Annotated in this window: 48 protein-coding genes and 1 pseudogene (2 of these 49 running past the window's edge); 35 read left to right on the forward strand and 14 right to left on the reverse strand. The window is 63.3% G+C overall.

All coding sequences use genetic code 11. The features are described from left to right. Positions 1-122, forward strand: the end of a protein-coding gene (locus NKJ77_RS15540; RefSeq protein WP_023668526.1) for a hypothetical protein. 472 nt of this gene lie to the left of the window's left edge; the window shows 122 of its 594 coding nt (coding positions 473-594); its start codon lies off the left edge, out of view; it ends in the stop codon at positions 120-122. 17 nt (positions 123-139) lie between these two features. Here the strand turns inward: NKJ77_RS15540 and NKJ77_RS15545 are convergent, their stop codons facing one another. Next, on the reverse strand, positions 140-1,102 hold the full coding sequence (locus NKJ77_RS15545; protein WP_352535419.1) for a sugar-binding transcriptional regulator: 963 nt from the start codon (positions 1,100-1,102) through the stop codon (positions 140-142). Between the two features lie 284 nt (positions 1,103-1,386). Between NKJ77_RS15545 and NKJ77_RS15550 the strand changes: the two genes are divergently transcribed. The 11 genes from NKJ77_RS15550 to NKJ77_RS15600 all read left to right on the forward strand — a co-directional run bounded on the left by NKJ77_RS15550 (position 1,387) and on the right by NKJ77_RS15600 (position 13,068). Beyond that, positions 1,387-2,370: an ABC transporter permease gene (locus tag NKJ77_RS15550; RefSeq protein WP_502902078.1), complete on the forward strand. Its 984-nt coding sequence runs from the start codon at positions 1,387-1,389 to the stop codon at positions 2,368-2,370. Between the two features lie 129 nt (positions 2,371-2,499). Continuing rightward, complete coding sequence (locus NKJ77_RS15555) at positions 2,500-3,438, forward strand: sugar ABC transporter substrate-binding protein (protein WP_023668529.1); 939 nt, start codon at positions 2,500-2,502, stop codon at positions 3,436-3,438. A 29-nt stretch (positions 3,439-3,467) separates the two neighbouring features. Beyond that, complete coding sequence (locus tag NKJ77_RS15560; protein WP_023696615.1) at positions 3,468-4,976, forward strand: sugar ABC transporter ATP-binding protein; 1,509 nt, start codon at positions 3,468-3,470, stop codon at positions 4,974-4,976. A 106-nt stretch (positions 4,977-5,082) separates the two neighbouring features. Further along, on the forward strand, positions 5,083-5,847 hold the full coding sequence (locus NKJ77_RS15565; protein ID WP_023754060.1) for an SDR family oxidoreductase: 765 nt from the start codon (positions 5,083-5,085) through the stop codon (positions 5,845-5,847). Continuing rightward, a complete protein-coding gene (locus NKJ77_RS15570) occupies positions 5,825-6,643 on the forward strand; it encodes a glucose 1-dehydrogenase (RefSeq protein ID WP_050589837.1) in 819 nt (272 codons plus the stop codon). Before NKJ77_RS15565 ends, NKJ77_RS15570 begins: the two co-directional genes overlap by 23 nt. A 425-nt stretch (positions 6,644-7,068) precedes the next feature. Continuing rightward, positions 7,069-8,043, forward strand: coding sequence for an ABC transporter substrate-binding protein (locus NKJ77_RS15575; RefSeq protein WP_352535420.1), 975 nt, complete (start codon positions 7,069-7,071; stop codon positions 8,041-8,043). A 70-nt stretch (positions 8,044-8,113) separates the two neighbouring features. After that, the gene (locus tag NKJ77_RS15580; RefSeq protein WP_023830327.1) at positions 8,114-9,193 is read left to right on the forward strand and encodes a quaternary amine ABC transporter ATP-binding protein; all 1,080 of its coding nucleotides are present in this window, start codon (positions 8,114-8,116) and stop codon (positions 9,191-9,193) included. After that, a complete protein-coding gene (locus NKJ77_RS15585) occupies positions 9,190-11,169 on the forward strand; it encodes an ABC transporter permease (RefSeq protein WP_352535421.1) in 1,980 nt (659 codons plus the stop codon). Before NKJ77_RS15580 ends, NKJ77_RS15585 begins: the two co-directional genes overlap by 4 nt. A gap of 7 nt (positions 11,170-11,176) precedes the next feature. After that, the gene (locus NKJ77_RS15590; RefSeq protein ID WP_352535422.1) at positions 11,177-11,977 is read left to right on the forward strand and encodes a hypothetical protein; all 801 of its coding nucleotides are present in this window, start codon (positions 11,177-11,179) and stop codon (positions 11,975-11,977) included. Positions 11,978-11,981: 4 nt separating this feature from the next. Further along, positions 11,982-12,119: a hypothetical protein gene (locus NKJ77_RS15595; protein WP_023696622.1), complete on the forward strand. Its 138-nt coding sequence runs from the start codon at positions 11,982-11,984 to the stop codon at positions 12,117-12,119. A 154-nt stretch (positions 12,120-12,273) separates the two neighbouring features. Beyond that, a complete protein-coding gene (locus NKJ77_RS15600) occupies positions 12,274-13,068 on the forward strand; it encodes a hypothetical protein (protein ID WP_023729278.1) in 795 nt (264 codons plus the stop codon). A 41-nt stretch (positions 13,069-13,109) separates the two neighbouring features. Here NKJ77_RS15600 and NKJ77_RS15605 read toward each other — a convergent pair whose 3' ends face one another. After that, a complete protein-coding gene (locus NKJ77_RS15605) occupies positions 13,110-14,468 on the reverse strand; it encodes a trimethylamine monooxygenase (protein WP_023704844.1) in 1,359 nt (452 codons plus the stop codon). A 265-nt stretch (positions 14,469-14,733) separates the two neighbouring features. Between NKJ77_RS15605 and NKJ77_RS15610 the strand changes: the two genes are divergently transcribed. Further along, positions 14,734-15,447, forward strand: coding sequence for a helix-turn-helix domain-containing protein (locus tag NKJ77_RS15610; protein ID WP_023692149.1), 714 nt, complete (start codon positions 14,734-14,736; stop codon positions 15,445-15,447). 165 nt (positions 15,448-15,612) lie between these two features. On the opposite strand, the gene NKJ77_RS15615 is transcribed toward NKJ77_RS15610, so the two are convergent. From NKJ77_RS15615 to NKJ77_RS15630, 4 genes are read right to left on the reverse strand one after another with little or no spacing between them, the layout of a single operon-like run. Next, positions 15,613-16,653, reverse strand: a complete 1,041-nt coding sequence (locus NKJ77_RS15615; protein ID WP_023830330.1) for a heme-dependent oxidative N-demethylase family protein — start codon at positions 16,651-16,653, stop codon at positions 15,613-15,615. A gap of 9 nt (positions 16,654-16,662) precedes the next feature. Next, positions 16,663-17,628 carry a PDR/VanB family oxidoreductase gene (locus NKJ77_RS15620; RefSeq protein WP_023830331.1) on the reverse strand — a complete coding sequence of 322 codons (966 nt, stop codon included), beginning with the start codon at positions 17,626-17,628 and terminating at the stop codon, positions 16,663-16,665. Beyond that, positions 17,625-18,221: a dimethylamine monooxygenase subunit DmmA family protein gene (locus tag NKJ77_RS15625; protein WP_023830332.1), complete on the reverse strand. Its 597-nt coding sequence runs from the start codon at positions 18,219-18,221 to the stop codon at positions 17,625-17,627. The genes NKJ77_RS15620 and NKJ77_RS15625 overlap by 4 nt, the downstream gene beginning before the upstream one ends. 41 nt (positions 18,222-18,262) lie before the next feature. Beyond that, complete coding sequence (locus NKJ77_RS15630) at positions 18,263-19,396, reverse strand: aminomethyl transferase family protein (protein WP_023830333.1); 1,134 nt, start codon at positions 19,394-19,396, stop codon at positions 18,263-18,265. A 284-nt stretch (positions 19,397-19,680) separates the two neighbouring features. On the opposite strand from NKJ77_RS15630, the gene NKJ77_RS15635 reads away from it, so the two are divergent. The 16 genes from NKJ77_RS15635 (at position 19,681) to NKJ77_RS15710 (ending at position 37,508) form a co-directional block, all read left to right on the forward strand. Then, the gene (locus NKJ77_RS15635) at positions 19,681-19,968 is read left to right on the forward strand and encodes a hypothetical protein (protein ID WP_023668544.1); all 288 of its coding nucleotides are present in this window, start codon (positions 19,681-19,683) and stop codon (positions 19,966-19,968) included. A 28-nt stretch (positions 19,969-19,996) separates the two neighbouring features. Then, positions 19,997-20,374, forward strand: a complete 378-nt coding sequence (locus tag NKJ77_RS15640; protein WP_023668545.1) for a hypothetical protein — start codon at positions 19,997-19,999, stop codon at positions 20,372-20,374. Between the two features lie 27 nt (positions 20,375-20,401). Continuing rightward, positions 20,402-20,563, forward strand: coding sequence for a hypothetical protein (locus tag NKJ77_RS15645; RefSeq protein WP_023668546.1), 162 nt, complete (start codon positions 20,402-20,404; stop codon positions 20,561-20,563). Positions 20,564-20,577: 14 nt separating this feature from the next. After that, complete coding sequence (locus tag NKJ77_RS15650; RefSeq protein WP_023815207.1) at positions 20,578-21,972, forward strand: APC family permease; 1,395 nt, start codon at positions 20,578-20,580, stop codon at positions 21,970-21,972. Positions 21,973-22,014: 42 nt separating this feature from the next. Next, entirely contained in the window at positions 22,015-22,704 is a 690-nt protein-coding gene (locus NKJ77_RS15655) for a hypothetical protein (protein WP_023704841.1), read from the forward strand. Then, entirely contained in the window at positions 22,701-23,018 is a 318-nt protein-coding gene (locus NKJ77_RS15660) for a hypothetical protein (protein ID WP_023668549.1), read from the forward strand. The genes NKJ77_RS15655 and NKJ77_RS15660 overlap by 4 nt, the downstream gene beginning before the upstream one ends. 84 nt (positions 23,019-23,102) lie before the next feature. Next, a complete protein-coding gene (locus NKJ77_RS15665) occupies positions 23,103-23,999 on the forward strand; it encodes a class II glutamine amidotransferase (RefSeq protein ID WP_023668550.1) in 897 nt (298 codons plus the stop codon). 4 nt (positions 24,000-24,003) lie between these two features. Beyond that, complete coding sequence (locus tag NKJ77_RS15670) at positions 24,004-24,732, forward strand: GltB/FmdC/FwdC-like GXGXG domain-containing protein (RefSeq protein ID WP_023668551.1); 729 nt, start codon at positions 24,004-24,006, stop codon at positions 24,730-24,732. A 6-nt stretch (positions 24,733-24,738) separates the two neighbouring features. Next, complete coding sequence (locus tag NKJ77_RS15675; protein ID WP_023687061.1) at positions 24,739-26,067, forward strand: FMN-binding glutamate synthase family protein; 1,329 nt, start codon at positions 24,739-24,741, stop codon at positions 26,065-26,067. A 30-nt stretch (positions 26,068-26,097) separates the two neighbouring features. Further along, entirely contained in the window at positions 26,098-27,405 is a 1,308-nt protein-coding gene (gene glnT, locus NKJ77_RS15680) for a type III glutamate--ammonia ligase (protein WP_023684436.1), read from the forward strand. A gap of 36 nt (positions 27,406-27,441) precedes the next feature. Next, positions 27,442-28,695: a sarcosine oxidase subunit beta family protein gene (locus NKJ77_RS15685; protein ID WP_023668554.1), complete on the forward strand. Its 1,254-nt coding sequence runs from the start codon at positions 27,442-27,444 to the stop codon at positions 28,693-28,695. A 15-nt stretch (positions 28,696-28,710) separates the two neighbouring features. After that, positions 28,711-28,986, forward strand: coding sequence for a sarcosine oxidase subunit delta (locus NKJ77_RS15690; protein ID WP_023684437.1), 276 nt, complete (start codon positions 28,711-28,713; stop codon positions 28,984-28,986). Positions 28,987-29,164: 178 nt separating this feature from the next. After that, positions 29,165-32,158, forward strand: coding sequence for a sarcosine oxidase subunit alpha (locus NKJ77_RS15695; RefSeq protein WP_352535423.1), 2,994 nt, complete (start codon positions 29,165-29,167; stop codon positions 32,156-32,158). Next, on the forward strand, positions 32,151-32,768 hold the full coding sequence (locus NKJ77_RS15700) for a sarcosine oxidase subunit gamma (RefSeq protein ID WP_352535457.1): 618 nt from the start codon (positions 32,151-32,153) through the stop codon (positions 32,766-32,768). The genes NKJ77_RS15695 and NKJ77_RS15700 overlap by 8 nt, the downstream gene beginning before the upstream one ends. Before the next feature lie 354 nt (positions 32,769-33,122). Further along, positions 33,123-35,492 (forward strand): trimethylamine N-oxide demethylase, encoded by a 2,370-nt coding sequence (locus NKJ77_RS15705; protein ID WP_352535424.1) that lies wholly within the window; start codon positions 33,123-33,125, stop codon positions 35,490-35,492. A 306-nt stretch (positions 35,493-35,798) separates the two neighbouring features. Further along, positions 35,799-37,508, forward strand: a complete 1,710-nt coding sequence (locus NKJ77_RS15710; RefSeq protein WP_023668560.1) for a trimethylamine N-oxide permease — start codon at positions 35,799-35,801, stop codon at positions 37,506-37,508. Positions 37,509-37,569: 61 nt separating this feature from the next. Here NKJ77_RS15710 and NKJ77_RS15715 read toward each other — a convergent pair whose 3' ends face one another. The 5 genes from NKJ77_RS15715 to NKJ77_RS15735 all read right to left on the reverse strand — a co-directional run bounded on the left by NKJ77_RS15715 (position 37,570) and on the right by NKJ77_RS15735 (position 46,184). Beyond that, on the reverse strand, positions 37,570-38,925 hold the full coding sequence (locus tag NKJ77_RS15715) for an LLM class flavin-dependent oxidoreductase (RefSeq protein ID WP_352535425.1): 1,356 nt from the start codon (positions 38,923-38,925) through the stop codon (positions 37,570-37,572). Between the two features lie 275 nt (positions 38,926-39,200). Continuing rightward, entirely contained in the window at positions 39,201-42,338 is a 3,138-nt protein-coding gene (locus NKJ77_RS15720; protein WP_352535426.1) for an efflux RND transporter permease subunit, read from the reverse strand. Between the two features lie 248 nt (positions 42,339-42,586). Next, positions 42,587-43,726 carry an efflux RND transporter periplasmic adaptor subunit gene (locus tag NKJ77_RS15725; RefSeq protein WP_023692166.1) on the reverse strand — a complete coding sequence of 380 codons (1,140 nt, stop codon included), beginning with the start codon at positions 43,724-43,726 and terminating at the stop codon, positions 42,587-42,589. 58 nt (positions 43,727-43,784) lie between these two features. Next, positions 43,785-44,390 (reverse strand): TetR/AcrR family transcriptional regulator, encoded by a 606-nt coding sequence (locus NKJ77_RS15730; RefSeq protein ID WP_023668564.1) that lies wholly within the window; start codon positions 44,388-44,390, stop codon positions 43,785-43,787. Between the two features lie 153 nt (positions 44,391-44,543). Then, a complete protein-coding gene (locus tag NKJ77_RS15735; RefSeq protein ID WP_023830337.1) occupies positions 44,544-46,184 on the reverse strand; it encodes an acyl-CoA synthetase in 1,641 nt (546 codons plus the stop codon). A gap of 190 nt (positions 46,185-46,374) precedes the next feature. Between NKJ77_RS15735 and NKJ77_RS15740 the strand changes: the two genes are divergently transcribed. From NKJ77_RS15740 to NKJ77_RS15750, 3 genes and pseudogenes are all read left to right on the forward strand, one after another. Continuing rightward, positions 46,375-47,346, forward strand: coding sequence for a sugar-binding transcriptional regulator (locus tag NKJ77_RS15740; protein WP_023830338.1), 972 nt, complete (start codon positions 46,375-46,377; stop codon positions 47,344-47,346). Positions 47,347-47,440: 94 nt separating this feature from the next. Further along, positions 47,441-49,495 carry a bifunctional aldolase/short-chain dehydrogenase gene (locus tag NKJ77_RS15745; RefSeq protein ID WP_023830339.1) on the forward strand — a complete coding sequence of 685 codons (2,055 nt, stop codon included), beginning with the start codon at positions 47,441-47,443 and terminating at the stop codon, positions 49,493-49,495. 209 nt (positions 49,496-49,704) lie between these two features. Continuing rightward, positions 49,705-50,051, forward strand: a pseudogene (locus NKJ77_RS15750) (D-alanine--D-alanine ligase A); the annotation flags it as partial. Between the two features lie 307 nt (positions 50,052-50,358). Here NKJ77_RS15750 and NKJ77_RS15755 read toward each other — a convergent pair. The 3 genes from NKJ77_RS15755 to NKJ77_RS15765 all read right to left on the reverse strand — a co-directional run bounded on the left by NKJ77_RS15755 (position 50,359) and on the right by NKJ77_RS15765 (position 54,039). Then, positions 50,359-51,411: a substrate-binding domain-containing protein gene (locus tag NKJ77_RS15755; protein ID WP_023692173.1), complete on the reverse strand. Its 1,053-nt coding sequence runs from the start codon at positions 51,409-51,411 to the stop codon at positions 50,359-50,361. Between the two features lie 46 nt (positions 51,412-51,457). Next, entirely contained in the window at positions 51,458-52,453 is a 996-nt protein-coding gene (locus NKJ77_RS15760; protein WP_023668572.1) for an ABC transporter permease, read from the reverse strand. Positions 52,454-52,527: 74 nt separating this feature from the next. After that, on the reverse strand, positions 52,528-54,039 hold the full coding sequence (locus NKJ77_RS15765; RefSeq protein WP_023709946.1) for a sugar ABC transporter ATP-binding protein: 1,512 nt from the start codon (positions 54,037-54,039) through the stop codon (positions 52,528-52,530). Between the two features lie 137 nt (positions 54,040-54,176). On the opposite strand from NKJ77_RS15765, the gene mtnK reads away from it, so the two are divergent. The 3 genes from mtnK to fba form a co-directional block, all read left to right on the forward strand. After that, complete coding sequence (gene mtnK, locus NKJ77_RS15770) at positions 54,177-55,445, forward strand: S-methyl-5-thioribose kinase (RefSeq protein ID WP_023668574.1); 1,269 nt, start codon at positions 54,177-54,179, stop codon at positions 55,443-55,445. After that, positions 55,442-56,536: an S-methyl-5-thioribose-1-phosphate isomerase gene (gene mtnA, locus NKJ77_RS15775; protein ID WP_023668575.1), complete on the forward strand. Its 1,095-nt coding sequence runs from the start codon at positions 55,442-55,444 to the stop codon at positions 56,534-56,536. Before mtnK ends, mtnA begins: the two co-directional genes overlap by 4 nt. 314 nt (positions 56,537-56,850) lie before the next feature. Next, positions 56,851-57,671: the 5' portion of a class II fructose-bisphosphate aldolase gene (fba, locus tag NKJ77_RS15780; RefSeq protein WP_023687044.1), read on the forward strand. The gene runs 244 nt beyond the window's last position; 821 of the gene's 1,065 nt are visible here — the first part of the coding sequence; its start codon is at positions 56,851-56,853; its stop codon lies off the right edge, out of view.

Raw genomic sequence — 57,671 nt, forward strand, 5'->3', positions numbered from 1 at the left:
TCACCGGCAGAGGCGTTGCCTCAAAGGACCTGGACGACGGCAAACCGGTCGCGGGAAAATTCGTGCCGATCGCACTGGCCGACTGGTCGGACGACAGTCGTCCGGAGCCCTGCGAATTCTGACCGACGCCGGACAGCGCTCAACGATTGAGCAGGCCTTTGGCCGCATCCTCATCGGTGATCAGCACCGAAATCCTGGTGTTGGCCAGCGCCGCGCGCATCACAGCGACCTTCTCCTGACCACCTGAAACCAGTATGATGCTCGGAATATCGGACAAATCCTGCAGCGGATAGGCGCAGACGCGGCGGTTGACCTCATGGTCGACCGGGTGGCCCTCGGCGTCGATGAAATGGCACAAGAGGTCTCCGACCGCGCCAGCGGCCTGCAGTTCCTCAAGTTCGCTCGGCTTGATGAAGCCGTAATTGGCGATCGGGCTGTCCTTGGAAAACGAGCCGACGCTGAGCACGGCGATGTTGGCGCGGCGCGCGCGGAAGACGACATCCTGGACGCTGCGCTGGCTCATGAAGGCATCGCGCTGTTCCGGCTTGTCGGCATAGACCGGCACCGGCAGCAGGAAACATTCAGCGCCGATCTTTTCGGCGAACTCCCAGGCGCTTTCGGTCGGGTTGAGCGGCTGCGCGTGGGTGAGGCCGCCGAGCATCGAGACGACCGTCGTCCTGGCGATCGGCCGCCTCGGCAATTCGTTGATGGCGAATTTCAGCGTGCGGCCCCAGCCCAGCGCAATGACGTCGCCGGCATTCACATTGTCGGCGAGATAGGCGGCAGCCGCGTGGCCGATCATCAGCGGCGCGTTGCTGCGATCAGCGGCTGATGGCACCACGACCGTCTGGCTGAGCCCGAAACGCTGCTTCAGGCTCTCCTCGAGCTGCACGCATTCGACGACACTGTCGCGAATGCGGAACTGCACGATGCCCTCCTCTCGCGCAGCGGAGAGAATGCGGTGCACCTTGATGCGGCCGACGCCGAGGATCTCGGAAATGCGCTCTTGCGTCAGACCTTCGACATAGTAATGCCAGGCGGCCCGGGCCTTGAGCTCGGCATCGGGGAAGCGCGAGGCCTTCTCGTTTTCGACGGTCGCCATCTTTTGCCCTCCCGCGGCAAATTTCGGAAATCTTTCCGCAAGCGCCACCCCCTGGCCTTCCCTAGGACAAACCGCCCGGTGGCGCAAACCACCGCCGAATGGCGCAACGGCTCTTGACAATTTTCTAATGAACAGTTTAGCTGAACAAAATTGCATATCAAAGATAAATTGTTCACAGGGAGGTGCCTGGTGAACAAGAGCGGACGGCAGGCCATCGCCGTTTCGCTGACGGAGGAGACGAAGTGGCCGTGAGTAATGATGCAAGCGAGTCGAAGGCTGGCGAGTTGAAAGCCGCGCCCGGCACTCAAGGTGCGACGGCCGCGAAGCTTTCGGCGCTGTTTGCCGGAACCATGGGGCCGCTGATCGGGCTGCTGCTGCTTTGCCTGGCGTTGACGTTGACCACCGACACGTTCCTCACCATGCGCAACATCCTCAACGTACTCGACCAGATCACCGTGCTCGGCATCATGGCAATCGGCATGACGCTGGTGATCCTGATCGGCGGCATCGATCTCTCGGTCGGCTCGGTGCTGGCGCTGGCCGCCATGGTGATGGGCTTCGTCGCCCACCCCGACTATCTCAATCTCGGCCTTGCCGCCGGCGTCGTTGCAGCACTGGTCGTCGCCGGCCTTTGCGGACTGGTGTCCGGCCTGCTGGTGACCGTCACCCGGCTGCCGCCGTTCATCGCGACGCTGGCGATGATGTCGGTGGCGCGCGGCCTTGCCAACATGATCACCGACGGTTCGCAGATCGTCGGCTTTCCCGACTGGTTCACCAGCCTGTCGATCATCCGCCATTTCGGCTTCCTGTCGGTCACAGTCGGGGTGATGATGGTGCTGGCGATCGTCTTCGCCATCTTCCTCAACTACCGCGCCACCGGCCGCAGCCTTTACGCCATCGGCGGCAGCACCGAGGTGGCGCGGCTCTCCGGCATTCCGGTGAAGTCGCTGACCAACTGGGTCTACGCCATCTGCGGCGTGCTTGCGGGTCTTGCCGGCATTGTGCTTGCCGCGCGGCTGGATTCGGTGCAGCCGAGTTCCGGCCTCGGCTATGAGCTCGACACCATCGCGGCGGTGGTGATCGGCGGCGCCAGCCTGTCGGGCGGCGTCGGCTCGATCGGCGGCACCGCGGTCGGCGTGCTCATCATCGGCGTGCTGCGCAACGGGCTCAATCTGCTCGGCGTCTCGCCCTTCATCCAGCAGGTGGTGATCGGCGTGGTGATCGCGCTGGCGGTCGCCAGCGATACCTGGCGGCGCAGGGCGCGATAGAGAACGGGGCACAATTGAGAATTCGCCCGGAGCGTCCGGGCGATAGACGGATCGGTCGATCCGAAACTGGGATGTTCCAAGGGGCGCGATGCGCTGGCGGGACAGTTTGACTATCAACGGAGGAAACACATGCTGACCAAACGTTCATTGCTGCTTGCCGCTGCCGCCATCATTCCTATGCTCGGGCTGACCGACATGGCCTCGGCCAAGGAGGCCAAGAAACTCGGCCTCGCGGTGGCCAATTTGCAGGCCGACTTCTTCAACCAGATCAAGCAGTCGGTCGAAGCCTACGGCAAGGAGAAGGGCATCGAGATCGTCACCGTCGACGCCAAGGGCGATTCAGCGACCCAGGTCAGCCAGGTGCAGGATCTGATCACGCAGAACATCGACGCGCTGATCTACATTCCGGCCGGCGCCACAGCCGCCACCGTGCCGACCAAGACCGCCAAGGCCGCCGGCATTCCGGTGGTCAATGTCGACCGCAACGCAGACGGCGCGCCCGGCGACACCTTCATCGCCACCAACAGCGTCGCCTCGGCGCAGGCGGTGTGCGACTACATCGCCAAGCAGGCCGGCGGCAAAGGCGAACTGATCATCATCCACGGCCAGAAGGGCACGACGCCGGAAGTGGATCGCTCGAAGGGCTGCGGCGAAGCGCTCAAGGCCTATCCCGATATCAAGGTGGTCGGCGAATTGTGGAGCGAAGGCTGGCACCAGGACGAAGGCTTCAAGCTGACGCAGGACCTGCTGCAGTCGCATCCCGATGTCTCCATCGTCATCGGCCAGGCCGATGCGCTGGCGCTGGGTGCGGCACAGGCGGTCAAGGTCGCCAATCCCGGCCACAAGGTCTGGGTTGCCGGCTTCGATGGCGACGTGGCCGCACTCAAGGCGCTGAAGGACGGCGTGTTCGACGTCACCGCGACGCAGCAGACGCAAGGCATGGGCCGGCTCGCCGTCGATGCGGCGATCAAGCTGGTGGCCGGCGAAAGCGTTCCGGCCGAACAGCTGCAGGATGCGACGCTGACCACCAAGGACAATGTCGAGCAGTTCATCGCCAAGCATCCGTAACGACCGGCACCGCTTAAGAGAGCGCCACGATGTCTCCTGATCCTCGCCACAGCGAAAGCCCGCACAACGGGCTCTTCGTCAACGGCCTTTGCAAGAGCTACGGACCGGTCCAGGTCCTGGCCGATGCAAGCTTTGAGGTGCGGCCGGGCGAGGTTGTGGCGCTGCTCGGCGAAAACGGCGCCGGCAAGTCGACGGTGTCCAATATCATCGCCGGCTCGACCCGGCCCGACGCGGGCACCATCATCTGGCGGGGGAAGCCCTATTCCCCCGCCTCGCCTGCCGCGGCAATCGATGCCGGTGTGGGCATGATCCATCAGGAACTGAAGCTGCTGCCGGATCTGTCGGTGGCGGAAAACGTCTATGTCGGGCGCCTGCCGATGCGCGGCGGTCGCATCGACCGCGCAGCGATGAACGCCAAGGCCTCGGCGCAGTTGAAGCGGCTTGGCCTCGACGTCTCGCCCGAGCGCAAGGTGGGCACACTGCGCATCGCCGCCCAGCAACAGGTCGAGATCGCCAAGGCGTTGACGCTGAATGCCGAATTGCTGATCTTCGACGAACCCACCGCAGCGCTCGGCGGCGAGGAAACGGAGCTTTTGTTCCAGCAGATCCGCAAGCTCAAGGCGGAGGGCATGTCCTTCATCTACATCAGCCATCGTCTCGACGAGATCGCGCAGATTGCCGACCGCGTGGTTGTGATGCGCGACGGACGCATCGTCGCCCGCCACGAGCGCGCCGATATTCCCGTGCGCACAGTGGTGGAGCAGATGGTCGGCCGCTCGGTCGAGCGGATGTTCCCGCATCTGTCGCCACCGCGCGAGGAGACGCTGCTCGAGGTCGACAACCTGTCTTCGCCGGAGAAAAGTTTCAACAACGTTTCCTTCTCGGTCAAAGCAGGCGAGATCCTCGGCATTGCCGGGTTGATCGGCGCCGGCCGCACCGAACTGGTGCGGGCGATCGCCGGCGCCGATCCGATCTCGTCGGGCTCGGTGCGCGTTGCCGGCAAACCGGTGCATCTCAGCGGGCCGGCGGCAGCCATCAAGGCCGGCGTCGTGCTGGTGCCGGAAGACCGCAAGGCGCAAGGCGTCGTGCTCGACCAGACCATCGGCGAGAATTTGGCGTTCGGCAATTTCGACCATGTCGCGCCGAAGGGCTGGGTGTTTCCGAAAGCGGTGCAGAAATTCGCCGAAGCCGGCATCGCAAGGCTCGGGGTCAAGGGCAAACCTGGCCAGGCGGTCAGCAAGCTTTCCGGCGGCAACCAGCAGAAGGTGATCATCGCCAAATGGGTGTCACGCCCGCCGAAGGTGTTCATCCTCGATGAGCCGACGCGCGGTATCGATGTCGGTGCGCGCGCAGCGATCTACGACGTCATCGCCGACCTCGCCCGTTCCGGCATGGCGGTGGTGGTGGTGAGCTCCGACCTCGAGGAGGTGCTGGGTCTGTCGCACCGGGTGCTGGTGCTGAGCCGCGGCCGCCAGCGCGGCATTCTCGGCCGCAGCGAGGCCAGCAATGTCGCGGTGATGGAACTCGCCACGAGCTGAGGACAGGAGTCGGAACAAAGCGCAGCAGGTGGTATCCTCCCAAGGACCGGACCGCGCGGGGCGCCAGCAAAGACTGGCGCCCCTTCATTTCAGGAGGGGGAACAACATGAAACTATTCGATCTCAGCGGCGACGTAGCGCTGGTAACAGGCGCCGGCAGCGGCATCGGGCAAGCGATCGCCATTGGATTGGCCGAAGCCGGCGCCGATGTCGTCTGTTTCGGCCACACCTCCAAGGGCGGGCTGGACGAGACGGCGCACAAGATTTCGGCACTTGGCCGCAAGGCGCTGGTGCTGACCGGCACGGTGACGTCGGAGGCCGATCTCGCGTCAGCGATCGAGCGCACCGAGAACGAACTCGGCGCGTTGACCATCGCCGTCAACAATGCCGGCATCGCCGGGGCCGAGCCGGCCGAGACGCTGCCGCTGGAGACGTGGCAGAAAATCTACGACGTCAATGTCAGCGGCGTGTTCCTGTCCTGCCAGGCCGAAGCGCGCGCCATGCTTTCACGACGCAAGGGCTCGATCATCAACATCGCCTCCATGTCGGGTTCGATCGTCAATCGCGGCCTGACCCAGGCGCATTACAATTCGTCGAAGGCGGCCGTCATCCATATGTCGAAGAGCCTCGCCATGGAATGGGCCGATCGCGGCCTGCGCGTCAATGTGGTGAGCCCCGGCTACACGCTGACGCCGATGAACAAACGGCCTGAGGTCGCGGAACAGATCAAGATATTCGAGCGCGACACACCAATGGGCCGCATGGCGACGCCGGAAGAGATGGTCGGGCCGACCGTGTTCCTGGCCAGCCGCGCCGCGAGTTACGTCACCGGCATCGACCTGATCGTCGATGGCGGCTTTGTCTGCTGGTAGGAGAAGAAAAGTGCAGAAGCGTTTTGAAGGCAAGACTGCTGTGATCACCGGAGCCAGCGGCGGCATCGGCGCGGCGATGGCGAAGCGCTTCGCCGCGGAAGGTGCCGCGGTCGTGGTCAGCGCCATCGATGCCCGCGTCGAAGAGGTTGCCGCCAGCCTGAAAGCCGCGGGCGCCAAGGTCGCGTCGATGCGCATGGACGTTACCAGGAAGGATGAGGTCACAGCGCTTTACGATCTCGCCGAGAAGGAATTCGGCCGTGTCGACATTTCGGTGCAGAATGCCGGCGTCATCACCATCGCCCGGATCGAGGCGATGACCGAAGCCGAGTGGGACAAGGTGTTGGCGGTCAACACCAAGGGCGTGTTCCTGTGCTGCCAGCAAGCGATCGCCCGCATCCGCAAGCATGGCGATGGCGGCCGGCTGATCAACACGGCATCGGGCCAGGCGCGGCAGGGTTTCGTCTACACGCCACATTATGCGGCGTCGAAGTTCGGCGTCGTCGGCATCACCCAGAGCCTGGCCAAGGAAGTAGCCAAGGAAAAGATCACCGTCAACGCGATTTGCCCCGGCATTATCGACACTGACATGTGGGCTTACAACGACGCCGCCTGGGGCAAGCTGATGGGTGACTACAAGCCCGGCGAGCTGATGGCCGAATGGGTGAAGAACATCCCAATGGGGCGCGCCGGCAGCGGCGAGGACGTGTCCGGCCTGGTCAGCTTTCTCGCCAGCGACGACGCCACCTACATCACCGGCCAAACCATCAATGTCGATGGCGGCCTGATCATGTCGTGAACGTCAGCTCCGGCGGTTGGCAATCGACCAGTCTGAAATTCCGCAGTGCACAGGGCATCAGCCGTTGCGCGGCATGAACGTTGGTATATATAATTTCATCCCATGAAACGGCCTTGGCGGGGATGGGGCTCGCCGGCCGAGACCATGGGACCTTGATGGCTCGCACGTCTGAGAGCGCCGCTGGAGCGGCGATCGATCTGTTGACGATTGCTCACGCAGCAATCCATCCGATGCCATGACGCGGGCCCGCCCGGCATCACATAAACACCAAGTCGAGGAACCATTTCGCCTGCGCAAGTTGCGGCCGCGGCAATGGCATGGTGCGAACGAACTTGCGCAACGACCCGCCTTTCCAACACAATCAAGAAAAGACGCAAGAAGGGAACGGTCAAGAAATTTCCACATGGTTTGACAGGAGAACAAGCATGTCATTTCGCAGTGTGATTTCGAACCTATCAATGGGAGCCTTGGCGCTTGCCACCGCAAGTGCGCTTACATCACCGGTCCACGCAGCAGCACCTGAATCCAACGACCCGATCAAGATCGCGCTGTTCGACTGGACCAGCGTCAACCTCAACGCCAAGATCCTTGGCGGTATCCTCGAAAAGCTCGGCTATACCGTCGAATATCCGACCGCCGACTACCTCTCCAGCCTGACCACCGGTCTCACCAATGGCGACCTCGATGTCGGCCTGGAGTTCTGGGACACGACGGCCGGCGAGGCGATGAAGGCTTCAGACGCCACCGGCCAGACCGAGCGGCTGGGCAAGCTCGGGCCGAAAGCCAAGGAGGAATGGTGGTTTCCCGAATATATGAAGGAGAAATGCCCCGGCCTGCCCAATTGGGAAGCGCTGAAGGACCCGAAATGCGCCGAGGCGTTCTCGACAGCGGAGACGGCGCCGAAGGGCCGCTATCTCGGCGGCCCGGTAACCTGGGAGGGTTTTGACGACGAGCGCGTCGAGGCGCTGAAGCTGCCCTTCACCGTCATCCATGCCGGCACCGACGCGGCGATGTTCGCCGAGTTGGACTCGGCCTATCAGCGCAAGGCGCCGATCATGCTGTGGATCTATTCGCCGCACTGGGCGCCGGCCAAGTACCAGGGCGAGTGGGTTGAATTCCCGGAGTATACGCCCGAATGCTACACCGATCCGAAATGGGGCACCAACCCGGATGCCAAATATGATTGCGGCAAGCCGCATGGCGAGATCTGGAAATACTCCTGGTCCGGCATGAAGGACAAATGGCCGATCGCCTACAAGGTGGCCAAGGCCTACACGATCGACACCGATGAGCTCAACAAGATGAGCGGCGAGATCGATCTTGGCGGCAAGACGCCGGAAGACGTCGCCGCCGCCTGGATCGCTGCCCACGAAGCCGACTGGAAAGCCTGGGCGCAGTGATCGCCTGACTGGAAGCCAGACCCGGCCCTAGCGGCCGGGTCTTATCTCCATTTTCCAGAAGGACCATTGGATGACGGAAGCGACTGAACCGCAGGCAGTTGGCACGCCAAAGGATGCGCGGCCGATAAAGCTTGCTTGCCGCAATGTCTGGAAACTGTTCGGATCGAACGCGGCCAGCTTCATCCGCGAGCGTGACGGCAAGGCCAGCATGGCCGATGTCGCTGCCGCAGGACTGGTGGGTGCGGTGCGCGCCGTCGATCTCGAAATACGCCAGGGCGAGATCTTCATCATCATGGGGCTGTCCGGCTCCGGCAAGTCGACGCTGGTGCGCTGCATGTCGCGGCTGGTCGAGCCGACCCACGGCAAGGTCGAATTCGAAGGCAACGACCTGCTCAAGATTTCCGATGCGGCGCTGATCGAACTGCGGCGTCATCGCATGGGTATGGTGTTCCAGAATTTTGCGCTGCTGCCGCATCTTAACGTGCTCGACAACATTGCCTTTCCCCTGAGCATCCAGGGCCAGGACCGACCGACGCGCGAAACGAGAGCGCGGGAGGTGATCGATCTCGTGGGCTTACGCGGCCGCGAGCATTTCTATCCGCGCGAACTCTCCGGCGGCCAGCAGCAGCGCGTCGGCATTGCCCGCAGCCTCGCGACCAAGCCGGAGATCTGGTTCCTCGACGAGCCGTTCTCGGCGCTCGACCCGCTGATCCGCCGCGAGATGCAGGACGAACTGATGCGGCTGCAGACCATGCTGCACAAGACCATCGTCTTCATCACCCATGATTTCGACGAGGCGATAAGGCTTGCCGACCGCATCGCCATCATGAAGGATGGAGAGGTCATCCAGACCGGCACGCCGGAACAGCTGGTTGTCAACCCGGCGACCGACTATGTCGCCGAATTCACCCGCGATGTCGACCGCGCCAAGGTGATTTCGGCGCGCAGCCTGATGCGTGCCTGCGATGGCGCCGAGCACGGCGGCACGGTTTTGCCCGACGCCAAGATCGCCAGCTTCTCGGCCAGCATTGTCGCGTCGGGTAAGCCCTTCGCCGTGGTCAACGGCACCGGCAGGCCGATCGGCGAGGTGACGCCGCAATCGGTGATCGAGTTGCTGGCCGGTATCGAGCATACGAGAGCCGGCGCATGACGGTGACGGCAAGCGCCAGCCAAACGAGGCCACCGGTTCAGCGCTGGCTGCTGGTCTGGGCGCTCGCGCTGGCCGCCGTGCTGGTGGTGTTTCTGCTGCAGGACAGACTGCCCTGGGCCGTCAACTATCCGGCCGAGGCGGTTATCCCGGTCGCCGACTGGGTCAGTGCGCTGATGCGCTGGATCAAGTCGAACTTGTCCTGGCTGACCCGCTCGATCACCGCGGTGCTCGGCGTTCCCCTCGATTTCGCGCTCGACCTGCTGGCCAAGAATTTCAAGATTGGTCACGGTGCCGATGCCTATGTCCTGCCGCGCCTGTCCTGGATCGGCGTCTGCGCCGCCGCCTTCATCGCCGGGCATGCCGTGGGCGGTAGAAGACTCGGCATGCTGGTCGGCGGCTGCTTCCTCTACACCGCGCTGTTCGGCCAATGGACCAGCGCCATGCTGACACTGGCACTGATTTCCATCGCGGTGCCGTTCTGCATCGTCACCGGCCTGTTCGCCGGCATCTGGGCGTGGCGCAAGCCATGGGCCGAGCGGCTGATCATCTCACCTGCCCTCGATTTGATGCAGACCATCCCGACCTTCGCCTATCTCATCCCGATGCTGCTCCTGTTCGGCAACAGCCCGGTCTCGGCGATGATCGCCACCGCCATCTTCGCCACGCCGCCGATGGTGCGGGCGACGATGCTCGGCCTGTCGCGGGTGCCGTCAGAGATCGACGATTTCTCAGAGATGGCCGGCTGCACGGCGCGGCAGAAATTGTGGCGCGTGCTGCTGCCGTCGGCGCGGCCGACACTGATGATCGGCGTCAACCAGGTGATCATGCTGGCGCTGAACATGGTGATCATCGCCTCGATGATCGGCGCCGGCGGCCTCGGCTACGACGTGCTGCTGGCGCTGCGTGCGCTGAAGGTCGGCGAAGCGATGGAAGCCGGGCTCGCCATTGTGGCGCTCGCCATCGCGCTCGACCGGCTGAGCCAGGCGATCGCGCATAAGCAGGCAAAAGGCCACGTTCAACGGCAGGCGAACCAGAGCGTTTGGCGGCGCTATCCCAATCTGTCGCGGGCCATCGCCATCCTGGTCGTGACGACGCTGCTCGGCCTGTTCGTACCGGCCTTCGCGGCGGTGCCGAAGGCGATCACCTTCACCACTGCGCCACTGTGGAAGGCGGCGGTGAGCTGGGTGACGATCAACTTCTTCGACGTGATCGAAGCGTTTCGCGTGGCGCTCATCCTCAATGTACTGAACCCGCTGCGCGCCTTCTGCGAAGGCTTTCCGTGGCTCGGCGCGGTGGCCCTGCTCGGCCTCGCCGGCTACCAGTTCGGTGGCCTGCGTCTCGCCGCCTTCGTCGCCGCGCTGACCGCCTTCTGCGCCGTCACCGGCCTGTGGGAAAAGACCATGGCGACGGTTTATCTCTGCGGCATCTCGGCCTTCATCGCTTGCCTGATCGGCATCCCGATTGGTCTCGCGGCCGCGCGCAGCGACCGCTTCGAAAAGATCGTCACGCCCATCATCGACACGCTGCAGGTGCTGCCGTCCTTCTGCTTCATCATTCCTGTGGTGATGCTGTTCCGGGTCGGCGACGTCACCGCCATGATCGCCACGGTCGCCTTCGCCGTGGTGCCGGCGATCCGCTACACCAATCACGGCATCCGGCAAGTGCCACCGGCGCTGATCGAGGCGGCGAAGGTTTCCGGCTGCACGCCGCGCCAGACCTTCTTTCGGGTACAATTGCCACTGGCGCTTCCCGAAATCATGCTGGGCGTCAACCAGACGATCCTGATGGCGCTGGCGATGATCATCATCTGCGCCATGGTCGGCACACGCGACCTCGGCCATGAAGTCTTCATCGCGCTGTCCAAGGCCGATTCCGGACGCGGCATTGTCGCGGGTCTCGCCATCGCTTTCATCGGCATCGTCGCAGACCGGCTGTTCAATGCCTGGACGGCGAAGGCGCGGGCAAGACTAGGATAATTGTTGAATGTCCAATCCCGGCGAACCGCCTTTTGCCGTACTCGTCTTCGACATGGCCAAGACCGGCGAGCCGGACGGGGAGCACGTAGTTTCGGGGTTTGAGACGCTGGAGGCGGCGACGTCCTACGCCATTGCGCGGGTTCGCGCCTCGGTGGAGGAGTTGCGCAAGCCCGGCATCGCCACTGCTGAGCTTCGCCAGCTCTGGCAGCTCTATGGCGAAGACTGTTCGGTGCTGAACGCCGGAGTGCGCGGCAGCGATCTACTCGACGATTTCATTGCGACGCCGGCGACGCCAGCCGAGTGCAACTGGCAGGCGCTGGCGCCCAGGCTGCGCCGCTTCCGCGCCTCGCTGCTGATCTCCAACGGCAACAACGAATCCGTCTGGGCGGGCGGCTTCTTTCGCTCGACCTACAGGCTGACGCGAGACGGCCTCCTCGAGCGCTTTGGCGACGACGCCATTGCCGCCTTCAAAGCCAAGGGGATCGAGCCGGCGGAGCCGACGAAGCTCATGGTCGCCAATTACTTCGAGCTTCCCGACCCGCCCTACCCGCCGCCAGGCTTGATGCTGCGATCCTGGAAGGTCGAGGTCGGTTTTGTCTGCCACGACGTGAAGTTCGGTGGCGACGCCGCCGGAATCTTCGCCTGGCCGCAAGAGCCGACCGACTGGGCGCTCAGAACCATGCAGTTCCTGCTGATGGCCGACATGATGGCCATGCGCGGCGATTGCCCCGACTGGGCCAACGACTGCGAGATACTAACCGCCAAGGTGACCGAGACGGAGGCGCCTCCCGACTATCCGCTGGATTGAAGTGATGATCATCACCTGCCCCGTGGCCGGCACACGCGATCTCGGCCAGAAAGTGTTCATCGCACTGTCCAAAGTCGCGGCATTGTCGCGGGCTGGCAACAACCTGCCATCGACATCATCGCGGTCGGTCTTCGACCCCTGAACCGCGAAAGCTCAAGCACGGCTCGGATAGACGGTTTCGCCTCTTCTGGAGTTCGCCTCTTCTGGAAATGGCAGGCCGCGCTCCAGCTCTTGACTTTGACGCATTTTCGCGCGGAAAGCTGCTTCATCCTCGACCAGCCTGAGCTTGCTGCCGAATGCCCGATCAGCGCGAACCGCCTTTTACTGTCGTCGTCTTCGACATGGCCAAGACCGGCGAGCATGTGGTTTCGGGGTTTGAGACGTTGGATGCGGCTACGTCCTACGCGATTGCTCGGGTTCGCGCCTCGGTGGAAGAGCTGCGCAAGCCTGGCATCGCAGCAGCCGAGCTCCGGCGGCACTGGCATATCCATGGTGAGGATTGCACGGTGCTGAACGCCAATGTGCGCGGCAGCGATCTGCTTGACGATTTCATCGCGACGCCGGGGACACCGGCCGAATGCGACTGGCGGGCGCTGGCGCCACGACTGCGCCGTTTCTACGCCGCTGTGAACGTCTTCAACAACGATGGCAAATCTATCCGGGTCAGCGGCTTTTTCCGCGCGACCTACCGGTTATGGCACGCTGGCCTGCTCGCACGATTTGGCGACGACGCCATCGCCTCCTTCAAAGCCAAAGGCATCACGCCGGCAGTGCCGACGAGAGTCTCGGTCGACCATCACTTCGAGCAGCCCGATCCGCCGCGCCCGCCGCTCAGCGATATCAGGCCGTTGCTGTCGTGGAAGGTCGAGATCGATTTCGGATGCACCGATGTGAGGTTCGGCGCCAAAACCGACGGCGTCTTCGCCTGGCCCGAGGAGCCGACCGGCCGGGCACTCAAAGACATGACACATCTGCTGATGGCTGACAGACTGTCCATGTACGGCACCGGCCCGGAGGGCGCCTATTATAGCGAATTGGTGTGGGTCAAGGTGACGGAGACCGATGCGGCTCCCGACTACCCTCTGAATTGAAACTGGGCCGGTGCCGGCGCATTGTTTTGCATCACGCCGACCTATTCCGCCGCCACGCCCTTCACCTGGAGATAGCTTTCCATCGAGTCGTCCAGCGCCTGCAGCCAGGGCGTATGGTGCGATGGCGCCATGGTGCCGGTCATCAGCGAGCGGTAGGCGTGGTCGCGGAAGCTCATAATGTCTTCCGCCTTGTGGTGCTCCCACTCCATGAAGGTCTGGTTGACCGCCTCGACGTCGAAGCCGGGATAGTCGGTCTGGTCCATCAATTCCTTGGTGTAGTCGCCCTGGAACCAGATCATCTGCTCGGCGTCTTCCAGCGTCTCTTCGCGTGCCCGCCACTTGGCGCCGTGCTCGGCCATCGCCTGTACCGACGGCAGCTTGATGCGGCCCATGATGACGTCACGGGCGAACCAAGCCTGGGCGTCGAACATGTTGAAAGTGTAGAACTGGTCCTGCATGCCGATATAGGACAGTTTCGGGTTCTTCTCCCACACGACGCCCTCATAGAGCCCGTCCGGCCACATGCGGTTGGCGGTCTTCAGCTTCAGCTCTTCCGTGAGGAACGGGAAGGAATGCAGATAGCCGGTGCACAGGATGATGGCGTCGACGTCCTTGGTGGTGCCATCCTTGAAGTGCGCCGTCTTGCCGACGACCTTCTGCAGCAGCGGCACTTCCTTCCAGTTCTCCGGCCATTTGAACCCCATCGGCTTGGAGCGGTAGCTGGAGGTGATAGATCTGGCGCCGTATTTGTAGCATTGCGAGCCGATGTCCTCGGCAGAATAGGAGCGGCCGATGATCAGTATGTCCTTGCCCTTGAACTCCATGGCGTCGCGAAAATCATGGCTGTGCAGGATGCGGCCGTTGAATGTCGAAAAGCCTTCGAAATAGGGAACGTTGGGAACGGAAAAATGCCCTGAGGCGACGACGACATTGTCGAACTCCTCGGAGTAGGTGACGTCGTTGGTGCGGTCATGCGCGGTGACGGTGAATTTCCTCGTCTCGTCGGAGAAAGTCACCATGCGCACCGGGCTGTTGAAGCGTACCCATTCGCGCAGGCCTGATTTCTCGACGCGACCCTTGATGTAATCCCACAGCACCGCGCGCGGCGGGTAGGATCCGATTGGGCGGCCGAAATGCTCCTCGAACGTGTAGTCGGCGAATTCCAGGCACTCCTTCGGTCCGTTCGACCAGAGGTAGCGGTACATCGAGCCGTGGACGGGATCGCCGTGCTCGTCGAGGCCGGTGCGCCAGGTGTAGTTCCACAGGCCGCCCCAGTCGGACTGCTTTTCGAAGCAGACGATTTCGGGTATCTCGGCGCCCTTGTCGGCAGCCGACTTGAAGGCCCTGAGCTGGGCCAGACCGGATGGCCCCGCTCCAATGACGGCAACGCGCGTTTTCATGGCAGGCCTCCCGGTGTCATTCGATTTTTGGAATTGCTCTTACGAAACAAATTTCACTCACAGGACAGTAATTGCCTCTTGGATGCTGTCAACAGGCCTTGTGGAGAAACCGCGTTTCGCCCCAGCGGATTTCCGGAAACGGATGACGGCGCAAATCCGGTGCGGACACCATTCGACTTAACGGGCTTGCTGCGCGGTTGCGTTTCTGTATCGGCACCGAATATGTTCACCTGGAGTGAAATAATCATGGGGATTCGGGGGCGAGATGGCGAAGACGAGTTCCGACTCCAAGACTGCTTCGACAAGGGCAAAGCCACCGGCGAAGGCATCCGTGGACGGGAAGACCATCCGCGCGCCGCTGACGCAGAACCCGCATGCCATTCGCGACACCCGCGAAAAAGTGCTGGAGGTGGCGATCGGGCGCGAGGTGCGCGCCTTCCGCAAGAAGCTCGGCATCACCGTCGCCGATCTCGCCGTCGCCACCGATATTTCGCTGGGCATGCTGTCGAAGATCGAGAACGGCATCACCTCGCCGTCGCTGACCACACTGCAGGCGCTGTCGAGGGCGCTCGGCGTTCCCGTCACCGCCTTCTTCCGCCGATTCGAGGAAGAGCGCAGCGCCGTCTTCGTCAAGGCCGGCGAAGGGCTAGATGTCGAACGCCGCGGCACCCGCGCCGGCCATCAATACAATCTGCTCGGCCATATCGGCTCCAACACCAGCGGCGTCGTCGTCGAGCCCTATCTGATTACGCTGACCGAGGATTCGGATGTGTTCCCGACCTTCCAGCATGAGGGCATGGAATTCCTCTATATGCTGGAGGGCGAGGTGGTGTACCGGCACGGCAGCAACCTCTATCCGATGAAGCCGGGCGACAGCCTGTTCTTCGACGCCGACGCGCCGCACGGGCCGGAGCAACTGACGAAACTTCCGATGCGGTATCTGTCGATCATTTGCTATCCGCAGAATAGCGCTGGGTAATCGGACCGCCGCAGCCCCCTCACCCGGATTGCCAAGGCCGAATTGCAAGAGCAATTCGGGGCAATCCGACCTCTCCCCGAGGGGAGAGGAGTCTGGCGTCAGCGCTGGCGATCTCTTCTCCGCTCGGGGAGAAGGTGGCCGCGCAGCGGCCGGATGAGGGGGCCTTTAGTCCGGCCCGAACCCCGGTGGCGTCGCACTGCCATCATCCAGCTTCGACAGCCATTCCACCAATGTCGGCCGATACCGCGTCAGGCCCTTGTAGGTGGCCAGCTCTTCCGGCAAATCCCGGATCACCCGGTGCAGTCGTCTTGCCCATTTCGGCTGTGTCACCAGTTCGTCCATCTTGATGAGATAGCAGCGGATCGGGAAGACGATGCCGTTCGAGCGCGGCAGCCGCCAGAAGCTTTGCAGTTCGACGCGCAGATGCACCTTGTCGCCGACATTTTCGGGCGTCACCGTCGCGCGGTCCGGGCCCCATTTGTGGTAATTCTCCGGGCTGGTGTCGAGGCGCGGGTTGATGGTCATCGTCCAGTTGAGACGCCGCGCCGGCTTGCCCTGCTGGATGTTGGTGAGGAACTTCAGCGCCCTGACGAAAATCCCCTTCTCATGCGCCAGCGGCACCGGCGCGTGCCATTCGAAGAAATTCATGCCGATGTCGAAATCGAGCGACCAGTCGGCCTGGGTGGTGACCATGCCGGCGTCCATCCACAGATTGCCGTCGCGCTGATCGAGGATGCAGAAATCGCCCTGGCTTTGGCGGGTGATGTACTCCATCGGCCCGTAAGGCAGTGTCGAGGTGTCGCCGAAGGTGAAGGTGTCGTCGATACCGAGCGGCCGGTTGATCCAGCGCCAGCGGCCGCCGTCGCGGGTCAGGGTGAAATGCTCGGGATAGCCAAGTGCCTGTTGCTCCATCAGGAGTTCGAGCAGGTCCCAGCCGGCCAGCGTCATATGCGGCAGCGACTGGCAACGCAGCGGATCCTCGGCCAGGACCAAAGCGCGGTCCTGCATCTCGGCGACATAGTGCTCGTCGACGTCGATCAGGTTTTCCAGCACGCTGCCCTTGGGACCGACGACATGCGGCTCGATGTTGACCGCATACATGTAGCTGTCTTCGTGGAACGGAAACGGAAACCGCCTGATGTGTTCCGGGCTGTTCCTGAAGGTGAAATCGTCGCGAAACGTTTCCTTGCGAAAGGTGATGCCCAAGCTCGCCTCCTATCTTTCCAGGACCAGCGACTTGCCTTCGAAGCGCGACACGCACGGCATGATCTTGCAGCCGGAACGGTGGTCTTCCTCACTCAGCCAGTGGTCGTTGTGGATGAACTTGCCGTCATGCGAGATGACGTTGGTCTCGCACTGGCCGCAGACACCGCCGCGGCAGAGATAGGGCGGATCGACGCCGGCGGCCTCGATCGCTTCGAGCAGGCTCTGCTGCTCGCCGACGCGGATGGTCTTGCCGCTGACGGCAAGTGTGACGTCGAACGGCAGGCCGGGCTGGGGTGCCGCGAAATGTTCGTAGTGCACGGTCTCCGCCGGCCAGCCGAGAGCCGCGGCGCGCTCGCGCACCCAGTTGATCATGCCGGCCGGGCCGCAGACATAGAGATGGGTGCCGAGCGGCTGCGAGGACAACAGACGGTCGAGTTCGATGCGCTCGTCGCGGTCGTCGTGATAGAGCCGGACGCGACGGCCATAGCGCTCCTGCAGCACATCGGCATAGGTGCCGAGCGAGGCGGTGCGGCAGGTGTAGTGCAGCTCGAAATTGCCGCCGGACCCGGCGAGCTGCGCGGTCTGCGCCATGAACGGCGTGATCCCGATGCCGCCGGCCAGCATCAGATGCTTCTTTGCCCTGAGGTCGAGCGAGAACAGATTGACGGGGTAGCTGACCACCATCTCCAGGCCAGGCTTGACGCTCCGGTGCATGAACAACGAGCCGCCGCGGCCGACATCGTCGCGGCGCACCGAGATGGTGTATTCGCGGGTGTCGAGCGGCGATCCCATCAGCGAATAGGGATTGAGCCTTGTGCGGTCGCCATCGCGCATCTCGACCACGACATGGGCGCCGCCGGAAAAGGTCGGCAAAAGCTCACCGTCACGGCGGCGGAAATGGAAGCGCGTCACCAGTTCGTTGACCGGGACGACGTCGCTGACGACGACATCGAGCTTGGTGGTGCCGGTGCTCATGGGAAGACCTCCTCGATGGGAGGGATCTCCGAGCGATCCTCGGCATTTATGCAGACGCCCTGGAATGCTGCCAGCCGTCGCGAATAGTGATCGCGCACCAGAAGCAGCAGGCCGCAATGCGCGCAGGTGGCCGGCTGCGTCGTCACATTTTCGGTGATGCCTTTGCAATGCACGCACTGCATGCGCCGCGCCAATGAGCCGCGATGCTCGGTCTGCATGGAGGTATGATCGATGCCGGCTTCGAGCGCCACCTGCATGGCCTGGCCGATCAGCCCTTCGGTGCCGGCGAGATAGAGGCGCAGGCCCATATGCGCGTTGGCAAGCGTCTGCTTCAGCCGGGGCAGCAGGCTGGCGAAGGTTGGCGCGACATGAAATTGCGCGGACTTCAGTGCCTCGAGAGCGGCAACGTGCTTGCCGTCGGCCCCGGGAATGAAGACCATTTCGGCGCCGTCGAAGAAGCCGGGGGGCGCCGTCCTTGCCATATCGACGATCGCCAGCGCGCCTTCCGCATCCGCCACGAAAAGATGATGCTTGCCGGGCTGCGGGGACAGGGTTCCGTAAATGGGCCGGCTGATGATCGTTTTGGCTGCCATTCTCTACTTCGTACCTCGAAACCCTCGCTGTCGATTGTGCCTCAGCCTTTCGCCGTGCGCTTGGTTTTTTTGGGATCGTCGAAGGGCAGAGGCTGCGCCGTCGCCCTGATCGAACCGCTCTTGTTGCGGATCTCGAGCCTGGTGTCCTTGACCGCGCAGTCGACGTCGAGGCGGGCGATGCCCATCGATTTCTCGACCAGCGGCGAATACATGGCGCAGGTGACCACGCCCACCTTTTTGCCGTCGCGATAGACCGGCGCGCCCTCATCCGCGGGTTGCTTGCCGTCGAGCAGCACGCCGTAGATCTTGAAGCGCTCCTTGCCCTTGAGGCGGTAATGCTCTTCGGCGCCACGAAAGCCGGTCTTGCCGGGGCTGACGGTGAAGTCGAGGCCGAGCTCCCACAGCGTGTCGCCGGGGCCTTCGTTCTCGAACGGATATTTCTGCGAGTTGTCATAGGGATAAAACAGCAAATAACTTTCGACGCGCAGCATATCGAGCGTGGTGAAGCGGCACGGAATGATGCCGGCGCTCTTGCCCTCGTCGAGGATCCTGTCCCAGATCGTGCCGGCGTCCTGACCGCGGCAGAATATCTCGTAGCCGCGCTCGCCGGTATAGCCGGTGCGCGAGATCATGACGGGAAAGCCGAACAGCTGCGCCTGCATATGATGGAAATAGTTGAGGTCGCGAATGCCCGGCACATGCTTTGAGAGATAGTCGACCGCGGTCGGCCCCTGCAGCGACAGATCGTGCAGATTGTCGTCGAAGCGCAGCGATACGTCGCGGCCGACGGAAGCGCGCTGCAATTCCTCATGGCCGGTGCCGGAGCCGTGCACCACTATCCAGGCGTTCGGCCCGGTGCGGTAGAGGATGCAGTCGTCGGTGAATTTGCCGGCCTCGTTCAGCATGCAGGCATAGGCCGACTTGCCGGGATAGATCTTCTCCACGTCGCGCGTCGTTGCCAGGTCTATGAGGTGTGAGGCGTGCGGCCCGGTGATGTGAACCTTCTTCAGGCCCGACACATCCATCAGCCCGGCCCTGGTGCGGATGGCGGTGTATTCCTCGTCGGCGTCCTTGTCGTAGGTCCAGGCGGTGCCCATGCCGCTCCAGTCTTCGAGCTTCGAGCCTAACGCGCGATGGCGATCCGCCAGGGTCGAAAATCTCCAGGATGCCGTCATGCGCAAATCCTCCGTTCGAAAATGCTATTGTGTTCCCGGCTCCCTGCGCGGAGGCGGAAGCATTTGGTTGAATTTGATCGCAAACGTCCTGATGCCGCAATACCCGCAAGCAAATAATTTCATTGTCAGGCAAAATTTGCCGCTGGGGACAAACGGTTAACCCAACGTAAAATCACCTTGACAATTGCTGGATTCGGCCCGAATTTATGAAAAAAATTTCACTCTGTTGAAAGAGGGCAGCGGGCGGCCAATTCGGGGTCAGGCGCTGGAAAAGGGGAAAACCGATGTCAGACCTGCAGCAGCGCATCGAAGCGCTGTACCGTTCCGACCTGCGCGGATCCGCGCTCCTGATCATCTGCCTTTGGGCGACGATCCTCTTCGTGCTCGTCATGACATGGCCCTACATCCCGGACACCGGGATCAAGATCGTCGTCGCTATCGCTGCCGCCGCCGTGCTGATCTTCAATACGGCCGCCATCCTGGCGATGGTCAATCACTACAAGGAAGACAAGGACTTCATCTACGGTCTCGACATCAAGAACGCCGACGCGGCCCGCAACCGCAAGTCCTGAAAACAGAACGTCCTGAGGGGTAGAAGTCATGTCGCGCTACACGCCGCCGGAACAAGGCAAGGCCGGGCAGATTTTCGATATCGTGGTCGTCGTGGTCGCCATTTTCGTGGCGCTGTGGCTGCCATTGAAACTCGGCCTGGCGGGTGCGGCGAAATCCATCGACGCGCTCGATGCCAAAACCTGGGAAGCGTTGGGACAGAACCCGACCATGGCCTCGATCTGGGAAAAGCTCGGCTATACGCCGGAGACCGCGCACGACATCATCCAGAACCGCTTCCACTACATCATCGACTGGCCGACGCTGATCATCATGGCGGCGGTGCTGATCGGCTATTTCGTCTTCCTGTTCCGCGCCTCCGACCGCGAATATCGCGACGTCATCAACGAAAAGTTCGACGACAAGTAACGCCAGAGATTTTGGGGAAGCACGCTCATGTGGGTCGCACTCTCTTACGCATCGTGGGGCATCTCGGTCGTGCTTGCGCTGTGGATGCTCTACGACTGGTTCAAGATCGACACGACCTATTCCGAGGAGGTGCTGACTTCCTCGCGCGAAGGCGAGCTTGAAGCCGCTTCCGAAAAACACCGGATCTGAGTGGGGATTGAACAATGACGATCACGCTTGAACCGGCAATACACGGCGACAGGGTTTCACTGCTACGCGTGCTCGGCCCGGCCCATGTCTGGGCGCTTGGCGTCGGCATCGTGCTGGTCGGCGAATTCACCGGCTGGAATTTCTCGGCCGACAAGGGCGGCGCACTGGCGGCGCTGATCGTCTGCTGGGTGGTCGGGCTCTTGTACACTTCGGTCGCCATGATCGACTCCGAGGTGACATCGACGGTTGCCGCCGCCGGCGGCCAATACGCGCAGGCCAAGCACATTGTCGGGCCGCTGATGGCCTTCAACGTCGCGCTGTTCCTGGTCTTTGCCTACACCATGCTGGAGGTTTCGGACGCCATCCTGCTCGGCGACACCATCGTCGCCAAGGCCGGCGTCGAAGGGCTCACCCACAACTCCTTCATTGCCGCCACCATCGTCGTGCTGGCATGGCTGAACTATCGCGGCGTGCTGATGACGCTCAACGTCAACTTCGTCATCACGGCGATAGCCTATGTCTCGATCGTTATCCTGTTCTTCTCGGTCAGCCCCTGGACGCAGGGTGCTGTGCTGAAGCTCAACGAACTGGTCACCCCCGCCAATGCGCTGCCCTATGGCTGGATCGGCGTCATCGCGGCCTTCCAGTTCGGCATCTGGTACTATCTCGGCATCGAAGGCACCACGCAGGCCGCCGAGGAAGTGCGCTCGCCGGCGCGTTCGCTGCCTTACGGCACCATGGCCGGCATGATCACGCTTTTGATCGCCGCCGCCATGACCTGGTATGTCTGCGCCTCGCTGATGCCCTGGGAGTACCTCGGTATCACCTATTATCCCTTGTGGGACGCCGGCAAGCTGACCGGCAGCCCGCTGCTGGAAAACCTGTTGTTCGTCGCCACGCTGCTCGCGGCACTGGCGTCGGCCAATGGCTGTATCAACGATGCGGCCCGCGCGTGGTTCTCGCTTGGACGCGACCGCTATCTGCCGACATGGTTCTCGGCCGTGCACCCGAAATACCGCACGCCCTATCGCTCGATCCTGTTCCTGTTGCCGATCGCGCTCGCCTTCGCCTTCATCGCCGACCTCAACCAGGCGATCACCTTCTCAATCCTGTCGGGCGTGCTGCAATACACCTTCATGAGCATAAACATCATGATGTTCCGCAAAAAGTGGCCGCTGGGCACGATCCGCCGCGGCTATACGCACCCGTTCCACCCGATCCCGGCGATCGTGCTGTTTTGCCTCTGCGTGGTGACCTTCTTTGCGATCTTCCTCGGCTACGGCACGCAGTTGATCGCCATGGTCGCCTTCTACTTCCTGATCTCGCTGTGGTTCCACTTCTACCGTTACCGCTATGTGCGCCGCGGCGACCAGTTCACCATGCCGTGGCCGAAGCCGCAGGGCTATTGACAGGAGAGGGCCTGCCGGTCTGGGCGGGCATGGCGTGACGAGGTGTCTGACGTGACGACAGCATTGCTGGCCGGGGCGGTCGCCGTGGCTCTCGTCCTGCACCTCGCCTGGCATACGCGCGCCAGCCGCAAAAAGGCCAAGGCTGATCTTGCAGCCGAGGCAGCCAGCATCCGGACCGTCATCACAGATGCCGTTGATGTCTCCGATGGCACAGCCGGCGTTGTCACCTGGGCCGGCACATGGAACGGACAGCGCGTGCAGCTGCGCACCATCGTCGACACGCTGGCAACGCGAAAGCTGCCGGCGCGATGGTTGAGTGTCACGATCACAGAGCCGGTTGCGGTGCCGGCGACCTTCGACATGATGATGCGGCCGGGCTCGCCGACGACCTTCTCCAATTTCGATCATCTTCAGCATACGCTGCCGAAGGCTCCGGGATTTCCGGCTGAAGCCGTGCTGCGAACCGACCTCAGGGCGGCGCGCTTTCCGCAGAACCTGATCGCCAGCCATCTCGACATCTTTGCCGAAGGCCGCGCCAAGGAACTCTTGATCACCCCGAACGGCGTGCGCATCGTCTGGCTGCTGGCCGAGGCCGAGCGGGCGCGCTACGGCGTGTTCCGGCAGGCCGCATTCGGCGGCGCAAGGCTGGATCCAACGCTGGTCGAGAGACTGCTGACCTCGGCCTCAGTGCTGCGCGATGCCATCAACCGACAGGAAAGGCAGGTCGCATGAGCGCACCCGCACCGACAAACCCGTATCTGGTGCTCGGCGCTGCCATCGTCTTACCGGCCAGCGGCCACGTCATTCTGGGCGTGCCCGTGCGCGGCCTGCAGTTCCTGTTCTTCATGGTGATCCTCGCCTGGGTGACGGCCAAGATCGCGCCGGCCGATGCCAGCTTCGTCGGCCGCCACGCCGGCGGCTTCCTGATCTATGCGCTGTCGATCCTCGATGCCTACAGAATAGCCCGCATCCGCACCGCCACATGGATTCACAGCGCCCGCGACGGCGGCGATAGTTCACAAGGCCGCATCGAGCCGGATACGTAACTACAGGAATATTTTTTTCATACGATTGAATTCGCACGACGCATTCGATACATCATCGTCTAGTGGTAACGTCGGGAGGCTGACATGTGTGGAATCGTCGGACTTTTTCTGAAAGACAAGTCGCTTGAGCCGCAGCTCGGCTCGATGCTGTCGCAGATGCTGATATCGCTCAGCGATCGCGGCCCCGACAGCGCCGGCATTGCCATCTATGGCGCGCCTTCCAGGAATGAAGCCAAGATCACCATCCAGTCCGCGAAGCCCGAGCGCGATTTCCGCGGCCTCGACGCCGAACTCGCAAAGGCCATCGGCGCGCCGGTGAGCATAGCGGTGAAGTCCACCCATGCAGTGTTGAGAACCGCGCCCGACAAGGTCGATGCCGCGCGCGAAGCGCTGCAGTCAATCCGCCCCGACGTGCGCATCATGGGCGCCGGCGAAGCGGTGGAAATCTACAAGGAAGTCGGTCTGCCGGAAGCGGTCGTCGACCGCTTCGACGTCCGCTCGATGACCGGCACGCATGGCATCGGCCATACCCGCATGGCGACGGAATCGGCCGTCACCACTATGGGCGCGCATCCGTTCTCGACCGGCGCCGACCAGTGCCTGGTGCACAATGGCTCGCTGTCCAACCACAACAATGTGCGGCGTGAGCTGGTGCGGGAGGGCATGAAATTCGAGACCGAGAACGACACCGAGGTCGCCGCCGCCTATCTCTCCTCGCAGATGGCGCATGGCAAGAACCTCGGCGAGGCGCTGGAAGGCACGCTGTCCGACCTCGACGGCTTCTTCACCTTCGTCGTCGGCACCAAGAACGGTTTCGGCGTGGTGCGCGATCCGATCGCCTGCAAGCCCGCCGTCATGGCCGAGACCGACCAGTATGTCGCCTTTGGCTCGGAATATCGGGCGCTGACCAAGCTGCCCGGCATAGACAATGCGAGGGTCTGGGAGCCGGAACCCGCAACCGTCTATTTCTGGGAGCATTGAGCCCATGCCGGCAACCAAACTTTCGAAGGCGGCGCAAGACCAGGCGTCCCGGGTCTTCGATCTTGATGTGTCGTCGCTGCGCGAGCTCAACCAGGCGCTTCACAATCTGACGCCCGGCTCCAACGAAACGGCGTGGGAAGTGCTGCACCCGAAGGGCAGCCATTCGGTTGCGGTCGGCGTCGACCAGCCTGTCAGCATCGATGTGCGCGGCAGCGTCGGCTACTACTGCGCCGGGATGAATGACGGCGCTGCCATCACCGTGCACGGCTCGGCCGGACCTGGCGTCGGCGAAAACATGATGTCGGGCTCGATCGTCATCAAGGGCGACGCCAGCCAGTATGCCGGCGCCACCGGCAAGGGCGGGCTGCTCGTCATCGAGGGCAACGCCTCGTCGCGCTGCGGCATCTCGATGAAGGGCATCGACATCGTCGTGCACGGCAATATCGGCCACATGTCGGCCTTCATGGCGCAGTCCGGCAATCTGGTGGTGCTGGGCGATGCCGGCGACGCACTTGGCGATTCCATCTACGAAGCGCGGCTGTTCGTGCGCGGCAAGGTCGAAAGCCTGGGCGCCGACTGCATCGCCAAGGAGATGCGGCCCGAGCATATCGAACTGCTGCAGGGACTGCTCGACCGCGCCGGCGTCACCGGCGTCAAGCCGTCGGAATTCAAGCGCTACGGCTCGGCGCGCACGCTCTACAATTTCAATATCGACAACGCCGACGCGTATTGAGGCAGCATGACCTACAAGAACCCGCCGACGACGCCGCGCAAATCCGCGACCTTCGACGACTACACGCTTTCCGAAATCCGCCGCGCCGCGGCGACCGGCATCTATGACATCAGGGGCGCCGGGGCCAAGCGCAAGCTGCCGCATTTCGACGACCTTTTGTTCCTCGGCGCCTCGATCTCGCGCTATCCGCTGGAAGGCTATCGCGAGCGGTGCGACACGTCGGTCGTGCTGGGCTCGCGCTATGCCAAGAAGCCGATCGAGCTGAAAATCCCGATCACCGTTGCCGGCATGAGCTTCGGGTCGCTGTCCGGCCCGGCCAAGGAAGCGCTCGGCCGTGGCGCTACGCTCTCAGGCACGTCGACCACCACGGGCGACGGCGGCATGACCGAGGAAGAGCGCGGCCATTCCAAGCAACTGGTCTACCAGTACCTGCCGTCACGCTACGGCATGAACCCCAGGGATTTGCGCCGTGCCGACGCCATCGAAGTCGTTGTCGGCCAGGGCGCCAAGCCCGGCGGCGGCGGCATGCTGTTGGGACAAAAGATTTCCGACCGCGTCGCCGAAATGCGCACGCTGCCGAAGGGCATCGACCAGCGCTCGGCCTCACGCCATCCCGACTGGACCGGGCCGGACGATCTCGAGATCAAGATCCTCGAGCTGCGCGAGATCACCGACTGGGAAAAGCCGATCTACGTCAAGGTCGGCGGCGCCCGCCCCTATTACGACACAGCACTTGCGGTGAAGGCCGGCGCCGATGTCGTCGTCGTCGACGGCATGCAGGGCGGCACGGCGGCCACCCAGGAAGTATTCATCGAAAATGTCGGCCAGCCGACGCTTGCCTGCATCAGGCCGGCGGTGCAGGCGCTGCAGGATCTCGGCATGCACCGCAAGGTGCAGCTGATCGTGTCGGGCGGCATCCGCAATGGCGCCGACGTCGCCAAGGCGCTGGCGCTCGGCGTCGACGCGGTGTCGATCGGCACGGCAGCGCTCGTCGCGCTCGGCGACAACGACCCGCGCTGGGAGGCCGAATACAATGCGCTCGGCACCACCGCCGGCGCCTATGACGACTGGCACGAGGGTCGCGACCCCGCGGGCATCACCACGCAGGACCCCGAACTGATGAAGCGGGTCGATCCGATCGCCGCCGGACGGCGGCTGGCGAACTACCTCAAGGTGATAACGCTGGAGGCGCAGACCATTGCGCGTGCCTGCGGCAAGAACAGCCTGCACAATCTCGAGCCCGAGGATCTCGTAGCCCTCACCATCGAAGCCGCCGCCATGGCTGGCGTGCCGCTGGCCGGCACCAACTGGATACCGGGGAAAAACGGCTTCTAAAAAACACATCAAAATAAGCGAGGAACTATAATGGGGAACGATCTCGCCGCATTCGCCAAAGAGAACGGCGTCAAATATTTCATGATTTCCTACACCGACCTGTTCGGCGGCCAGCGCGCCAAGCTGGTGCCGGCGCAGGCGATCGCCGACATGCAGAAGGACGGCGCCGGCTTCGCCGGTTTCGCCACCTGGCTCGACCTCACGCCGGCGCATCCTGATATGCTGGCGGTGCCGGATCCGGATTCGGTGATCCAGCTGCCGTGGAAGCCCGATGTCGCCTGGGTCGCCGCCAACTGCATCATGGACGACAAGGAAGTCGAGCAGGCGCCGCGCAACACGCTGCGCCGGCTGATCGCGGAAGCCGCCACTGACGGCATGCATGTCAAGACTGGCGTCGAGGCAGAGTTCTTCCTGATCTCGCCGGACGGCAGCGTCATCTCCGACAAATACGACACGGCTTCAAAACCCTGCTACGACCAGCAAGCGGTGATGCGCCGCTACGATGTCATCGCCGAGATTTGCGACCACATGTTGGCGCTGGGCTGGAGCCCCTACCAGAACGACCATGAGGACGCCAACGGCCAGTTCGAGATGAACTGGGCTTTCGACGATGTGCTCGCCACCGCCGACAAGCACTCCTTCTTCAAGTTCATGGTCAAGTCGGTGGCCGAGAAACACGGCCTGCGCGCGACCTTCATGCCAAAGCCTTTCCAGGGCCTGACCGGCAATGGCTGCCACGCCCATATTTCGGTCTGGGACAAGGCCGGCAAGGTCAACGTCTTTGCCGATAACGCGATGGAACTCGGCCTGTCGGCCAAGGGCAAGAATTTCCTCGGCGGCATCATGAAACATGCCTCGGCGCTGGCCGCCATCACCAACCCGACGGTGAACTCCTACAAACGCATCAACGCGCCGCGCACCATTTCGGGCGCCACCTGGGCGCCGAACACGGTGACCTGGACCGGAAACAACCGCACTCACATGGTGCGCGTGCCCGGCCCCGGCCGCTTCGAGCTGCGGTTGCCGGACGGCGCCGCAAACCCTTATCTGCTGCAGGCCGTCATCATTGCCGCCGGTCTCGACGGCATCCGCTCCAAGGCCGATCCCGGCAAGCGCTACGACATCGACATGTACCAGAACGGTCACACTGTGAAGGGCGCGCCGAAGCTGCCGCTCAACCTGCTCGACGCGCTTCGCGAATACGACAAGGACAAATCGCTCAAGGCGGCGCTGGGTGAGGAATTCTCGTCGGCTTATCTAAAGCTGAAGCAACAGGAATGGAATTCCTATGCTTCGCACTTCACGCAATGGGAGCGCGACCACACGCTGGACATATAATCGTCCTAGCGGTGCGAGCGACCTCGGAATGACCTGATGAAATATTCGATCTTCTCGCTCGCCCGTGCTGCCCTTTCCGGCCACAAGAACTGGCAGCGCACCTGGCGCGATGCGGCGCCCAAGGACCACTACGATGTTGTGATCATCGGCGGCGGCGGCCATGGGCTCGCCACCGCCTGGTTCCTCGCCAGCGAGTTCGGCATCAGAAACGTCGCCGTGCTGGAAAAGGGCTGGATCGGCTCCGGCAATGCCGGCCGCAACACCACCATCATCCGTTCCAATTACGGCCTGCCCGGCAATACCGGCTTCTACGAGCTTTCGATGAAGCTTTGGGAGCGGATGGAGCAGGACCTCAACTATAACGCCATGGTCAGCCAGCGCGGCGTCCTCAACCTCTATCATTCCGATGCGCAGCGCGACGCTTATGCGCGGCGCGGCAACACCATGCGCATCAATGGCATCGATGCCGAACTGCTCGACCAGGCGGCGCTGAAGAAGATGCTGCCGTTCCTGAATTTCGACCATGCGCGCTTTCCCGTGCAGGGCGGCCTCCTGCAGCGCCGCGGCGGCACCGCGCGGCATGACGCGGTGGTCTGGGGCTATGCCCATGCGGCGAGCGAACTCGGCGTCGACATCATCCAGAACTGCGAGGTCACCGGCTTTGTCCGGGACGGCAACGGCAAGGTGACTGGCGTCGAGACGTCGCGCGGCAAGATCGGCGCCGGCAAGGTCGGCATGGCAGTCGCCGGGTCATCGTCGCGTGTCGCAGCGATGGCGGGCATGCGCCTGCCGATCGAAAGCCATGTGCTGCAAGCTTTCGTCTCGGAGGCGATCAAGCCGCTCATCCCCGGCGTCATGACCTTCGGCGCCGGGCATTTCTATGTCAGCCAGTCGGACAAGGGCGGGCTGGTCTTCGGCGGCGACATCGATGGCTACAATTCCTACGCCCAGCGCGGCAATTTGCCTGTCATGGAAGATGTCTGCGAAGGCGGCATGGCGCTGATCCCGATGATCGGCCGCGTGCGGCTTCTGCGCCAGTGGGGCGGTATCATGGACATGTCGATGGATGGCTCGCCGATCATCGACAAGACACCGGTCGACGGGCTCTACCTCAACGCCGGCTGGTGTTATGGCGGCTTCAAGGCGACGCCCGGTTCCGGCTTCGTCTTTGCCCATCTTCTGGCGCGTGACGAAACGCACAAGGAGGCGGCGCTGTTTCGGCTCGACCGCTTCCAGCGCGGCGCCATGATCGACGAAAAGGGCCAAGGCGCCCAACCGAACCTGCATTGAGGCGGCCGGAACAAGATGCGTATCACCTGTCCTTTCTGCGGCGAACGCGAACTCGGCGAGTTCAGCTATCTCGGCGATGCCAAGCCTGTACGGCCGGCGGCGGATGCCGGCGAAGATGCCGTCTACGACTATGTCTATCTGCGCGACAACATCGCCGGCGTGATGGCAGAGAACTGGTATCACGGCGGTGGCTGCCGGGCCTGGCTGAAGGTCACCCGCAACACGCTGACGCACGAGATCTCGGCGGTGGAACCGGCGGCGGGGGCTGGTGCGAGCCAGGTGGAGACATGAGCTATTCTGTCGAGACCACAGCCGTCGCGAAAAGCGCCAGCCCCCTACCTCCCCCTTGTGGGGAGGTAGGACCGCAGGTCCGGGTGGGGGGTGCCGCACCCCCACCCCGCTGCTGCGCAGCGACCCTCCCCACAAGGGGGAGGGTAAGGGGCGGCGCCATCCTTCGCCATGACACCATATGGATCAGAGGCTGGACATCGTGACCTCTCATCGTCTCTCATCCGGCGGTCTCATCGACCGTTCCACCCCCCTCACCTTCCGCTTCGACGGCATGACATTTTCCGGCTTCCAGGGCGACACGCTGGCGTCGGCGCTGGTCGCCAATGGCGTCAAGCTGGTCGGCCGCTCGTTCAAATACCATCGTCCGCGCGGCATTCTGACTGCGGGCTCGGAAGAACCCAACGCGCTGGTCGAACTGCGCACCGGCGCACGGCGCGAGGCCAACACCAAGGCCACGACGGCCGAACTCTATGAAGGCCTCGAAGCGGCCAGCCAGAACCGCTGGCCGTCGCTGCGCCACGATGTGATGTCGGTGAACCAGCTGTTCGCACCGATCTTCGTCGCCGGCTTCTACTACAAAACCTTCATGTGGCCGGCAAAATTCTGGGAAATGGTCTACGAGCCGGCGATCCGACGCGCCGCGGGTCTGGGTCGCGCGGCGGTCACCCCCGATCCGGATCACTACGACAAGGCCTGGGCGCATTGCGATGTGGTGATCGCCGGCTCTGGTCCGGCCGGTCTCGCCGCCGCACTCGCTGCAGGCCGCAGCGGTGCGCGCGTCATCCTGTGCGAAGAAGATTTTGCGCCCGGCGGCCGTCTGTTGTCGGATGGCGGCACGATCGACGGTCTGCCGGCCGCGGAGTGGCTGTCGCGCACACTGGCCGAGCTCAGCTCGATGCCGGATGTCCGCATCATGACCCGCACGACCCTGTTCGGCGTCTATGACGGCGGTACCTATGGCGCGATCGAGCGGGTCAACGATCATCTGCCGGTACCGCCCGAGCATCAGGTGCGCCAGCGCCTGTGGCGCATCGTGGCCAAGCGCTGCGTCGTCGCCGCCGGCGCGATTGAGCGTCCCATCGTCTTTGCCGGCAATGACACGCCCGGCGTGATGATGGCGTCCGCCATCCGCACCTACGTCACACGTTATGCGGCGACGCCGGCAAAGCGGATCGCGCTGTTCACCAACAATGAGGATGGCTGGCGCACGGTCGAGACGGCACTCGGCGCCGGGCTGCAGATCGCGGCGGTGATCGACACGCGGCCTGACGTCTCGCCTGCCCATCGTTCTCTCGCTTCCATGAACGGCTTCACCGTGCTGCATGGTTCGGTCAGCGGCGTCGACGGCGGCAAGGACGGCGTAAGAAAAATAGCGGTGTCGCTGACCGGCGGCGCGCGCGCCGAGGTCGAGGCCGACGGGCTTGCCGTTTCCGGCGGCTGGAATCCGGCGGTCGGGCTCACCTCTTACCATCGCGGCCGGCCGAAATGGCGAGACGACATCGCCGCCTTCGTGCCGGACGGCGCGCCGCCCGGTATGGTCGCCGCAGGTGCGGCTAACGGCGACTTCGGGCTAGGCGCCTGCCTGCGCGCAGGTTTCGAGGCCGGCGCCGCAGCGGCGCGGGACGCCAGCCGGATCGGCAATGCGGGATCGGCACCGGTCGCCGACGACGAGGCGTTCTCGCTGACCCCGCTCTGGCATGTCGCTGGCAAAGGCAAGGCTTTCGTCGACCAGCAGCATGATGTCACCGCGTCCGACATCGAGCTGGCGCAGCGCGAGGGTTTTGAATCGGTCGAGCACCTGAAGCGCTACACCACGCTCGGCATGGCGACCGACCAGGGCAAGACGTCCAACGTCGCCGGCCTCGCCATCATGGCGGCGGTGTCGGGCAAATCCATTCCCGAGACCGGCACGACCATCTATCGCCCGCCGTACGTGCCGGTCGCCATCGGCGCCTTTGCCGGCCACCATCGCGACGAAAATTTCCATGCGACGCGGCTGACGCCGTCGCATCACTGGGCGGCCGAACAAGGCGCGATCTTTGTCGACACCGGCCTGTGGAAGCGCGCGCAATGGTATCCGCGCGCGGGCGAGAAGGACTGGCTCGAATCGGTCACCCGCGAGGTCAAGGCGGTGCGCGGCGGCGTCGGCTTCTGCGATGTGTCGACGCTGGGCAAGATCGATGTGCACGGCCCCGATGCCGGCGCTTTCCTCGACCGCGTCTACATCAACACCTTCTCAAACCTTGCCGTGGGAAAAGCCCGCTACGGGCTGATGCTGCGCGAGGACGGCCTCGTCTATGATGACGGCACGACCTCGCGGCTGGCCGATGACCACTATTTCCTCACCACGACCACGGCGAAGGCCGGGCTGGTGATGCAGCATCTCGAATTCTGCCGGCAGGTGCTATTCCCCGAACTCGACGTGCAACTGACCTCGGTCTCCGACCAGTGGGCGCAATTCTCGATTGCCGGGCCAAGGACGCGAGACCTGTTGAAGGAAATCGTCGACCCTGCCGAGGACCTTTCGAACGAAGGTTTTCCATTCATGGGCGTGCGCGAAGTCGCTTTGCGCGGCGGCATCAAGGCGCGGCTGTTCCGCATCTCCTTCTCCGGCGAGATGGCGTTCGAGATTTCGGTGCCGGCGCGTTACGGTGAAGCGATGGCACGCAATTTGATGCTGGCGGGAAAACCGTTCGGCGTGACGCCGTATGGCACAGAAGCCCTCGGCGTCATGCGCGTTGAAAAGGGCCATGTCGCCGGACCGGAACTGAGCGGCACGACGACCGCCGCCGATCTCGGCCTCGGCAAGATGATGTCGACCAAGAAGGATTTCATCGGTCGCGTCATGGCCGGCCGCGAGGCGCTGGTGGCGCCGGACCGGCAGGTCGTGGTCGGCATCAAGCCGGTCGACAAGGCGCGCCGCCTGCGCTCCGGCGCGCACATCATCCCGAAGGGCCAGACGCCCGGGCCTGATAACGACCAGGGCTACGTCACCTCGGTCTGCTTCTCGCCGACGCTCGACCAGTGGATCGGTCTCGGCCTTGTCGAGCGCGGCCGCGAACGCATCGGCGAGATCGTCCACGCGCATGATCCGCTGCGCGGTGAAGACTACGATGTCGAACTCTGCAATCCCGTCTTCTACGATCCCGATGGAGGGCGCCAGCGTGGCTGATTTTTCCTGGGATGTTCGCAGCCCGCTCGAGCGCGCGCTCGCTCCTGGCGCTTACGGCGTGCAAGGCGATGCCGGTGTGTCGTTGACCGAGATCCGCAATTTCGACCTCGTCCAGGTGATGGCACGGCGCGGCAAGGCGGGTGATTTGGCCGAGGCCGCGAACGCTCGTTTCGGCGTCGCGGCTCCGGAAACGCCGAAGGCGGTTGGCACCGCGGATGCGACGCTGATCTGGTCGGGACCGGATCAGTTTTTTGTCCTGTCGAAGGGTGGCAGGACTGAGGTACTCGCTCAGACCTTTGCATCTTCCGCTTCGCTATCCGACCAATCGCATGCACGCGTGCTGATCAGCATCTGCGGCCTCAAGGCGCGCGCCATGCTGGCGAAACTGTCGTCGATTGATTTGCATCCCGATGCGTTTCCGGTTGGCGCTGCTGCCACGACCTCGATGGATCACACCAGCGTCACCCTCTGGCGTGGTGGTGACAAGGCGGATGGGCAGGCGGTGTTCAACCTCCTGGTGTTTGCGACGTTTGCCGAAAGTCTGTGGCACACGATGTTGGATTCGGCTGCGGAGTATGGCGTGGCTATCGAGCATTCCGAGGAGCTTTAGCTCGATAGTTTCAGATGTTGGCGCCGCCCCTCATTGCCCTGCCGGGCATTTCTCCCGGTATAGTGACGGGGAGAAAGAAGCTGGCCGCAGCCTCGGCGCTCATCCTGCAACGTTGGCGATTGGCGAAGCCGGCGACGACAGCGTCCTTCGCCCCGTTTACGAGGAGAAGATGGCGGCAGCCAGATGAGGGGCAGCGCTGACGTTCGGAAGATAGGGCTGATCGGCAAGGTTCGGCCTTAGCGACCGCGGCGAGAACGCCACCCTCCACCTTGCCAAACCCAACCGCGCTGCTATTCTTGCTGCTAAAATAATTTTACACACAGGCAAACTTGTTTCTCGAACCGCAAGGCTGAGATGAGCCAGTCGCCCTACCCCTCTGTCGCAGCCGGACCGCCGCGGCCGAGCCTCATCCTGAGGCCCGGCCAGATCGCGCTGCCGCCGGGCATGGAGCGCCATACTATCCTGGGGAATGGCGCGGTGCTGATCGAGGTCGAGGCCGGCGATACGTTCACCGTGCGCAATGTCGAGGGCGGGCAGGCTTGCGAGTTGCTGGCCTGGGACAGGACCGGCGCCACCGATCCTTCCATCCTCGGCGAAAAGTCCAACAGCAATGCCGCCGGGATCAAGGCGCTTCTGGCCGAGGGCGATGACAGCCTGGCTTCCGTCCGTCGTGGCCTTGAGCGCCGCCAGGTGCAGCTCGACGAGCCCAAGGCGGTGCGTGTGTTCGGCGGCGCAACGCCTGCCGGCACCGAGCAGGCATTCACGGTCAGGCGCGACGGCGCGATGCTGATTGCCGCACCCGGCGGGCCGATGCTCGTCGACAGCCATGATACGGCAACGCCGCTCACCGTCATGGTGCGCCGCGCCACCGTGCGCCTGAAGACAAAGTCGCAGCTGGCCGATCCGCTTGCCGATCCGGTGCTCGATCTGCGCGTCCATTCGGCGACAGCCGAATCCTATTTCGTCAAGGCGGGCGACTACCTGCAGATCATCGATGTCGACGGCCGCCAGTGCACCGATTTCCAGTGCTTCTCGGCGCGCAAGCTGGACAAGGGGCTGGACCATCCGCTCGACGTAACGACCACGCGCACGCTGATGGGGTCGAGCTACCCGATGCCCGGCCTTCACTCGAAATATTACGACCAGGACATGGAGCCGTTGGTCGAGGTTATCCAGGACACATGCGGCCGGCATGACGCGTTCGCGCTGGCGTGTGCCGCCAAATATTACGACGACATCGGCTATCCCGGCCACACCAACTGCTCGGAGAATTTCAACCGCGCGCTGGCCGACAAGGGTGTCACCCCACGTGCCGGCTGGATGGCGATCAACTTCTTCTTCAACACGGCGATCGACGCCCATGGCGTCATGGTGTCGGATGAGCCGTGGTCGCGCGCCGGCGACTATGTCCTGCTCAGGGCGCTCACCGACATCGTCTGCGTCTCCTCCGCCTGTCCCGACGACACGACACCGGCCAATGGCTGGAACCCGACCGACATCCATGTGCGAACCTATTCCGGCCAACACAAATTCTCGCGAGCGATCGCCAGACGCATGACGCCCGATTCGGAACCGAAAATGACCCGCGAGACCGCCTTCCATTCAAGCTTCGCCAAGCACACCCGCAACTTCGTGGAATACCGGGGTTATTGGCTGGCCAATTCCTTCGCCAAGGAAGGCGCCATCGCCGAATACTGGGCCTGCCGGCAGGATGCCGTGATCATGGACCTGTCGCCGTTGCGCAAGTTCGAGGTCACCGGCCCGGATTCCGAGGCGCTGCTGCAATACACGCTGACCCGCGACGTCAAGAAGCTCGGCGTCGGCCAGGTCGTCTATTCCGCCATGTGCTACGAGCATGGCGGCATGATCGACGACGGCACGCTGCTGCGGCTCGGCAAGGACAATTTCCGTTGGGTCGGCGGCGACGACCTGTCCGGCGAATGGCTGCGCGACACCGCGAAAAAGCTTGGCCTCAACGTGCTGGTGCGTTCCTCCACCGATCAGATGCACAATGTCGCTGTCCAAGGGCCGAAGAGCCGTGACATTTTGCGAGAGGTGGTCTGGACCTCGCCGCTGCAACCGTCGATCGACGAACTCGAATGGTTCCGCTTCGCTGTCGCGCGCATCGGCGGCGGCAATGGCATTCCGGTCGTGGTGTCGCGCACCGGTTATACCGGCGAGCTCGGCTACGAAATCTGGTGCCACCCACGCGACGCCGAAAAAGTGTTCGATGCCATCTGGGAGGCCGGCCAGCCGCACGGGCTGAAGCCGATGGGCCTGCAGGCACTCGACATGGTGCGCATCGAAGCCGGGCTGATCTTCGCCGGTTACGAATTCTCCGACCAGACCGACCCGTTCGAGGCGGGCATTGGCTTCACCGTACCGTTGAAGGCCAAGACCGACGATTTCATCGGCCGCGAGGCTCTGATAAGGCGCAAGGAACATCCGCAGCACAAGCTCGTTGGCCTCGACATCGACAGCAATGTCGCCGTCGGCCATGGGGATTGCGTCCATATCGGCCGCGCCCAGATCGGTGTCGTCACCTCGGGCATGCGCTCGCCGGTGCTGAACAAAAACATCGCTCTGGCGAGGCTTGACGTCACCCACGCGGCAATCGGCACAGAGGTGGAGATCGGCAAGCTCGACGGTCATGCCAAGCGGCTGCCGGCGCGCGTCGTGGCCTTCGCCCACTACGATCCGCAAAAGACCAGGCCGCGATCCTGAGGGTTGCACCCCCGGCCCTTCGCAGGCTCAGGGCGTTCGAAGCTCGAAAGCAATTGGCTTTCCGTCCGCTACCGCGGACCGCTTCTCACCCCACAAGGGGAGAAGGACAAAGCGAGCGTTTCGCAACCGTGATGTGCACGACGCCACAAATCACTTGACGTGAAAGCGCGCCGGATCAATCTTCACTGTTAAGAAAAAAATACGACTGAGTGGAAACACTGGAGTCGTGCGGTCATGTACCGGGGAACAAGCTTCGCGAAGCCGAGGCATCACCGGCCGGGAACACAAAATGGGGAATTCAGACAGATGAGCACGATTACCACTGCCCTGGAGCAGCCCGCTGAAGGCAAGCTGCTCCGCAACATCGACTGGCGCGGCGCCTTCTGGGTGGCGAGCGGCGTTCCTGCCCTTGTCCTGTTTTCGATCGGCGGCATTGCCGGAACGACGGGAACGCTGGCCTTCGGGATCTGGATCGCTTCCATGATCATGGGCTTCCTGCAATCCTTCACCTATGCCGAGATCGCCGGCCTGTTCCCGAACAAGTCGGGCGGCGCCTCGATCTACGGCGCCACCGCCTGGCTGCGTTATTCCAAGTTCATCGCGCCGCTGTCGGTGTGGTGCAACTGGTTCGCCTGGTCGCCGGTGCTGTCGCTGGGCTGCTCGATCGCCGCCGCCTATATTCTCAACGCGCTGGCGCCGGTGCCGCTGTTCACCGAGGCGTCGCCGGACGTCGTCGCCTATATCGCGGCGCATGCCGGAACGGTGCCTGCCGACGCCATCGCCGCCGTGACCGCGGCGGCCACGCCGGCGATCCGCAACTGGACGCTGTTCAGCCACACGCTAGGTCCTGTCTCCTTCACCCTCAATGCCACTTTCTTCATCGGCGCGGTGCTGATGCTGATCATCTTCTCGATCCAGCATCGCGGCATTCTCGGCACCGCCAATGTGCAGAAGTATATCGGCCTCCTGGTCATCATCCCGATGCTGATCGTCGGTGTCGTGCCGATCGTCACCGGCCAGATCAACTGGGCGAACTTTTCGCCGCTGGTGCCGCTGGCGGCGGCTTACGCGCCGGAGCCCGGCTCGTGGAACATTGCCGGCTGGACGCTGGTGCTGGGCGGCATGTTCATCGCCGCATGGTCGACCTATGGTTTTGAGACCGCCGTCTGCTACACATCGGAGTTCAAGAACCCGGGCACCGACACGTTCAAGGCGATTTTCTATTCCGGCCTGCTCTGCATGCTTCTGTTCATCCTGGTGCCCTTCACCTTCCAGGGCGTGCTGGGCCTCAACGGCATGCTGGCGACGCCGATCGTCGACGGCTCGGGTGTCGCCGATGCACTGGCCGGCATGGTCGGGGGTGGCGCATTGATCCACAGCCTCTTGGTGATGCTGATGATCCTGGCGCTGGTGCTGTGCATCATGACGGCAATGGCCGGCTCGTCGCGCACGCTCTACCAGGGCTCGGTCGATGGCTGGCTGCCGCGCTATCTCAGCCACGTCAACGAGCATGGCGCGCCGACGCGCGCCATGTGGACCGATCTCGTCTTCAACCTGATCGTGCTGGCCATCGCCTCGGCCGACGCGACGAGCTTCTTCTTCATCCTCGCCGTGTCGAACTGCGGCTACATCATCTTCAACTTCCTCAACCTCAATGCCGGCTGGATCCACCGCATCGACAACGGCCACATCAACCGGCCTTGGAAGGCGCCGAGCTGGCTGCTCGGCCTCGGCGCCATCTTCGCCTATGTAAACGCCATCTTCATGGGCGCCGGCGCCAAGGTGTGGAACCCGATGGCGCTCTGGGCCGGCCTGATCACAGCCGCCTTGATCATCCCGGTGTTCTGCTACCGGCACTACGTCCAAGACAAGGGCAAGTTCCCCGACCACATGCTGGCCGACCTCGGCATGGCGGGCGCAGACCTCTCGGTCAAAAAGGCAGGCATGCTGCCCTACCTGACGCTGGTCGCCGGCCTGGTGGTGATGCTGCTCGCCAACTGGTACTTCGTCATCTGAAAGTGATGGCTTGAAAAGAATGGGCGCGCTTCGGCGCGCCCGTTTCTTTTTGTGGCAGACGTCAGCCGGCCTTGCGGATGACCGCTTCGGAGCCTTCGAAGAACCGGTTCGGCGGACGCTTCAGGCCGAGATTCTCGCGCAAGGTGGTGCCCTCATACTCGCGCCGGAAGAGCTTTCGCCGCTGCAGCTCGGGCACCACCTTCTCGGCGAAGTCGTCGAGCCCGGCAGGCAGATAGGGGAACATGACGTTGAAGCCGTCTGACCCCTCGGCAAGCAACCATTCCTCCATCGCGTCGGCGATGGTTTTAGGCGTGCCGACGAAGGCAAGGCCGGAATAGCCGCCGAGCCGCTGCGCCAGCTGGCGGACGGTCAAATTCTCCCGGCGCGCCAGCTCGATGACGCGCTCGCGGCCGCTCTTCGAGGCATTGGTCTCGGGGATTTCGGGCAAGGGCGCGTCGGGGTCGAAGGCCGACGCGTCATGGCCGAGCGCGATCGACAGCGAGGCAATGCCGCTCTCGTAATAGACCAGGCTGTCGAGCTTGGCGCGTTTGGCCTGTGCTTCCTCGACACTGTCGCCGACGATGACGAAGGCGCCGGGCAGGATCTTGATGTCGTCGCGCGAACGGCCGAGCTTCTCGGCCCGGCTTTTGACATCGGCAAAGAAGCGCTGCCCGGACGCCAGATCGGAATGGGCGGCGAAGATCACCTCCGCCGTTTCGGCTGCCAGCTGCCGCCCGGCCTCAGATGCGCCGGCCTGGACGATGACCGGCCAGCCCTGCACCGGCCGCGCAATGTTGAGCGGGCCGCGCACCGAGAGATGCTCACCCTTATGGTCGAGCACATGCAGCTTCGCGGGATCGAAATAGAGCCCGCTCTCGGCGTCGCGGATGAAGGCGTCGTCGGCAAAGCTGTCCCAGAGGCCGGTCACCACATCGTAGAATTCCCGCGCATTGTGATAGCGCTCGTCGTGCTCGACATGCTCGTCGAGGCCGAAGTTCAACGCGGCATCGGGATTGGATGTGGTGACGATGTTCCAGCCGGCGCGGCCGCCGCTGATATGGTCGAGCGAGGCGAAGCGGCGGGCAATGTGATAGGGCGCGTCGAAGGTCGTCGATGCGGTGGCGACAAGGCCGATATGGTCGGTGACGGCGGCAAGCGCCGACAGCAGCGTGAACGGCTCGAACGAGGTCACCGTGTGGCTGCGCCGTAGCGCCTCGATCGGCATGTTGAGAACGGCCAGATGGTCGGCCATGAAGAAGGCGTCGAACTTCGCCGCCTCAAGCGTCTGCGCGAAGCGCTTCAGATGGGCGAAGTTGAAGTTGGCATCGGGATATGAGCCGGGATAGCGCCAGGCCCCGGTGTGAAGACTGACCGGACGCATGAAGGCGCCGAGCCGCAATTGCTTATTGTTTACCATGGGATGATCACCTGATGCGAATGAGCGTTGCCGCTCCGATATGTAAGCAGGATCGGACGGCTTTGCCGTCCTGGGAAGGAATTCTGTTTTGCAAAACAGGCGCCGCGAAGCATTTTCATACAGGTGGCCGTTCAACCTATTTTGATGAACCCGCCTGGTGTTGAGATACTTGCCTGGGTGCTCGGTGCCACCGGCAAGGAGAAAGCCAGAACGCCGCACGTCAAGCGTACGGCGTTCCAGCATTTTCCAAGGAAGATCCTGTGCCCCAGCAGCGCCTACTCGGCGGCCAGCGCCAGTGGCGGCCTGTCATTGTCCTGCACCGCCTCATCAGCCGGCTTCCTGCCTTTCTTCGGCTCGCGGCCGAAGAACAGCGCGTAGCCTGCCGGCAGCACCAGGATGGTGAGTACGGTGGCGACGAGGATGCCGCCCATCATGGCGTAGGCGAGCGGTCCCCAGAACACCGCACGCGAGATTGGGATCAGCGCCAGCACCGCCGTCATCGCCGTCAGCACGATTGGCCGGAAACGGCGCACGGCCGAGCCGATGATGGCCTCCGATCGGTCCATCCCCCTGGCGATGTCCTGATCGATCTGGTCGACCAGGATGATCGAGTTGCGCATGATGATGCCGAGCAGCGCGATGACACCGAGGATGGCGACGAAGCCGAACGGCGCGCCGCTGATCAACAGAGCCGCCGCCGCACCGATGATGCCGAGCGGACCGGTGGCGAGCACGAGCATCGCCTTGCCGAAATGCTGCAGCTGGATCATCAGGAGCACGACGATGACGGCCAGCATGATCGGCGCCTTGGCGGCAATCGAGGCCTGGCTTTCGGCGGAATCTTCCGCACCGCCCTGGATCTCGATCTTGTAGCCGGGCGCCAGGCCGGCGCGCATGCCCTGCATGTCATTGTAGAGCTTGGTGACGACGTCGTTCGACTGCACGCCATCCGGCAGCGTGGCGCGCACCGAGATGGTCGGCAGGCGGTCGCGCCGCCATTCGACGCCCTGCTCGAGCACCGGCACCACCTTGGCCACCTGCGACAGCGGCACGAAGCCGCCGAAATCGGTCGGGATATAGACCGAGTCGACCGAGGACAGCAGGCTGCGGCTGGCGTCCGGTTCGCGGGCGACGATGGAAACCGTCTCCTCGCCATCACGGAAGTCATCGAGCGGCGCGCCGGACATCGCTGCCTGCAGCATCTGGCGGATGCGTTGCGAGGTGACGCCAAGCGCACGGGCGCGGTCCTGGTCGATGACCAGCTTCATCGCCGGTACCGGCTCCAGCCAGTCGTCATGGACGGCGCCGAGCAGCGGATTTTCGGCGAATTTCGCCTTCACCTGGTCGGCGATGCGGCGCACCTCCTGGCGGTCCGGACCCATGATGCGCATCTGCACCGGCCAGCCGGTCGGCGGGCCGAGGAACAGACGGTCGACCTTGGAACGGATCGAGGGGAAATCCTGCGCCAGGATTGAGCGCAGCTTGAGGATCAGCCGCTCGCGTGCCGGCTCGTCATTGGCCATCACCAGAAGCTGCGCATAGTTCGGATTGCGCAATTGCTGGTCGAGCGGCAGGAAGAAGCGCGGCGCGCCTTCGCCGATATAGGTGGCGATGAAGCGCTTGTCCTTGTCGTCCATCATCCGGGCTTCCAGCGCCTTGGCCTGCGTCTCGACTTCCTTGATCGAGGTTCCCTCAGGCAACCAGAGATCGACGAGGATTTCCGGCCGCGAGGATTGCGGGAAGAAGTTTTGTGGGATGAACTGGAACGCCCACAGGCTGGTGGCGAAGGTGACCAGCGTCATCACCAGAACGATGATGCGGTGGCGCACCGCCCAGCCGACCGTGGCGCGCAGCCGCCGGTAGAAGCCGGTGTCGAAGGCGTCATGATGGTTGCCGGCATGCTTGCGCTGCTTGAGGATCATGTAGCCCAGCCACGGCGTGAAATAGACGGCGACGAACCACGACACGACGAGCGCGATGCCGACGACATAGAACAGCGTGCGCACATATTCGCCTGCGGTCGAGGCGGCGAAGCCGACCGGGATGAAGCCGGCGATGGTGATCAGCGTGCCGCTCAGCATCGGGAAGGCGGTCGAGGAATAGGCGAAGCTCGCCGCCTCGATCTTGACCAGCCCCTCCTCCAGCTTGCGCTCCATCATCTCGACGACGATCATGGCGTCGTCGACCAACAGCCCGAGCGCGATGATCAGGGCGCCGAGCGAAATGCGCTGCAGATCGATGCCGAGCTCGTACATGATTGCGAAGGTGGCGGCCAGCACCAGCGGAATCGCAATGGCGATGACCAGGCCGGAACGCCAGCCGATCGACAGCAGCGAGACAGCAAGCACGATCAGCAGCGCCTCGCCGAGCGCCTCCATGAACTCGTTGACGGCGTCCTTGACAACCTCGGGCTGGTTGGAAATCTGGTCGACCGCAACGCCGTAGGGCAGCGCTTCCTCGAAGCGCTTGTAGGTCGCCTCGACATCCGTGCCGACGTCCCTGACGTTAAAACCCTTGGCCATGACGACGCCGACCTGGACGCTTTCGTGGCCGTTGAAGCGGTACTTGCGCTGATAGGGATCTTCGAGACCGGAACTCACGGTGGCAATATCGCCAAGACGTGTCACCTGACCACCGGCGCGCAGGCGCAATTCCCTGATGTCGGCAGCCCTGGTGACATCGCCCTCGACCGAGATGCGCACCGAGCGCAGGCCGGTGTCGACGGAGCCCGCCGGATCGACATTGTTCTGGCCCTTGATGGCGTTCTGCAGGTCGGTCAGCGTCAGGCCGCGTTCGGCCAGGGCCTTGGACGAGACGTCGATATAAAGCTTCTCCGGCTGGTCGCCGATGATGACGGCCTTCTCGACGCCCGGCGTCGTCAGCAGCATGTCGCGAGCCTGGGTGGCGAATTTCTTCAGCTCCGGATAGCTGTAGCCGTCGCCGCCGATCGAGTGCAGGGTGATGAAGGTGTCGCCGAACTCGTCGTTGAAATAGGGCCCGAGCAGGCCTTGCGGCAGGTCGCCGGCGATGTCGCCAACCTTCTTGCGCACCTGGTAGAAGGCGTCCTTCACCTCCTCTGCATTGGTGTCGCCCTTGATCTGGACGGTGATGATGGCGCTGCCGGCGCGGGTGTAGGAACGGACGAAGTCGAGGTGCGGCGTTTCCTGCAGCTTGCGCTCGATCTTGTTGACGACCTGGTCTTCCATCTCCTGGATCGAGGAGCCAGGCCAGATCGCCTGGACGACCATGACGCGGAAGGTGAAATCGGGGTCTTCCTTCTGGCCCATGCGCATCAGGCCGAGCGCGCCGGCAATGATGATCAGACCGAACAGGAAGCGCGCGATCGAGGGATGGCCGATGGCCCAGCGCGAAAGATTGAAAGGCTGCTTTTCAGTGCTGTCGGTGGTGGTCATCGGCGTCAGTCCAATTCGTTGATCGTGCGCGCATACGCTTTGCATGCAGCTAAAATATTCCGATGCTGGCTTCCGGGCGGCGAGGCTTTCCGAGCGGAGAGACACTCATCGCGGTGGGACGCGCGGATCGATGCGGGGGAACTCGATCTTGGCGTCTCGACCATCGGGCGCTCGCCGCCCGGAAACCCTGAATTCGCTTGCCCAGCCCTTTCGCCGAAGCGACGATCAAGCCGGCTTCATGCCTGCGGTCAGCGCAGGGCCTTTGCGGCATCGCCTTCCGCAGAGGCGGCCTGGACCGCATCGCCGGTCAGCTTGACCTTGAGATTCTCGGTCATGAACTGGGTGCCGGCGGCAACGACGACATCCCCCGGCTTGAGCCCGTCGGCGACGCTGACGCCGTCGGCGGTGAACTCCGCAACCTTGACCAGGCGCTCGTGCACCGTCTCGCCGGCGCGGTCGACGGTCCAGACAATCTTGCGACCATCCTTTTCCGCAAGCGCGCTGAGCGGGATCGACACCATCTCCTGCTTCTTGGCCACCGAGGCCTCGATGTTGGCGGTCATGCCGAGCAGCACGCGCGGGTCGTCGGGCAGCGAGACGCGGACGGCAAAGGTGCGCGACTGCTGGTCGGCGCTGCCGGCGACTTCACGCACTTTGCCGGAGAGCGCCAGCGCGTCATCGGACCAGAAGCTGGCCTTGACGTCCTTTCCCGGCTTGAAGGCGGCGATGTCCATTTCGGGAACCGCGATCAGCACTTCCTTTTCGCCGTCGACGGCAACGGTCATCACAGGCGTTCCGGCGCCGACCACCTGGCCGACATCGGCCGAGACCGCCGTGACGATGCCGTTCTCGCTCGCCTTGAGATCGGTGTAGACGACCTGGTTCTGCGCCTGGGCAAGGGTAGAGCGGGCGGCATCGCGCGTCGCTACCGCCTGGTTGTAGCTCAGCGTCGCCTGTTCGAGCTGCGACTTGGAGGTGAAGTTCTTGGCAAAAAGCTGTTCGGCGCGCTTGCGGGACAGATCGACCGTCTCGACCTGCCGCTCGGCGGCGTCGAGGCTGGCCTTGGCGCTCTTGACCGACAACTCATAGTCCGTGGGATCGATACGGGCTAGCACATCGCCTGTCGTCACATGCTGGCCGATGTCGACCAGACGCTCAGTGACCTTGCCCGAGATGCGAAAGCCGAGGTTCATTTCGGTACGGGCTCGCACCGAGCCGGAATAGGTGAGTTCGCGACTCTTTTCGGCCTGGCCGATCTCGACCACCTTGACCGGACGGATGATGTCCTGGACCTCGGTCTTCTCCTGGCTGCAGGCGGCGAGCCCGAGCGTGGCGACGATCAGGCCGGCGACCGGCAGCTTGCGGATGATGGAACTGGACAAAGACACTTTCGTACTCCCGACTGGAGATGAACGGTCGACACCGGCGCCCGGCGGGCGGCGGCTATTACTTCAGAGCCTTGATCGCGTAATCGATGAGATCGTCGGGCATCGCCCGATTGGTCTTGGCAAGGCACTGCGCCACCATTTGCGGGTGGCACAGAATGACGGTGGCTGCGCCGAAGCAGCGCGATGCGATGACCGGATCCTGGTCGGCAAACTCGCCGGCCTCGATGCCCTCGCGGATGACCTCGGCAAACAGGTCGTGAATGCTGTCGATATGCTTGTCGATGACGCCCCAGTCGCGCTCGAGCGCGACGATGACCATTTCGTGGACCTTCTGGTCGTCGAGCATGACTTCCAGCGTCATCTTGTACTGCGCATGCACGTAGCGGCGCAGCCGCTCCTCGGCGCTGATCGGCAACCGGGAAATCTCGTAGGCCATGTTGTAGCTGGCGAGGAGCATGCGGCCGCAGACGGCCTGGTGGATTTCGACCTTGGAGGCGAAGAAACGGTAGATATTGGCCGGCGACATGCCGAGTTCGCGGGCGATGTCGGCGACATTGGTCTTGCCGTAACCATAGTGCCGGAACAGGCGTTCGGCACAGTCGAGAATGCGGGTGACATTCTCCTGGCGGGTGGAGTCGGCCATTATGCTGGCGGCTTCGGACATGGCTCTCTGTCGATTTATGAGTGACGAATTTCAACTTTCGTCAGTCGTAAATCGAAAAGAGGGAAGTGTCAATGCGAATTCGACGTACGCGTATAATTTGGTGACAGAGGGTGTGCGCGAACTCGACCTTGCGCGTGCCGTTGCGCTCTGGAACTAAGATCCCTTCGCCATTTCCCGCAGCTGAAACTTCTGGATCTTCCCCGTCGATGTCTTCGGGATCTCGGCAAAAATCACCGCCTTCGGCACCTTGAAGCGGGCGAGCAGCGCGCGGCAGTGTTCGATGATCTCGGCCTCGCTTGCCACCTTGCCGGGCTTCAGCTCGACATAGGCGACCGGCACCTCGCCCCATTTGTCGTCTGCCTTGGCGACGACGCCGCAGGACGCCACGGACGGGTGTTTGTAGAGGGCTTCCTCGACCTCGATCGATGAAATGTTCTCGCCGCCGGAGATGATGATGTCCTTGGAGCGGTCCTTGAGCTGGATGTAGCCGTCGGGATGCATGACGCCGAGGTCGCCGGAGTGGAACCAGCCGCCGGCGAAAGCCTCGTCGGTCGCCTTCCTGTTCTTCAGATAGCCCTTCATGACGATGTTGCCGCGGAACATGACCTCGCCGATGGTCTCGCCGTCGGCCGGCGTCTTCTGCATCGTCTCCGCGTCCATCACCGTCAGGCCTTCGAGTGCGGCATAGCGCACGCCCTGCCTTGCCTTCTTCTGCGCCTTCGATCCCTTGTCTAGATCGTCCCAGGCGCCGTGCCATTCGTTGACGACCGCCGGGCCATAGGTCTCGGTCAGCCCGTAGAGATGGGTGACGGCAAAGCCGGCATCGGCCATGCCCGACAGCACCGCTTCCGGCGGAGGTGCTGCCGCCGTATTGAAGGTCACCGTCTGGGGGAACGTCCGCTTGTCCTCGTCCCTGGCGTTGATCAGCACCGACATGACGACCGGCGCACCGCACAGATGCGTCACGCCGTGGTCGGCGATGGCATCGTAGATCGGCTTCGGCCGCACCCAGCGCAGGCAGACATGGGTGCCGGCCTGGACCGCCATCGTCCACGGAAAGCACCAGCCATTGCAGTGGAACATTGGCAGCGTCCACAGATAGACGGCGTGCTTGGCCATGCCGGCATGGATGGTGTTGGTGTAAGCCATCAGGGCAGCGCCGCGATGGTGGTAGACGACGCCCTTCGGGTTGCCTGTCGTGCCTGAGGTGTAGTTGAGTGAGATGGCGTCCCATTCGTCGTCGGGCATCGACCAGGCGTAGCCCTCGTCACCGCCGGCGACGAACCCCTCATAGTCGATCGCGCCGATGCGCTCGCCCTTGAGATAGGGTGCATCGCTGGCATAGTCGGGATCGTCATAGTCGATGACCAGCGGCTTCACCTTGGCCAGTGCCAGTGCCTGTTTGACGACAGCGGAAAATTCGCGGTCGACGACGAGCACCTTGGTCTCGGCATGGTCGAACTGGAACGCGATGACGGCGGCATCGAGCCTTGTGTTGAGCGAATGCAGCACCGCTTTGGTCATCGGCACGCCGAAATGCGCCTCCAGCATCGGCGGCGTGTTCGACAGCATCACCGTGACGGTATCGCCCTTGCCGATGCCGCGCTTCGACAACGCCGAGGCGAGCTTCAGCGAGCGCTGCCAGAAGGTGCGATAGGTGATGCGCTGGCTGCCATGGATGATGGCGACATGATCGGGATAGGTGCTTGCCGCCCGCTCCAGATAGGTGAGCGGCGTCAGCGGCTGGTGGTTGGCGGCGTTCTTGCCGAGATCCTGCTCGTAGTGACTGCCCATCCCGTGCTCCCCGAATTTTCATTGTTGAGAACTTCTAACCCCAGGTTCCCGCCACGTCACCATCGGCGATTCCCGACCGGGCACATTTGGCGCAATGATCGTCCAGATTCGATGGCCAAAGAGGTATCGTGTACCCACGCCAATTTGACTTTTGTCGAGAGCCGTGAATAATGTCAGCCGAGGAGACGGCATGGCGATCCGACCGGCAGAACAGCTTATCCACAAGGCCGCATGGCTCTATTATGCCCATGGCCTGCGCCAGGACCAGGTCGCCAGCCAGCTTAACATCTCCCGCGCCTCGGTCGCCATGTATTTGCGCAAGGCGCGCGAGACCGGCATCGTCAACATCTCGACCTCGACGCAACTGTTCACCGACGACATGCTGGCGCGCCAGCTCGAGGACGCGCTCAAGCTTGATGCGGTGTGGATCGCGCCGGAGAATGCCTATGTCGTCGACCCTTCGACGGACGTTGCGGTGCTGGCGGCGAGTGTCTTTCTCGAACTGGTCAAGAAGGGCGACCGTATCGGCGTCGCCTGGGGCCGCACCGTCTACACCATCGCCGACGTCATGTCCTATGCCGACCTCCAGGACGTCACCGTTGTGCAGCTCTGCGGCAATCTCGGCGCGCCCTACTCCTACCGTCCCGACCAGTGCACGATGGAGATCGCCCGGCGGCTCAACGCCAAGGGCCTCAATTTCTACGCGCCGCTGGTGCTGACGACGGAATTGCTGGCGCATGGGCTGCGCGCCGAACCGGTGATCCGCGAACAACTGGCCGATATTGCAAACTGCGATCTGGCGCTCTATTCGGTCGGCACGGTCGATGGCGACAGCCATGTCGTCAAATGCGGCGCGCTCAGCCCCGGCGAGATGGGGCTGTTGCGAGAAGCGGGCGCCGCCGGAGTCGTTGCCGGCCAGATCATCGATGCCACCGGCAAGGCGCTCGACTGCAGCTACAACCGCCGCGTCATCTCGGCCTCGCTGTCGTCACTGCGCCAGATCGAAAAGCGGCTGATGGTGGTCCAGGAAGACAGCAAGTTCGAACCGCTGCTCGCAGCACTCGCCGGCGGACTCTGCACGCATCTGGTCGTCGGCGCCGGCATGGCGCGGCGGCTGCTCGAATATGCCGGAGCCAGCGCGGGGGCAAAAAAGGCTTCCTGACAAAACGAAATCCTTGCAGCGGCGCATTGTCATCAAGGCGTCGCGGCACTCCTGTTCACAGCAACATCAAAGACAGCAAAGCGGACATAGCGACATGAAGAACCTTTGGAATGACGACGACGCGGAAAGACTGGTGGGCGATTATGCGAAAAAGGGCGTGGCCCGCGACCTCGCGTTGCGCGTCTACACCACCCGGCTGCTCGGCGGCGAGCCGCGGCTGGTGCTGCATGGCGGCGGCAACACTTCCTGCAAGACCAAGGCCATAGACCTCGTCGGCGACGAATGGGACGTGCTGTGCGTCAAGGGCAGCGGCTGGGACATGGGTGTGATCGAGCCGCAAGGCCTGCCGGCGGTCAAGCTCGGCGCGCTGCTGAAGGCGCGTGCGCTGGCCAGCCTCGCCGACGAGGACATGGTGGCGCTGCAGCGGGCGAACCTCATCGACCCCGCCTCCCCCAATCCGTCGGTCGAGACGCTGCTGCACGCCTTCCTGCCGCATAAATTCGTCGACCACACGCATTCGACCGCGATCCTCGCCATCGTCGACCAGGCGGACAGCAAGCCGCTGATCAAGACCATGTTCGGCGACAAGATGGGATACGTGCCCTATATCAAGCCCGGCTTCGACCTCGCCAAGGTGGCCGCCGATGTCTACGACGCCGACCCCAGCGTCGAAGGCCTGATCCTCGACAAGCATGGCATCTTCACCTTCGGCGACGATGCCAGGCAGGCTTACGACCGGATGATCCACTATGTGAACGTGGCCGAGGACTATGTCGCCAAGCACGGCAAGCCGCAGCCGGCCAAGGTCACGCTGCCGGCAAAGCTGGCGACGCCCGCGGCAATCGCGCCCATGCTGCGCGGCGCGGTGGCGGTATCGCGTGGCGAAGGCCGCTTCGATCGCATGATCAGCGACTTCCGCACCTCGGATGCCATTGTCGATTTCATCAATTCGGCCGGCATCGCCGACTATGCCGCACGCGGTGTGTCGACGCCGGACCTGTCGATCCGCATCAAGACCGGGCCGATGGCAGTTCCGGCGCCAGACGCCGACAAGGCCGGCGACTACAAGGCCGTCATCAAGAGCCATGTCGAGGCCTTCGCCAGCGACTATCGCGCGTATTTCGAAACCAACGACGCGCTGGACGACGTCGAGCGCACCATGCTCGACCCGATGCCGCGGCTGACGCTGGTGCCGGGCCTCGGCATGTTCGGCCATGGCCGCACGCTGAAGGATGCGAAGATCGCATCTGATGTCGGCGAGATGTGGATCGAGGCGGTGCGCGGCGCCGAGGCCGTCGGCAGCTTCCATCCTCTATCGAAGGCCGACCTCTTCCCGCTGGAGTACTGGTCGCTTGAGCAGGCCAAGCTCGCCTCCAACAAGCCGAAGCCGCTGACCGGCCAGGTGGTGCTGATCACTGGCGGCGCCGGCGCGATCGGTGCTGCGACGGCAAAACTGTTCGCCGCCAATGGCGCGCATGCCGTCGTCGTCGATCTCGATGCGGCCAGGGCGGCCGAGGCGGCAAAGGCAGCCGGCAACAATTCGATCAGCGTCGGCGCCGACATCACCAACCCGGCCGAGCTGCGCGCCGCCTTCGACAAAGCTGTCGCTGTCTATGGCGGCGTCGACATTCTGGTCTCCAACGCCGGTGGCGCCTGGGAAGGCCGCATCGGCGAGCTCGACGATGCCCTGCTGCGCAAGAGTTTCGAGCTCAACTTCTTCGCCCATCAGTCGGCGGCGCAGAACGCGGTGCGCATCATGCTGGAACAGGGCACCGGCGGTGTGTTGTTGTTCAACACCTCCAAGCAGGCGGTCAACCCGGGTCCGAAATTCGGCGCCTATGGTGTGCCGAAGGCGGCGACGCTGTTCCTGTCCCGGCAATATGCGCTCGACTACGGCGCGCACGGCATCCGCTCCAATGCGGTCAACGCCGACCGCATCCGCTCCGGCCTGTTGACCGACGCCATGATCGCCAGCCGTTCCGGCGCGCGCGGCGTGTCGGAGAAGGAATACATGTCGGGCAATCTGCTCGGACAGGAGGTGACGGCAGAAGACGTGGCGCAGGCCTTCCTGCACCAAGCATTGGCCGAACGCACCACCGCCGATGTGACGACCGTGGATGGCGGCAATATCGCGGCGGCGCTGCGCTGAAGATAGAGCTGGAGCGGTTCATCGTTTCACCAAAACGGCGAACCGCTCCCCCTCCCGGTCTTGCGGAAAGCCGCTTTCGCACGTCGTGCTGAAAAACTGCTTGAGCCGGTCAAAATCCCACTCCAATCCTTTGCTTATTGCTCAACAGTTTAAGGGGCATCTCGTGTTTCGCATGCGAGCTCCAACCCTGATCCTTGGTGGAGTTGTCTATGGCAGCGAAAAGACTTCGTATCGGCGTGCTCCTCGGCGGGCGCTCCGCGGAGCATGAGGTTTCGCTGCTTTCGGCGACCAATGTCATGGCCGCGCTGGATCCGGCAAAATACGACGCCGTTCTGATCTTCGTCACCCGCGAGGGGCAATGGCAGCTGAGCCACTTCAAGGACGGCGCGCTGGCGACACCGTCTGATGGGACGCAGCTTTGCCTGGCGCCGGGCGGGCATGGGCGGATGCTGGCGATTCCCGCCAAGGGTGCGCCGCACGACCTGCCTGCCATCGAATATGGTGTTCCGGTACCGCACGCCTGCATGGCGAGGACGGCGCGGTGGCTGGTGCGAGTCGGGCGGTCATGATGCAGGGGCAGATTCCTAACAGATATTGTTAGATCTTGTGATGCGCATTTTCGAAAGACTGGAGCTGGCGGCGCAGCACCCCAAGATGGGCAGCGCACGGCCCGAGTTAAGCGCAACGGCCCGCGTGCTCGTCGAAGGCCGTTATATCATCATCTACGAGCCGCAGCCCGATGGTGTCTGTGGCGATTGTCCACGGGATGCGCGATCCAGACCATTGGTTGTAGGCCGGCAGGCTTACGATCAATATGAAAAGAGCGGCCCATGCCGCCCTTCGCATCTATCAGACGACCAATCCTACTTCGCGTTCGGGTTCGGCATCCAGGCCGGCATGGCGACATCGGCATGGGCGAATTGCGGCAGCTTGGCCGACAGGTCCTCCATGTTCTTGATGTCCTTGTCGATCAGGTCCTTCTGGGTGATCAGCGTCGGCGGCACGATGACGTTGTGGCCGGGATCTTCACCGGCGAGCAGCTGCGCCAGCGCGCGCACCGAGACCTGGCCGACGACGGCAGGGTTGGTGGCGGCGGTGGCGGCCCAGGCGCTGTCGGTCTCGCGCATGGCCGCGATGTCCGAGGTAGAGATGTCGGCGGAGTAGATCTTGATCTTCTTGTTCAGCCCCGCCTCGTCGACGGCGATCTTCACACCCTTGGCGAACTCGTCATAGGGCGCGAACATCACATTGATGTCGGGATGCGCCTGCAGCACCGACCGCGCCTGGTTGGCGACCGAGTTGGCGATCGGGTTGTCGAGCGTGCCGAACATCGCGACTTCCTTGATGCCGGCATGTTTCTTCTTCACGTCGACCCAGGTCTCGTTGCGGCGGTCGAGCGGCGCGATGCCAGCGACATAGACATAGCCGGCGTTCCAGCTCTCGCCATTGTCCTTGACCGCCTGCTCGAGCGCCAGGCGCGCAAGGTCCTTGTCGGACTGTTCGATCTGCGGGATCTTGGGGTTTTCGACATTGACGTCGAAGGCGACGACCTTGATGCCGGCATCGACCGCGCGCTGGGCGGCGTCCTTCATCGATTCCGTCAGCCCGTGCTGGATGATGATGCCCTGCACGCCGAGTGCGATGGCCTGGTCGACCATGTCGGATTGAAGGGCGGCGTCCTGGCGGCTGTCGAGCACGCGCAGATCGATGCCGAGCGCCTTGGACTGGGACTCGACGCCCGAGAGATAGGCCTGGAAGAAATCGCCGGTCGAGAGATAGCGCACCAGCGCGATCTTGACGCCGGGCTTGTCGAACGGCGCCGGCTTGTCGGCGGCAAAGGCCGGGACCTGCATCAGCATTGTTGCGCCGGCCAATCCGAGCGCGACCTTCCCCAAAAGTCGTCTTGTGATGTTCACGTTCTTTCCTCCGTTTGTTGAACCCAAAACTGTCCCGGCAGCCATTCTATCTCCTGCCCCGGCCGGAAAGGGCGAAGGTAAAGACAAGGGCGACGACGAGAACCACGCCCTTGACGAAATCCTGCGTGTAGTAAGGCGCGTTCATCATCGTCAGGCCTTGCAGCAGGATGCCGACGAACAGCGCGCCGATGGCGGTGCCGAAGGCGTTCGGCTTGGCGGCGCCGAGCACCGCGTAGCCGATCAGCGCCGCGGCAACCGCATCGAGCAGCAGATTATTACCCGACGCGATGTCACCGCGTCCAAGCCGTGCGGCCAGCAAAATCCCGCCGATCGAGGCAAAAACTCCTGAAATGACGTAGGCCCAGATTTTGTATGCCTTGACAGGCGCGCCGGCGAGTTCGGCGGCCCGTTCATTGCTGCCCACCGCATACATCATGCGGCCGAAGCGTGTGTATTCGAGGAAGAACCAGATCAGCACGGCGAGCACGATCAGCACGACCACGGAGACCGGAATGAGGTTCGGGATGAAGAAGTCGAAGCGGTGGCGGCCGAGCGCCAGGAAGGCGTCGGAGAATTTGCCGTTGGCGACCGAGCCGTCCGGCATTGTCATACCGGTGGCGATGGAGCGTCCTTCAGTCGGGATGCGCTGGAGGCCGACGAGCAGGAACATCATGCCGAGCGTCGCCAGCAGATCGGGCACGCGCATATAGACGATCAGCCAGCCATTGATGAGGCCGACAAGGGCGCCGATGAGCAGGCAGATGAGGACAGCGACGACAACGTTCTGCTCCAGCACCACCATGACATAGGCAGCCGCCATCATGGCCGATGTGGCAACCGAGCCGATCGAGAGATCGAAGCCGCCGACAACCAGTGTGGCGGTGACGCCCAGCGCCAGCACGCCGGTGATGGCGACCGACTGGAAAATGAAGACGGCACTTTGCGGCGAGACGAACCCGTCGGCGGCGATGGCGAAATACGCGATCAGCCCGAACAGAAGCACGATGAACCCGTAGCGGATAGCGTAATCGCGCAGCGTCATTCAGCGCCCGCCGTCAATACCCAACTCAAACCCGTGCACTCCATTCCAACCCTCAGTTCTTCAATCATCGTGGCTCAGGCCGCACTGTGCAACGGCCCGCCCGCGACTTCGGCCAGCAGACGGTCGAGATCGACATCGGCGTTGCGGTGTTCGCCGACGATGGTCTGCTCGGACATCACCAATATGCGATCGGCCGTCTCCAGTGCCTCGTCGAGTTCGGTGACGAACAGCAGCGTGGCGCGGCCATTGGCGCTGGCCCTCAGCTTGGCGGCGATGTCGCGCCTGGCGGAGATATCGACGCCCTGGAACGGTTCGTCGAGAATGAACAATCGGGCGTCCTGCGCCATCCAGCGGGCCACCATCACCTTCTGCTGGTTGCCGCCCGACAGAGTGGTCATGTCGTCCTTCTCCGAGCGGCAGACGATGCCGAGATCCTCGATCTGCCGGCGGGCAATAGTGCGTTCAAGGCCGCGTTTGAGAACTGAAAAGCGCGACATGCGCTTGTGGAAGGGCAGGCTGATGTTTTCCTGGATGTTGAAGCCGCCGACGATGCCGTTTTCGCCACGGTCCTTGGCGACCAGAAACACGCCGGCGGCGATGGCTTCGCCCGTCGACCCAGGCGCATAGGGCTTGCCATATAAAGTCATCGTACCGGACAGCGGCTTGCGCAGGCCGAACAGCGTCTCGGCGAGCGCTGTCTTGCCGACGCCGACGAGGCCGGTAATGGCAACGACCTCGCCGTCGCCGAGAGTCAGCGAGAATGGCCGGGCACCAGGGGCGATGCGGAAGGCATCGACGGTCAGGATCGGCTCGGCAGAACTCCTGGCTTCGATGCGGTCAAGATGGATCTTGCGGCCGAGCATGGCGTTAACGGCGCCCTCATAGTCGAGAGGCTTGCTATCGAAGACGCCTGAGATGACGCCATCGCGCATCGAGACGATGCGGTCGGCCAGCCGCCTGATATCCGACATGCGATGCGAGATGTAGAGGATGGCGACGCCCTGCTCGCGCAAGCGGTCGAGCAGCGCAAACAACCGGTCGGCCTCGGCGCTGGACAGCGACGAGGTCGGCTCGTCGAGGATCAGCACTTTCGGCTGGTGCGCCATGGCGCGCGCGATGGCCACCATCTGGCGATCGGCCAGCGACAGGTCGCTGATGCGGGCCTTGAGGTCGATGGCGAGCCCCATGCGGTCGGCCACCGCTTTGGCTTCGCGGCGCACCCGGCCGGGGTTGAACAGCAGCGGCGCGCCCTTGCCGGTCAACCGGTCGAGCGTCAGATTGGTGGCGACATCGAGATCGGCGACGACGCCGTCATTGATGTTTTGGTGCACGGTAACGACACCGGCGCGGATCGCCTCTGCCGGCGTGTTCGGCGCAAAGTTGCCGCCAGCGAGGTGCATGATGCCGCCTTCATGGTCGTAGACGCCGCTGATGATCTTGACGAGGGTGGACTTGCCGGCGCCGTTGGCGCCCATCAGCACGGTGATCTCACCGGCATGCAGTTCGAGCGAGACGCCGCCAAGCACCTCGATATGGCCGAAGGATTTCCTCAGCCCGTCCACGCGGAACACGGCATCATTGCCCATTCGTTCCTCCCTGAAGATGACGCTATGGGCTACGTCATCAATTGTCAACTCGATTGACAATTGCCAGTCAGCTTCCTAGCTTGGCCTCACCGCCATCGCTCCACTATGATTGGAGCGAGCAAGCGGGAGGGTGAGGAATGACTGCGAAATTGCCGTTTGAAGCACTGTCGGTGGAGACGCTTGCAACGCGCCTCGGTACGAACGAAGCGCTGTGCGCCAAAATCGGCAAGGGCCCTTGGAAGGTGCGCGAGGTCGGCGACGGCAATCTGAACCTCGTCTTCATTGTCGAAGGCGGCTCGGGTGCGGCCGTGGTCAAGCAGGCCCTGCCCTATGTTCGCCTCGTCGGCGACAGCTGGCCGTTGCCGCTCAAACGCTCCTTCTTCGAGTATCACGCGCTGACGCGGCAAGAGGCGCGCGCGCCGGGCTCGGTGCCGGCGATCCTCCATTTTGACGAAGCCCAGGCGCTGATCATCATGGAATATCTGGCGCCGCCGCACATCATCCTGCGCCGTGCCCTGATCGACGGCCGCGAGTTGCCAAATATCGCCCGCGACATCGGCCTGTTCATGGCCCGCACTTTGTTCCGCGGCTCTGATCTCTCCATGCCCACCAAGGACCGCAAGGCCGACCTGGCGCTGTTTGCCGACAATGTCGAGCTCTGCGGCATCACCGAAGACCTGGTGTTTTCCGACCCATATTTCGATGCCAAGCTGAACCGGCACACCTCGCCGCAGCTCGACGGCCTGGTTGCCGAACTGCGCGCCGACCGCGACCTCAAGGTCGAAGCGCAGCGGCTGAAGCATATCTTCGCCGCCAACGCCGAGACGCTGCTGCATGGCGACCTGCATTCGGGCTCGATCATGGTCACCGACACCGAGACGCGGATGATCGATCCGGAGTTCGCCTTCTACGGTCCGATGGCCTTCGATGTAGGCATGCTGCTCGCCAATTTCTGGATGTCCTACTTCTCGCAGCGCGGCCATGAACAGAAGGGCAAGCGTGACGCCATGCGTGCCTATCTGCTCGGGGTGACCAACGACACCTGGACGGTGTTCCGCGCCGAGTTCTCGCATCTATGGCGCACCGAGCGCACCGGCATGCTTTACCAGAAGAGCCTGTTCGAGGATCAGGGCGACATTCTCGCCTCGGAGCAGGCGCTCGACCATGTGCTGCACCAGATCTGGACCGACCTCTTGGGCTTTGCCGGCATCGAGGTGCACCGGCGCATCCTCGGCCTCGCCCACAATGCCGATTTCGAGACCATCGAGGACGAGGATCTGCGAGCCTCCTGCGAGGCCAAGGCGCTGAAATTCGGCCGTCACATCGCCGTCAACCGGCGCCAGATTCACGGCATGGACGAGGTCAATAATCTGGCCGCTTTGATCGAACGGGAGAGCAGGATTTGAACGTCGGCGAGCGCCACTACCGCACCATCTGGCTGAGCGACGACCAGCGTTCGGTCGAGATCATCGACCAGCGCTGGCTGCCGCACGAGTTCCGGGTCGAGACGATCGGGAGCGTTGCCGGCATCGCCACCGCGATCCGTGACATGTGGGTTCGTGGCGCGCCGCTGATTGGCGTCACCGCGGCCTACGGCGTCGCCATCCAGATGGCGGACGATCCGTCTGACGAAGCGCTCGACGCGGTCTGGGAGACGCTGCACAAGACGCGGCCGACTGCGATCAATCTACGCTGGGCGCTGGACGAGATGCGGCGGTTCCTCAGGCCGATCGTATTGGGACAGCGCGCGGAGGCGGCCTATAAGCGCGCTGCCGAAATCGCCGACGAGGATGTCGATCTCAATCGCGCCATCGGCGAGAACGGGCTTGCCATCATCAAGGAGATCGCGGCACGCAAGAAGCCGGGCGAGCCGGTCAACATCCTCACCCACTGCAACGCCGGTTGGCTGGCGACGGTCGATTACGGCACCGCCACGTCGCCGATCTATCTCGCCGTCGAGGCCGGCATTCCGGTCCATGTCTATGTCGACGAGACGCGCCCGCGCAACCAGGGCGCCCAGCTGACCGCCTGGGAGATGGCCGGCCACGGCGTGCCGCACACGCTGATCGTCGACAATGCCGGCGGCCATCTGATGCAGCGTGGCGCGGTCGACATGGTGATCGTGGGCACCGACCGCACCACGGCCAATGGCGACGTCTGCAACAAGATCGGCACCTATCTCAAGGCGCTCGCCGCCTCCGATAATGAGGTGCCCTTCTACGTCGCTCTGCCCTCGCCGACCATCGACTGGACGGTGGGTGATGGCCTGACCGAAATCCCGATCGAGGAACGCTCCGGTGACGAGGTGTCGCTGGTCTGGGGCAAGACGGCGGACGGCAAGATTGCGCAGGTGCGGGTTTCGCCCGAAGCGACGCCGGCGGCCAATCCGGCGTTCGATGTGACGCCGGCACGGCTCGTGACGGGGCTGATCACCGAGCGCGGTGTGGCCAAGGCTTCGCGCGAAGGGTTGAAGGCGATGTTCCCCGAACGCGGATAATCTCCCCCCTTGAAGGGGAGATGTCGCCAAAGGCGACAGAGGGGGTCGGTGCGTCCTGAAGCGTTGACTTTCATCTGCCGCAAGGAGGTCGCACCCAGTCGAACCGACCCCCTCTGGCCTGCCGGCCATCTCCCCTCATGGGGGGAGATTAGCGCCTCACCGGCTGGCTACCGAATTTCGGCCATGCAACAAGAATTGCGGCCTCGATGGCCGCTGACGGTTGCGGTTCTGGCGAAATCCGGCCAGAAGCATCTAGGCCGGCAACCGGCCGGCCCGCGACGTTGCGCTTGAAACCAGATACGGGAGACTATTGGGTGGCTCGCATAACACTGAGACAATTGCTCGACCACGCCGCCGAATACGGCTACGGCGTACCCGCCTTCAACATGAACAATATGGAACAGGGCCTCGCCATCATGGAGGCGGCCGAGGAGACCAAGTCGCCGGTCATCCTGCAGGCCAGCCGCGGCGCCCGCGCCTACGCCAATGACGTGGTGCTGGCCAAGCTGATCGACGCGCTGGTCGAAATCCACCCCGACATCCCGGTCTGCATGCATCTCGACCATGGCAACAACGAAGCCACCTGCGTCACCGCCATCCAGTACGGCTTCACCTCGGTGATGATGGACGGCTCGCTGAAAGAGGACGGCAAGACGCCGGCCGACTATGCCTACAATTCCGGCATCACCCGGCGCGTCGTCGACATGGCGCATTGGGGCGGCGTGTCGGTGGAAGGCGAGATCGGTGTGCTCGGTTCGCTTGAGAGCGGCGGCGGCGAGCAGGAAGACGGCCACGGCGTCGAAGGCGCCATCAGCCACGACCAGCTCTTGACCGATCCGGAACAGGCGGTCGAGTTCGTCAAGGACACCCATGTCGATGCGCTGGCTGTCGCCATGGGCACCAGCCACGGCGCCTACAAATTCTCACGCAAGCCGGACGGCGCGGTGCTGGCGATGAACGTCATCGAGGAAATCCACCGCCGCCTGCCCAACATGCATCTGGTCATGCACGGCTCGTCCTCGGTGCCCGAGGACCTGCAGGAAATCATCAATAGATATGGCGGCCAGATGAAGCCGACCTGGGGCGTGCCGGTGGAAGAGATCCAGCGCGGCATCAAGCACGGCGTGCGCAAGAT

The organism is Mesorhizobium sp. M0052 (genome assembly GCF_040323255.1).
Taxonomy (GTDB): domain Bacteria; phylum Pseudomonadota; class Alphaproteobacteria; order Rhizobiales; family Rhizobiaceae; genus Mesorhizobium.

What these genes read in the sequence shown, in the direction of transcription:
- NKJ77_RS15545 (WP_352535419.1), bottom strand. Translation starts at nt 1,102, where the DNA reads ATGGCGACCGTCGAAAACGAGAAGGCCTCGCGCTTCCCCGATGCCGAG.
- NKJ77_RS15555 (WP_023668529.1), top strand. Translation starts at nt 2,500, where the DNA reads ATGCTGACCAAACGTTCATTGCTGCTTGCCGCTGCCGCCATCATTCCT.
- NKJ77_RS15560 (WP_023696615.1), top strand. Translation starts at nt 3,468, where the DNA reads ATGTCTCCTGATCCTCGCCACAGCGAAAGCCCGCACAACGGGCTCTTC.
- NKJ77_RS15565 (WP_023754060.1), top strand. Translation starts at nt 5,083, where the DNA reads ATGAAACTATTCGATCTCAGCGGCGACGTAGCGCTGGTAACAGGCGCC.
- NKJ77_RS15570 (WP_050589837.1), top strand. Translation starts at nt 5,825, where the DNA reads ATGGCGGCTTTGTCTGCTGGTAGGAGAAGAAAAGTGCAGAAGCGTTTT.
- NKJ77_RS15575 (WP_352535420.1), top strand. Translation starts at nt 7,069, where the DNA reads ATGTCATTTCGCAGTGTGATTTCGAACCTATCAATGGGAGCCTTGGCG.
- NKJ77_RS15580 (WP_023830327.1), top strand. Translation starts at nt 8,114, where the DNA reads ATGACGGAAGCGACTGAACCGCAGGCAGTTGGCACGCCAAAGGATGCG.
- NKJ77_RS15585 (WP_352535421.1), top strand. Translation starts at nt 9,190, where the DNA reads ATGACGGTGACGGCAAGCGCCAGCCAAACGAGGCCACCGGTTCAGCGC.
- NKJ77_RS15590 (WP_352535422.1), top strand. Translation starts at nt 11,177, where the DNA reads ATGTCCAATCCCGGCGAACCGCCTTTTGCCGTACTCGTCTTCGACATG.
- NKJ77_RS15595 (WP_023696622.1), top strand. Translation starts at nt 11,982, where the DNA reads ATGATCATCACCTGCCCCGTGGCCGGCACACGCGATCTCGGCCAGAAA.
- NKJ77_RS15600 (WP_023729278.1), top strand. Translation starts at nt 12,274, where the DNA reads ATGCCCGATCAGCGCGAACCGCCTTTTACTGTCGTCGTCTTCGACATG.
- NKJ77_RS15605 (WP_023704844.1), bottom strand. Translation starts at nt 14,468, where the DNA reads ATGAAAACGCGCGTTGCCGTCATTGGAGCGGGGCCATCCGGTCTGGCC.
- NKJ77_RS15610 (WP_023692149.1), top strand. Translation starts at nt 14,734, where the DNA reads ATGGCGAAGACGAGTTCCGACTCCAAGACTGCTTCGACAAGGGCAAAG.
- NKJ77_RS15620 (WP_023830331.1), bottom strand. Translation starts at nt 17,628, where the DNA reads ATGAGCACCGGCACCACCAAGCTCGATGTCGTCGTCAGCGACGTCGTC.
- NKJ77_RS15625 (WP_023830332.1), bottom strand. Translation starts at nt 18,221, where the DNA reads ATGGCAGCCAAAACGATCATCAGCCGGCCCATTTACGGAACCCTGTCC.
- NKJ77_RS15630 (WP_023830333.1), bottom strand. Translation starts at nt 19,396, where the DNA reads ATGACGGCATCCTGGAGATTTTCGACCCTGGCGGATCGCCATCGCGCG.
- NKJ77_RS15635 (WP_023668544.1), top strand. Translation starts at nt 19,681, where the DNA reads ATGTCAGACCTGCAGCAGCGCATCGAAGCGCTGTACCGTTCCGACCTG.
- NKJ77_RS15640 (WP_023668545.1), top strand. Translation starts at nt 19,997, where the DNA reads ATGTCGCGCTACACGCCGCCGGAACAAGGCAAGGCCGGGCAGATTTTC.
- NKJ77_RS15645 (WP_023668546.1), top strand. Translation starts at nt 20,402, where the DNA reads ATGTGGGTCGCACTCTCTTACGCATCGTGGGGCATCTCGGTCGTGCTT.
- NKJ77_RS15650 (WP_023815207.1), top strand. Translation starts at nt 20,578, where the DNA reads ATGACGATCACGCTTGAACCGGCAATACACGGCGACAGGGTTTCACTG.
- NKJ77_RS15660 (WP_023668549.1), top strand. Translation starts at nt 22,701, where the DNA reads ATGAGCGCACCCGCACCGACAAACCCGTATCTGGTGCTCGGCGCTGCC.
- NKJ77_RS15665 (WP_023668550.1), top strand. Translation starts at nt 23,103, where the DNA reads ATGTGTGGAATCGTCGGACTTTTTCTGAAAGACAAGTCGCTTGAGCCG.
- NKJ77_RS15670 (WP_023668551.1), top strand. Translation starts at nt 24,004, where the DNA reads ATGCCGGCAACCAAACTTTCGAAGGCGGCGCAAGACCAGGCGTCCCGG.
- NKJ77_RS15675 (WP_023687061.1), top strand. Translation starts at nt 24,739, where the DNA reads ATGACCTACAAGAACCCGCCGACGACGCCGCGCAAATCCGCGACCTTC.
- glnT (WP_023684436.1), top strand. Translation starts at nt 26,098, where the DNA reads ATGGGGAACGATCTCGCCGCATTCGCCAAAGAGAACGGCGTCAAATAT.
- NKJ77_RS15685 (WP_023668554.1), top strand. Translation starts at nt 27,442, where the DNA reads ATGAAATATTCGATCTTCTCGCTCGCCCGTGCTGCCCTTTCCGGCCAC.
- NKJ77_RS15690 (WP_023684437.1), top strand. Translation starts at nt 28,711, where the DNA reads ATGCGTATCACCTGTCCTTTCTGCGGCGAACGCGAACTCGGCGAGTTC.
- NKJ77_RS15695 (WP_352535423.1), top strand. Translation starts at nt 29,165, where the DNA reads ATGGATCAGAGGCTGGACATCGTGACCTCTCATCGTCTCTCATCCGGC.
- NKJ77_RS15705 (WP_352535424.1), top strand. Translation starts at nt 33,123, where the DNA reads ATGAGCCAGTCGCCCTACCCCTCTGTCGCAGCCGGACCGCCGCGGCCG.
- NKJ77_RS15710 (WP_023668560.1), top strand. Translation starts at nt 35,799, where the DNA reads ATGAGCACGATTACCACTGCCCTGGAGCAGCCCGCTGAAGGCAAGCTG.
- NKJ77_RS15715 (WP_352535425.1), bottom strand. Translation starts at nt 38,925, where the DNA reads ATGGTAAACAATAAGCAATTGCGGCTCGGCGCCTTCATGCGTCCGGTC.
- NKJ77_RS15720 (WP_352535426.1), bottom strand. Translation starts at nt 42,338, where the DNA reads ATGACCACCACCGACAGCACTGAAAAGCAGCCTTTCAATCTTTCGCGC.
- NKJ77_RS15730 (WP_023668564.1), bottom strand. Translation starts at nt 44,390, where the DNA reads ATGTCCGAAGCCGCCAGCATAATGGCCGACTCCACCCGCCAGGAGAAT.
- NKJ77_RS15735 (WP_023830337.1), bottom strand. Translation starts at nt 46,184, where the DNA reads ATGGGCAGTCACTACGAGCAGGATCTCGGCAAGAACGCCGCCAACCAC.
- NKJ77_RS15740 (WP_023830338.1), top strand. Translation starts at nt 46,375, where the DNA reads ATGGCGATCCGACCGGCAGAACAGCTTATCCACAAGGCCGCATGGCTC.
- NKJ77_RS15745 (WP_023830339.1), top strand. Translation starts at nt 47,441, where the DNA reads ATGAAGAACCTTTGGAATGACGACGACGCGGAAAGACTGGTGGGCGAT.
- NKJ77_RS15760 (WP_023668572.1), bottom strand. Translation starts at nt 52,453, where the DNA reads ATGACGCTGCGCGATTACGCTATCCGCTACGGGTTCATCGTGCTTCTG.
- NKJ77_RS15765 (WP_023709946.1), bottom strand. Translation starts at nt 54,039, where the DNA reads ATGGGCAATGATGCCGTGTTCCGCGTGGACGGGCTGAGGAAATCCTTC.
- mtnK (WP_023668574.1), top strand. Translation starts at nt 54,177, where the DNA reads ATGACTGCGAAATTGCCGTTTGAAGCACTGTCGGTGGAGACGCTTGCA.